The 42,824-nt window shown below is 68.8% G+C and carries 42 protein-coding genes (1 of these 42 cut by a window edge); 19 read left to right on the top strand and 23 right to left on the bottom strand.

The features are described from left to right. The 17 genes from AC1DF3_RS25830 to AC1DF3_RS25750 form a co-directional block, all read right to left on the bottom strand. A partial coding sequence (locus AC1DF3_RS25830) for an acyl-CoA dehydrogenase family protein (protein ID WP_478141295.1) occupies window positions 1–472 on the bottom strand: 472 nt, incomplete at its 3' end. A gap of 104 nt (window positions 473–576) precedes the next feature. Beyond that, on the bottom strand, window positions 577–2,286 hold the full coding sequence (locus AC1DF3_RS25825; protein ID WP_478141294.1) for a flavin-containing monooxygenase: 1,710 nt from the start codon (window positions 2,284–2,286) through the stop codon (window positions 577–579). Window positions 2,287–2,347: 61 nt separating this feature from the next. Continuing rightward, a complete protein-coding gene (locus tag AC1DF3_RS25820; RefSeq protein WP_286538126.1) occupies window positions 2,348–3,118 on the bottom strand; it encodes an SDR family NAD(P)-dependent oxidoreductase in 771 nt (256 codons plus the stop codon). Then, window positions 3,111–4,124: a branched-chain amino acid ABC transporter permease gene (locus AC1DF3_RS25815; protein WP_478141293.1), complete on the bottom strand. Its 1,014-nt coding sequence runs from the start codon at window positions 4,122–4,124 to the stop codon at window positions 3,111–3,113. Before AC1DF3_RS25815 ends, AC1DF3_RS25820 begins: the two co-directional genes overlap by 8 nt. A gap of 20 nt (window positions 4,125–4,144) precedes the next feature. After that, window positions 4,145–5,029: a branched-chain amino acid ABC transporter permease gene (locus AC1DF3_RS25810; protein WP_478141292.1), complete on the bottom strand. Its 885-nt coding sequence runs from the start codon at window positions 5,027–5,029 to the stop codon at window positions 4,145–4,147. A gap of 29 nt (window positions 5,030–5,058) precedes the next feature. Next, window positions 5,059–5,772, bottom strand: coding sequence for an ABC transporter ATP-binding protein (locus AC1DF3_RS25805; RefSeq protein ID WP_286538121.1), 714 nt, complete (start codon window positions 5,770–5,772; stop codon window positions 5,059–5,061). Beyond that, window positions 5,765–6,535, bottom strand: coding sequence for an ABC transporter ATP-binding protein (locus AC1DF3_RS25800; protein ID WP_286538119.1), 771 nt, complete (start codon window positions 6,533–6,535; stop codon window positions 5,765–5,767). The genes AC1DF3_RS25805 and AC1DF3_RS25800 overlap by 8 nt, the downstream gene beginning before the upstream one ends. Further along, complete coding sequence (locus tag AC1DF3_RS25795) at window positions 6,532–7,413, bottom strand: SMP-30/gluconolactonase/LRE family protein (protein ID WP_478141291.1); 882 nt, start codon at window positions 7,411–7,413, stop codon at window positions 6,532–6,534. The genes AC1DF3_RS25800 and AC1DF3_RS25795 overlap by 4 nt, the downstream gene beginning before the upstream one ends. Before the next feature lie 22 nt (window positions 7,414–7,435). Beyond that, the gene (locus AC1DF3_RS25790; protein WP_286538117.1) at window positions 7,436–8,668 is read right to left on the bottom strand and encodes an ABC transporter substrate-binding protein; all 1,233 of its coding nucleotides are present in this window, start codon (window positions 8,666–8,668) and stop codon (window positions 7,436–7,438) included. Between the two features lie 42 nt (window positions 8,669–8,710). Next, window positions 8,711–11,032: an acyl-CoA dehydrogenase family protein gene (locus AC1DF3_RS25785; protein ID WP_286538116.1), complete on the bottom strand. Its 2,322-nt coding sequence runs from the start codon at window positions 11,030–11,032 to the stop codon at window positions 8,711–8,713. Between the two features lie 38 nt (window positions 11,033–11,070). Next, complete coding sequence (locus AC1DF3_RS25780) at window positions 11,071–12,732, bottom strand: 3-(methylthio)propionyl-CoA ligase (protein ID WP_478141290.1); 1,662 nt, start codon at window positions 12,730–12,732, stop codon at window positions 11,071–11,073. 24 nt (window positions 12,733–12,756) lie between these two features. Continuing rightward, on the bottom strand, window positions 12,757–13,521 hold the full coding sequence (locus tag AC1DF3_RS25775) for an SDR family NAD(P)-dependent oxidoreductase (protein WP_286538113.1): 765 nt from the start codon (window positions 13,519–13,521) through the stop codon (window positions 12,757–12,759). A 4-nt stretch (window positions 13,522–13,525) separates the two neighbouring features. Then, window positions 13,526–14,551: a tripartite tricarboxylate transporter substrate binding protein gene (locus tag AC1DF3_RS25770; protein WP_478141289.1), complete on the bottom strand. Its 1,026-nt coding sequence runs from the start codon at window positions 14,549–14,551 to the stop codon at window positions 13,526–13,528. A gap of 12 nt (window positions 14,552–14,563) precedes the next feature. Further along, complete coding sequence (locus tag AC1DF3_RS25765; protein WP_478141288.1) at window positions 14,564–15,250, bottom strand: TetR/AcrR family transcriptional regulator; 687 nt, start codon at window positions 15,248–15,250, stop codon at window positions 14,564–14,566. A gap of 43 nt (window positions 15,251–15,293) precedes the next feature. Next, window positions 15,294–16,067: an enoyl-CoA hydratase/isomerase family protein gene (locus tag AC1DF3_RS25760; protein ID WP_286527207.1), complete on the bottom strand. Its 774-nt coding sequence runs from the start codon at window positions 16,065–16,067 to the stop codon at window positions 15,294–15,296. After that, window positions 16,067–18,187 (bottom strand): acetate--CoA ligase family protein, encoded by a 2,121-nt coding sequence (locus tag AC1DF3_RS25755; protein ID WP_478141287.1) that lies wholly within the window; start codon window positions 18,185–18,187, stop codon window positions 16,067–16,069. The genes AC1DF3_RS25760 and AC1DF3_RS25755 overlap by 1 nt, the downstream gene beginning before the upstream one ends. 15 nt (window positions 18,188–18,202) lie before the next feature. After that, entirely contained in the window at window positions 18,203–18,961 is a 759-nt protein-coding gene (locus AC1DF3_RS25750) for an SDR family NAD(P)-dependent oxidoreductase (RefSeq protein ID WP_478141286.1), read from the bottom strand. Window positions 18,962–19,045: 84 nt separating this feature from the next. Here AC1DF3_RS25750 and AC1DF3_RS25745 point away from each other — a divergent pair, with 84 nt between their 5' ends. Continuing rightward, window positions 19,046–19,627 (top strand): nuclear transport factor 2 family protein, encoded by a 582-nt coding sequence (locus AC1DF3_RS25745; RefSeq protein ID WP_478141285.1) that lies wholly within the window; start codon window positions 19,046–19,048, stop codon window positions 19,625–19,627. 11 nt (window positions 19,628–19,638) lie between these two features. On the opposite strand, the gene AC1DF3_RS25740 is transcribed toward AC1DF3_RS25745, so the two are convergent. From AC1DF3_RS25740 to AC1DF3_RS25720, 5 genes are all read right to left on the bottom strand, one after another. Next, a complete protein-coding gene (locus AC1DF3_RS25740; protein ID WP_478141284.1) occupies window positions 19,639–20,310 on the bottom strand; it encodes a TetR/AcrR family transcriptional regulator in 672 nt (223 codons plus the stop codon). A gap of 47 nt (window positions 20,311–20,357) precedes the next feature. Then, window positions 20,358–21,320, bottom strand: a complete 963-nt coding sequence (locus tag AC1DF3_RS25735; RefSeq protein ID WP_478141283.1) for a Bug family tripartite tricarboxylate transporter substrate binding protein — start codon at window positions 21,318–21,320, stop codon at window positions 20,358–20,360. A gap of 42 nt (window positions 21,321–21,362) precedes the next feature. Then, entirely contained in the window at window positions 21,363–22,523 is a 1,161-nt protein-coding gene (locus tag AC1DF3_RS25730; RefSeq protein ID WP_478141297.1) for a CaiB/BaiF CoA transferase family protein, read from the bottom strand. Window positions 22,524–22,600: 77 nt separating this feature from the next. After that, complete coding sequence (locus AC1DF3_RS25725) at window positions 22,601–23,740, bottom strand: FAS1-like dehydratase domain-containing protein (RefSeq protein WP_286538101.1); 1,140 nt, start codon at window positions 23,738–23,740, stop codon at window positions 22,601–22,603. 38 nt (window positions 23,741–23,778) lie between these two features. Further along, entirely contained in the window at window positions 23,779–25,338 is a 1,560-nt protein-coding gene (locus AC1DF3_RS25720; protein WP_478141282.1) for an acetate--CoA ligase, read from the bottom strand. Between the two features lie 246 nt (window positions 25,339–25,584). On the opposite strand from AC1DF3_RS25720, the gene AC1DF3_RS25715 reads away from it, so the two are divergent. From AC1DF3_RS25715 to AC1DF3_RS25705, 3 genes are all read left to right on the top strand, one after another. Continuing rightward, entirely contained in the window at window positions 25,585–26,310 is a 726-nt protein-coding gene (locus tag AC1DF3_RS25715) for an IclR family transcriptional regulator (RefSeq protein ID WP_286538098.1), read from the top strand. A gap of 62 nt (window positions 26,311–26,372) precedes the next feature. Next, window positions 26,373–26,663 (top strand): DUF1330 domain-containing protein, encoded by a 291-nt coding sequence (locus AC1DF3_RS25710; RefSeq protein WP_286538096.1) that lies wholly within the window; start codon window positions 26,373–26,375, stop codon window positions 26,661–26,663. A 24-nt stretch (window positions 26,664–26,687) separates the two neighbouring features. Further along, window positions 26,688–27,287, top strand: a complete 600-nt coding sequence (locus AC1DF3_RS25705) for a DNA-3-methyladenine glycosylase (RefSeq protein WP_478141281.1) — start codon at window positions 26,688–26,690, stop codon at window positions 27,285–27,287. On the opposite strand, the gene AC1DF3_RS25700 is transcribed toward AC1DF3_RS25705, so the two are convergent. Next, on the bottom strand, window positions 27,288–29,144 hold the full coding sequence (locus tag AC1DF3_RS25700) for an eCIS core domain-containing protein (RefSeq protein WP_478141280.1): 1,857 nt from the start codon (window positions 29,142–29,144) through the stop codon (window positions 27,288–27,290). A gap of 151 nt (window positions 29,145–29,295) precedes the next feature. Between AC1DF3_RS25700 and AC1DF3_RS25695 the strand changes: the two genes are divergently transcribed. The 15 genes from AC1DF3_RS25695 to AC1DF3_RS25625 form a co-directional block, all read left to right on the top strand. Next, complete coding sequence (locus AC1DF3_RS25695; protein ID WP_478141279.1) at window positions 29,296–30,807, top strand: eCIS core domain-containing protein; 1,512 nt, start codon at window positions 29,296–29,298, stop codon at window positions 30,805–30,807. 170 nt (window positions 30,808–30,977) lie between these two features. Next, complete coding sequence (locus AC1DF3_RS25690) at window positions 30,978–32,531, top strand: phage tail sheath family protein (RefSeq protein WP_478141278.1); 1,554 nt, start codon at window positions 30,978–30,980, stop codon at window positions 32,529–32,531. A gap of 10 nt (window positions 32,532–32,541) precedes the next feature. After that, entirely contained in the window at window positions 32,542–33,060 is a 519-nt protein-coding gene (locus tag AC1DF3_RS25685) for a phage tail protein (protein ID WP_286538090.1), read from the top strand. 26 nt (window positions 33,061–33,086) lie between these two features. Then, window positions 33,087–33,827 (top strand): T4 family baseplate hub assembly chaperone, encoded by a 741-nt coding sequence (locus tag AC1DF3_RS25680; protein WP_286538089.1) that lies wholly within the window; start codon window positions 33,087–33,089, stop codon window positions 33,825–33,827. Further along, complete coding sequence (locus AC1DF3_RS25675; protein ID WP_478141277.1) at window positions 33,827–34,645, top strand: hypothetical protein; 819 nt, start codon at window positions 33,827–33,829, stop codon at window positions 34,643–34,645. Before AC1DF3_RS25680 ends, AC1DF3_RS25675 begins: the two co-directional genes overlap by 1 nt. Continuing rightward, a complete protein-coding gene (locus AC1DF3_RS25670) occupies window positions 34,642–35,859 on the top strand; it encodes a Pvc16 family protein (protein ID WP_478141276.1) in 1,218 nt (405 codons plus the stop codon). The genes AC1DF3_RS25675 and AC1DF3_RS25670 overlap by 4 nt, the downstream gene beginning before the upstream one ends. After that, window positions 35,856–37,847: an ATP-binding protein gene (locus AC1DF3_RS25665; RefSeq protein WP_478141275.1), complete on the top strand. Its 1,992-nt coding sequence runs from the start codon at window positions 35,856–35,858 to the stop codon at window positions 37,845–37,847. The genes AC1DF3_RS25670 and AC1DF3_RS25665 overlap by 4 nt, the downstream gene beginning before the upstream one ends. Continuing rightward, window positions 37,844–38,080, top strand: a complete 237-nt coding sequence (locus tag AC1DF3_RS25660; RefSeq protein WP_478141274.1) for a hypothetical protein — start codon at window positions 37,844–37,846, stop codon at window positions 38,078–38,080. The genes AC1DF3_RS25665 and AC1DF3_RS25660 overlap by 4 nt, the downstream gene beginning before the upstream one ends. Next, window positions 38,077–38,748, top strand: a complete 672-nt coding sequence (locus tag AC1DF3_RS25655; protein WP_286538084.1) for a hypothetical protein — start codon at window positions 38,077–38,079, stop codon at window positions 38,746–38,748. Before AC1DF3_RS25660 ends, AC1DF3_RS25655 begins: the two co-directional genes overlap by 4 nt. Before the next feature lie 3 nt (window positions 38,749–38,751). Continuing rightward, window positions 38,752–39,039 (top strand): LysM peptidoglycan-binding domain-containing protein, encoded by a 288-nt coding sequence (locus AC1DF3_RS25650; protein ID WP_286538082.1) that lies wholly within the window; start codon window positions 38,752–38,754, stop codon window positions 39,037–39,039. Between the two features lie 3 nt (window positions 39,040–39,042). After that, entirely contained in the window at window positions 39,043–40,179 is a 1,137-nt protein-coding gene (locus tag AC1DF3_RS25645; RefSeq protein WP_286538081.1) for a hypothetical protein, read from the top strand. Continuing rightward, window positions 40,176–40,673, top strand: a complete 498-nt coding sequence (locus AC1DF3_RS25640) for a phage baseplate assembly protein V (RefSeq protein WP_286527253.1) — start codon at window positions 40,176–40,178, stop codon at window positions 40,671–40,673. The genes AC1DF3_RS25645 and AC1DF3_RS25640 overlap by 4 nt, the downstream gene beginning before the upstream one ends. After that, window positions 40,673–40,993, top strand: a complete 321-nt coding sequence (locus tag AC1DF3_RS25635) for a hypothetical protein (RefSeq protein WP_286538080.1) — start codon at window positions 40,673–40,675, stop codon at window positions 40,991–40,993. The genes AC1DF3_RS25640 and AC1DF3_RS25635 overlap by 1 nt, the downstream gene beginning before the upstream one ends. Beyond that, window positions 40,993–41,352, top strand: coding sequence for a GPW/gp25 family protein (locus AC1DF3_RS25630; protein ID WP_286538078.1), 360 nt, complete (start codon window positions 40,993–40,995; stop codon window positions 41,350–41,352). Before AC1DF3_RS25635 ends, AC1DF3_RS25630 begins: the two co-directional genes overlap by 1 nt. Before the next feature lie 230 nt (window positions 41,353–41,582). Beyond that, on the top strand, window positions 41,583–42,824 hold the 5' portion of the coding sequence (locus AC1DF3_RS25625; RefSeq protein ID WP_478141273.1) for a putative baseplate assembly protein. The gene runs 1,227 nt beyond the window's last position; only the first 1,242 of its 2,469 coding nucleotides appear in the window; it begins with the start codon at window positions 41,583–41,585; the stop codon falls past the right edge of the window.

Here is a 42,824-nt window from a genome sequence, read left to right as displayed (position 1 = left end):
TGATGGTGCACTGGATGTTGGTGGCGTCCGACGAGGCGACGGCCGGCTCGGTCATCAGGAAGCCCGAGCGGATCTCGCCGGCGAGCAGCGGCTCGAGCCACTGGTCCTTCTGCGCCTCGGTGCCGTAGCGTTCGATGGTTTCCATGTTGCCGGTGTCGGGCGCCGAGCAGTTGAACACCTCGCCCGACCACGAGACACGCCCCATGACCTCGCACAGCGGCGCGTAGTCGAGGTTCGAGATGCCCGGCACGCCGCGGTGCTCGTGCGGCAGGAACATGTTCCAGAGTCCGGCGGCGCGGGCCAGCGGCTTGAGTTCCTCGATCAGCGGCGAGACCTGCCATGCATTGCCCTGGCGGCGAAACGAATCCATCTCCTCGTGATAGCGCGCTTCGTTGGGATAGATGTGCTGGTCGAAGAATTGCCGCAGGCGCTGCAGCAGATCGCGGGTCTTCGGGGAGGGTTCGGCAAACATGGTGTGTCCTTCGGTCTTGTGGGTGGCGTCCGGTCCTGGCGCTCGGTGTCCGCGATTAGAACGCGGCCGGCGCCAGGACGCGGTCACGCGTGCGACGCCAAGGACTAGACCCCGGCGACCGGATCCGCCGCGGCGAATCGTGGTTCGGCCTCCGCATCGGCCTTCGCCGGCCCGAAGCTGAAGCTGGCGTACCCGTCATGCGCCGCCGCCGCCGTGTACTGCCGGTAGGCATGGAAGCCCCCTGTGAAAAGCGTCAAACCCTGCGGCTTGTCCTTCACGTTGGCGCCGACCCACCAGGTCTTGGCCTTGTTGATCAGCGAGCGCCTGGCCAGGTTGCGCACGACGCCCATCCAGTCCTCTTCGGCCTTGGGGGTGGGCTCGATCGTCTTCAGGCCGCTCTTGTGCATGTGCGTGATGGCCCCGGCGATCCAGTCCACGTCGTGCTCGCTGATGCGGATGATGTTGGCGAGCGCCGCCGGACCGTTGGGGCCGGTGGTCATGAAGAGGTTCGGGAAGCCTTCCATCATCAGCCCCAGGTACGAGCGCGCGCCCTCCTTCCACTTGTCGTTGACCGTCCGCCCGTCGCGCCCGGTCACTTCGAAGGCCATCATGGCGCCGGTGAGCCCGTCGTAGCCGGTGGCGAGGATGAGCATGTCGAGTTCGACCTCGCCCGACTCGGTGCGCACGCCCTTCTCGGTGACCTCGACGATCGGATCGGCGAGGCAATCCTTCAGGTGCACGTTCGGCAGGTTGTAGGTCTCGTAGTAGCTGGAGTCCAGGCAAGGCCGGCGGGCGAAGATCGGATAGCCCTTGGGCTTGAGCTTCTCGGCGACCACCGGATCCTTGACGATCTCGGGGATCCGGTTGCGCACGAACTCGGCCACCTGCTCGTTCGCCTCCTCGTTGAGCATCAGGTCCGAGAAGGTGCCGAGCATGGCCAGCCCGCCCTGCTTCCAGGCGTCTTCCAGCAAGGCCTGGCGCTGGGCCCGGGTGACGCTGAAAAAGGCCCGCGTCGACTGCGGCCGCGTGCCGCCGACGGCGCTGTTGCGCGCCGCCTCGCGGATCCCCGGGTAGTGCCGCTTGACCTCGGCCACGTACTCGGCGTCGAGCTCGACATTGCGCATCGGCATGGTGAAGCTCGGCGTGCGCTGGAAGACGAAGAGTTCGCCGGCCTGCGGGCCGATCTCCTGCACGATCTGGATGCCGGTCGACCCGGTACCGATGACGCCGACGCGCTGGCCCTCGTAGCTGACCGGTTCGTGCGGCCACCGGGCGGCATGCAGCAGGCGGCCCTTGAAGCGTTTCACGCCGGGGATGTCCGGCTCCTTCGGGACCGACAGCGGGCCGGTCGCCATGACGCAATACGGCGCCTCCCAGGTCTCGCCGCGGTCGGTCTTGAGCACCCAAAGCCCGCGCGCCGCGTCCCAGTTGGCACGGTTGACCCGCGTGTCGAACTGGAAGTGCGGGCGCAGGCTGAGCTTGCTGGCGACGAAGTCGATGTAGCGCAGCAGCTCGGGCTGGGCCGCGAACTGCTCCGACCAGGTCCATTCCTGCTCGATCTCGGGCGAGAACGAATAGCTGTAGTCGATGCTGGGCAGGTCGACCCGCGCGCCCGGATAACGGTTCCAGTACCAGACACCGCCCAGGTCGCCCCCGGCCTCGAAGGCCTGCAGGCGGAGGCCCATCTCGCGAAAGCGGTAGACGGCGTACATGCCTCCGAAGCCGCCGCCGACCACCAGGACGTCGACGCGTCGGGTGCCGGGGCCGTTCTGAGCGGGGGCGGTGTTGAGGTTGTTCGAGGTGTCGGCGTTCATGCGCATCTCCATGGGGGTTCTGGTCAACAAATCGGGGCCGCACCAGGGCGGGTTCGCAGGGTCATGCGGCGAGCACCCCGCCGTCCACCGGCAGGGTGACGCCCGTGATGTAGCTGGCCATCGACGACGCCAGGAACAGCGCCGGCTCGGCGATCTCTTCGGGCCGGCCGACGCGGCCCAGCGGCGTGCGGCGCAGGAAGCCCTGCAGCCGCTGCGGATCGGCGCGGGTGGCATCGGTCATGGCCGTCTCGATCACGCCGGGTGCGATCGCATTGACGCGGATGCCGTCCGGCGCGAGGTCGACCGCCATCGACTGGGTCAGCATCTTCACCGCGCCCTTGGAGCCCGAATAGCCGATGCAGCCGGCCTGCGCGATGAAGGCCGCGCCCGAGGCGATGTTGATGACGCAGCCCCGCGTCCGACGCAGCGCGGGCAGGAAGGCGTGCAGCACGTTGAAGCCGCCCATCACGTTGACATCGAACACGCGGCGGATCTTGCGATGCGCGTCCGGCGCGTCGATGCCTTCGCGCAGCAGGATGCCGGCGTTGTTGACCAGCACGTCCAGCAGGCCGATCTCGCGGCCGACCCGTTCGGCCAGCTCGGCGCAGGCCGGCACGTCGGTGATGTCGAGCGCGAAGGCCCGGGCGCTGCCGCCGGCCTCGGCGATCTCGCGCACAGCGGCCTCGCAATCCTCGGCGCGCAGGTCGGCCAGCACCACGCGGGCCCCGGCGCGCGCATAGCGCACGGCGATGGCGCGGCCGATACCGCCGGCGGCGCCGGTCACCAGGGCGAGCCGGCCCTGCAGCAAGAGGGGGTCGGGACGCTCAGTCATGGACAGCTCCGGCACGCGGGGTCCGGGGAGGCACAGCGGCCGCCTCGGGGGTCTGGCCGAGTCGCGCGCGGCGGGCCAGGAAGGCATTGATCTCGCCCACGATGCCACGGCGGAAGAGCATGACCACCAGCACGAAGACGGTGCCCTGGACGATCATCACCGCCTCGGCGAAGGCGGACAGCTGGTTGGCCATGGTCACGACCACCATCGCGCCCACCACCGGGCCGAGCATGGTCTGCAGGCCGCCGACGATGCCCATCAGCAGGGCCTCGCCCGAGGTGACCCAGCTCACGTCGGTGAGCGTGGCGATCTGGAACACGATGCTCTTCATGCCGCCGGCCAGTCCGGCCAGCGCGGCCGAGAGCGTAAAGGCCAGCAGCTTGTAGCGGTTGACCCGGTAGCCCAGCGAGATGGCCCGCGGCTCGTTGTCGCGGATGGCGGTCAGCACCTGCCCGAAAGGCGAATGCACCACGCGCCAGATCAGCCAGAAGGCGGCCACCACCGCGACCATGACCACGTAGTAGAGCGTGAGGTTGTCCTGCAGGCTCAGCAGGCCGAGCAGCTTGCCGCGCGGCACGTTCTGGATGCCGTCCTCGCCGCCCGTGAAGGGCGAGCGCAGCGCGATGAAATAGACCAGTTGGGCGCAGGCCAGGGTGATCATCGAGAAGGCGATGCCCGCGCGCCGGATCGCCAGCACGCCGGTGGTGGCGCCGATCGCCGCCGCCACGGCCGCACCGAAGAGCACGCCGAGCGCCGGGTCGAAGCCCCAGACCTTGACGGCATGCGCCGTCGCGTAGCCGGCCGAGCCGAAGAACATGGCATGCCCGAAGGACAGCAGCCCGACATAGCCGACCATCAGGTTCAGCGAGGCCGCGAGCAGCGCGAAGCACATCAGCTTCATCAGGAAGATGGGGTAGGCCACGAACGGCGCGGCGAGCAGTGCCAGCGCGCCGGCGGCCAGCAAAACCGTGCGGTGGCGCTCGAAGAATGTGGAGGTAGCGGTCATGTTGTCTCCTTCGAGCGGTTTCAGCGCAGGCTGCCGAACAGGCCCTGCGGACGCACGGCCAGCACGATCAGCATGACCACGAACACCACCATGCCGGCGCCGTCCGGATACACCAGCTTGGTGATGCCTTCGAGCACGCCCAGGCCGAAGCCGGCCACGATCGCGCCCACGATCGAGCCCATGCCGCCGATCACGACGACCGCGAAGACCACGATGATCAGTTGGGAGCCCATCAGCGGATTGACCTGGTAGATCGGCGCCGCCATCACGCCGCTGAAGCCGGCCAGCGCCACGCCCAGGCCGTAGGTCAGCATCAGCATGCGCGGCACGCGCACGCCGAAGGTCCGCACCAGGTTCGGGTTCTCGGTGGCGGCGCGCAGGTAGGAGCCCAGCTTGGTCCGCTCGATCACGAACCAGGTCAGGATGCACATCCCCATCGAGGCGGCGATCACCCACAGCCGATACCAGGGGAAGAAGGCCATCGGCGTGTCCAGCCCGCCCGCGATCGGGTTCGGATAGGGCTGGCCGGTGGCGCCGAACTTGTAGCGGAACACGCCCTCCAGGATCAGCGCGAAGCCGAAGGTCAGCAGCAGCGCGTAGACATGGTCGATGTGATAGAGCCGGCGCAGCAGGGTGCGCTCGAGCGCGACGCCACTCAGGCCGACCAGCAGCGGCGCCAGCACCAGCGCCCACCAGTAGTTCAGGCCCAGGTACTCCAGCAGGCCCCAGGCGACGAAGGCGCCGAGCATGTACTGCGCGCCGTGGGCGAAATTCACCACGCGCAGCAGCCCGAAGATGATCGCCAGGCCCAGGCTCATCAACGCATAGAGCGAGCCGTTGATCATGCCCACCAGCACCTGGCCCGCGATGGCGGCCAGTGGGAATCCAAACAAGGTGTCCGGCATAGGGTGTCTCTTTGTTTTCTTGTCTCGCGTCAGACGCCCAGCAGCGCCTCGATGCGGGCGTGGTCGGTGGCCAGGGTCTGGCGGTCGAAGTGCTCGGCGACCCTGCCCTCCTCGATCACGTAGAAGCGGTCGCCGACACCCGAGGCGAAGCGGAAGTTCTGCTCCACCATCAGGATCGTGAAGCCGCGCTGGCGCAGGATGCCGATGGCCTCGCCGATCTTCTCGATGATCACCGGCGCCAGGCCTTCAGTGGGTTCGTCCAGCAGCAGCAGCTTGGCGCCGGTGCGCAGGATGCGGGCGATCGCCAGCATCTGCTGTTCGCCGCCCGAGAGCCGCGTGCCGGGGCTCTTGCGGCGCAGCTTGAGGTTGGGAAACAGCGTGTAGATCTCTTCGAGCGTCATGCCGCCGGGCATCAGCACTGGCGGCAGCAGCAGGTTCTCTTCCACGTCCAGGCTGGCGAAGATGCCGCGCTCCTCGGGACAGTAGGCAACGCCCAGGCGGGCGATGTCCTCGGGCGCCATGCCCTGGGTGGGGCGGCCGTCGATCGCGATGTGGCCCCGACGCTTCGCGAGCAGGCCCACCACCGCGCGCAGCGTGGTGGTCTTGCCGGCGCCGTTGCGCCCGAGCAGGCACACGGCCTCCCCCGGCTGCACCACGAAGTCGATGCCGTGCAGCGCCTGCGTCTCGCCGTAGAAGCCGGTGAGGCCGCGTACCTCCAGGCAGGGCACGTTCTGTTCAGGCATGGGCGCCTCCCACGTAGGCTTCGCGCACGCGCGCATCGTTCGAGACTTCGTCGTAGCTGCCCTCGGCCAGCACCTCGCCGGCCTGCAGCACGGTGATGCGATCGCACAGCTCGGCCACGACCTTCATGTTGTGTTCCACCATCAGCACCGTGCGGTCCCGGGCCACCTGCGCGATCAGGCGCGTCACCGGCCCGATGTCCTCGTGGCCCAGTCCGGCGATCGGCTCGTCGAGCAGAATCAGCTCGGGCTCCAGCGCCAAGGTGGTCGCCAGCTCGAGCGCGCGCTTGCGGCCATACGACAGGTCGGCGGCGCAAAGGTCGGCGTAGGGCTCGAGGTTGACCGCGGCCAGCAGTTCGCGCGCGCGCCCGGTGTGGCGCTCCAGCACCCGCGCGCTGCGCCAGAAGGCGAATGTGCCGCCGGCCTTGCGCTGCAGCGCCACGCGCACGTTGTCCAGCACGCTCATCTGGCCGAAAACCGCCGAGATCTGGAACGAACGCACCATGCCGCCGATCGCCACGCTGGCCGGGTCGCTCTTCGTGATGTCGCGCCCGTTGTAGTAGATGCGTCCGGCACTGGCCGGGATGAAGGTGGTCAGCAGGTTGAAGCAGGTGGTCTTGCCGGCGCCGTTGGGGCCGATCAGGGCATGGATCGTGTGGCGCCGGATGTTCAGCGACACGTTCTTCACGGCATGGAAGCCGAGAAACTCCTTGCTGAGCCCTTCGGTGCGAAGGATGCAGTCGGTGGCGTGTGCCGGGTTCGTCACGCCAGACTCCGGTCGTCGAACAGCACCTCCGGCAGGCCGCGCACGCCCAGGCCGTGGAAGGCGAACAGCGCGCCCGCATCCGGATGGTCGCTGCGCAGCAGGTTGCCGGTGTTGCGGATGCTGGTGAGGTACAGCACATCCAGGTCCGGCCCGCCGAAGCAGGGGCAGGTCGGGAACGGCGTCGGCACGTCGAGCAGCGTCAGCAGCTGGCCGTCGGGCTGGAAGCGGCCGAGCTTGCCGCACTGGACCAGCGCAATCCACAGGCAGCCCTCGGCATCCACCGTGGCGCCGTCGGGCGCCGACCCGTGCGCCTGGGTGCTGAAGAGCGTGCGGCGCGGTCCGACCGCCCCGGTGTCCGGGTCGTAGTCGACCACGCTGACATTGCCGCTCAGGCTGTCGGCGTGATAGAGCCGGCGGCCGTCGGGACTGAAGCAGGTGGCATTGGCCAGCGCGATGCCGTCGAAGAGCGGCGTCACGCTGCCGTCGGTCTCCAGCCGGTAGTAGCCACCATCGGTGTCGTGCCGGCCCATCACCATCGAGCCGGCGACGAAGCGGCCCTGCCGGTCGGTGCGGCCGTCGTTCATGCGCATGGCCGGGCCCTTGTGCCGTACCTCCGCCAGCCGGCGCACGGCGCCCGTCGACAGGTCCATCAGGTGGAAGCCGTCCTCGAGCGCCAGCACCAGCCGGCCGCTGCACGTGAGCGCGATCGAGCCGACGTCGCTCGGCGTGCGCCACTCGCTGTACCGGCCTTGCGACATGCGCCGCACCAGCCTGGCCTTGGAATCGACCCAGTACAGCGACTGGTCGCGCGCATCCCACAGCGGGCATTCGCCCAGCCGGTCGCGCGTGTCGCCGATGATCTCTTGTCGTACGCTCATGTGGCCCCCTGCCCGCTCGTGCTCACTTCTTGACGAAATCGCAGCCGCCTTCAGACAGCGGACGAAACACCTTCTCGGCCGGGATCGCGGCGCCCACCGTGTAGAAGTCGTTCTTGCCCTTGGACTGCGCGGGGCTCTTCACCTCGACCGGATAGACCGGGCGCATCACCTGGCCGTCCTCGCGGATCTTCACGTCCTTGGACATGAAGTCGTTCACCGGCGTGGCCTTCATCTTCTCGACCACCGCCGGGCCGGCATCGCTGCCGGCCGCCTGCACGCCCTTCAGGTAGTGGGTCACGGCGCTGTAGACGCCGGCCATGATGTAGGTCGGCACCACCCCGTTGTTGCGTTCCATGAAGCGCTTGCTCCAGGCCCGCGAGGCGTCGTCCCGGTCCCAGTAGAAGGGCACGGTGATGTTCAGGCCCTGCGCGGTCTCCAGGCCCATCGCGGCGACGCTGTTGATCGTCATGCCGAACACGCTCACGCTCTGGCCGCCCTTGGTGATGCGGAACTCGGCCGCCTGCTTGAGGGAATTCGACAGGTCGAGCCCCGCGTTCAGGATCACGATCGCCTTGGCGCCGCTCGACTGCGCCTGCAGCAGGTACGAAGAGAAGTCGGTGGTGCCCAGCGGATGCTTGACCGAGCCCACCACCTTGCCGCCGGCCTGTTCGATGAAGCGCGTGGCCTCGGTCTGCAGCGCCGCGCCGAAGGCGTAGTCCACGGTCACGAAGAAGAAGGTCTTGATGCCCTTGTCGATCAGCGTCTGCACGCCGGCCTTGGGCAGCGAGTAGGTGTCGACCAGGAACTGGAAGGCCATCGGGGAGCAGGCCTTGCCGGTGAGGTCGGAGGTGACGGTGCCGGCGATCAGGTAGGGCTTCTGCTTTTCCTTCATCAGCGTCTGCACGCCCAGCGCGATCGACGAGGCCGAGCCGCCGACGATCGCGTCCACCTTGTCGGCCTCCAGCCACTTGCGCGCGGCGTTCAGCCCGACGTCGGGCTTGTTCTGGTCGTCCATGGTCAGCAGCTCGACCGGCTTGCCGTTGACCTTGCCGCCGAAGTCCTCGATGGCCATCTTGGCGGCAAGCACCGAGCCAGGCCCGCCGTTGCCGGAATACGGGCCGCTCAGGTCGCCCATGAGGCCGATGCGGACCACGTCGTCCGAGATCTGGGCCTGGGCCAGGCCGGCGATCGCGGCCAAGCCGGCCGTGGCGAGGACGGCGCGCAAGGCCGCGATGGAGTGGCGAAAGGTGTTCATTTCTGTGTCTCCTGCTGTCGTTGGTGAGGGCTTGGCCGGGTATCAGGCGCGGCCCGAAGGCAGCGCCAGGATCTGCTTGGCGAGGATGTTGCGCTGGATCTCGTTCGAGCCACCGAAGATGGCGGGCATGCGCGAATCCAGGTACTGGTTCATCACGTCGGCCGCGATGTCGCCGATGACCACGTCGTCGACCTGGCCGCCGTGGTCGCCCGCGAGCTGCACCAGTTCGTCCGTGATGCGCTGGTAGGTCTCGGTGCCCCAGACCTTGAGGTAGGACACTTCCGGCCCGAGCTCTTCGCCGCCGCGCAGGCGGCCCATGAAGAGCTCGAACGCGGCCTTCAGGTCGCGCACGTCGAGCACCAGCTGCGCATAGCGGTCGCGGAAATCGCCCGCGGCGAGCGCATTCGTGGCCTCGGCCAGCCGGTCGAGCTGGGCCAGTGCATATTCGCACTGGCGCGGCGTGCCGAAGAAGATGCGCTCCTCGCGCAGGAACGAGTTGGCCACGCTCCAGCCATCGTCGATGCGGCCCACCACGTTCGACACCGGCACCCGGACGTTGTCGAAGAAGACCTCGCTGAATTCGCCCTCGCCCTTGAGGTTGACGATCGGCCGCACCTTCACGCCGGGTGACTTCAGGTCGATCAGCAGGAAGGTGATGCCGCGTTGCTTGGCGCCGTCGACCTTGCTGGTGCGCACCAGCGCAAACATCCAGTCCGCCCCCGGACCCAGCGTGGTCCAGGTCTTCTGGCCGTTGACGACCAGGAAGTCGCCGTCGCGCTCGGCGCGCGTGCGCAGGCTGGCCAGGTCGGAGCCCGCGTTCGGTTCGGAGTAGCCCTGGCACCACATGATCTCGCCGCTGAGCACGCGCGGCAGGTGGTAGTCGATCTGGGCCGGCGTGCCGTGCATCAGCAGCAGCTTGCCGATCGCGAGCCCGTGATCCGGAATGCGCGCGCAGCCGTGGCGTGCGATCTCCTCGGCGTAGATCACCTGCTTGGTCGCCGACAGGCCCATGCCGCCGGCCGTCTTGGGCCAGGCAGGCGCGAGCCAGCCCTTCTTCGACAGCGCCTGGTACCAGTCAGAGATGTCGGCGTAGTAGGCGCGCTTCTTCATGAAGCGCTTCTCGGGCGGGTAGTTTGCGGCGATCCAGGTCGCCAGCACGCGCCGGAACTCGTCGTCGGGCAGCTCGGCCACGTCGACGCCCTCCGGCACCACCAGGGGCGAGTTGTCGGACTGGCGCACGCGGCCGCTCTTCATCAGCTGGTCCAGGAACCGGGCGCGCTGCCACAGCGGATTGCCAAGCCAGGCCGACAGCGCCAGCGCCCGCTTCAGGCACAGGCCGATGTCGGTTTCATCGGCGATGCCCATGCCGCCGTGCAGCTGGATCGCGGTCTTCGAGACCCCCAGCGCCGTGGCGCCGGCGCGTGCGCGCGCCGCGCGGACCGACTGGATACGCGTGGACTCGTCGGCCGGGCGCGCCCAGTCCAGCAAGGCGTTCTCGGCCGAGGCGCGCGCCAGCTGGCAGAGCATCCACATGTCGACCATGCGGTGCTGCAGCGCCTGGAAGGACGCGATGGGCTTGCCGAACTGGACCCGCTGCGAGGTATAGGCCACCGTGGCTTCCAGCGCCCGTTCGGCGACGCCGACGAGTTCGAAGGCGCTGGCCAGCCGGGCCAGCTCGATCGCCTGCGCGACCGCGTCGCGCACCGCCGGGCCGCTGGCGAGCCGGGCGTCGGCCGCAAGCGCGAGGCCCTCGACCTCCACTTCGCCGAAGTCGAGTCCGTCGACGGTGCGGGTCGTGCGGATCGCGGCGGGCTGCGTGATCCAGAACAGCGCCGGGATGCCGTCCTCCAGCGCGTAGACGAGGAAGCCGTCGGCCGCGTCGGCCAGCGGCACGAAGCACTTGGCCGCGCCTTCCAGCCGCCAGCCCTCGCCGCTGCGGACGGCGCGCATCCGGACATCGTCGATGTCCAGCGCGCCGGCGGCTTCCTGCCAGGCCAGCGCCGCCAGCGTCCGACCGTCCAGCACCTGCTCGAGCAGCGCACGGGCGGGCGCCGAGCCGGTGGCGAGCGGCACCAGCGCCTGCACCACCATCAAGCCACAGGCGACATAGGGTTCCGGCGCCAGGCCGCGTCCCAGTTCGCTGGCGATCAGCATCGCCTCCGCCGCGCCCAGACCATGCCCGCCGAGCGATTCGGGGACCAGCACGCCGCTCCAGCCCGCCTCCGCCATCTCGCGCCAGACGCTGCGGTCGAAGGGAATGGCCTGGTCGCGCAGGCGCCGCACGCGCGCCGGGGCCGGGTGTCTTTCATGGAATGCCTGCACGCTGTCGCGCAGCATCGTCTGGGTTTCGTCGAGATGGGTCATGGGTTGGGAGCCTTGGTGCTGCGCGAACGTCGCGCGCGTCATGCGGCCGGGCCGCTCGCGGCCACGTCCGTCGGAAGCTGGTGAGATCTGAACTGTTCGCGCAACTTGAGCTTCTGCAGCTTGCCCGTGGCGGTATGCGGCAGCGCGTCCACGAAGACCACGTCGTCGGGCATCCACCACTTGGCGACCTTGCCGGACATGAAGGCCAGGATGTCCTCGCGCGTCGGCTGCGTGCCGGTCTTGGGCACGACCAGGAGCAGCGGGCGCTCCTGCCAGCGCGAGTGGGCCACGCCGATCACGGCCGCCTCCTGCACGTGGGGATGTGCCACGGCCGCGTTCTCGAGGTCGATGGACGAGATCCATTCGCCGCCGGACTTGATGACGTCCTTCGAGCGGTCGGTGATCTGCACGAAGCCGTCGGGGTCGAGCGTGGCGACGTCGCCGGTCGGGAACCAGCCCGCGGCATCGGTGGCGTCGCCGTCGCCGCGGTAGTAGCCCGAAGCGACCCAGGGCCCGCGCGCCTTCAGGTCGCCGAAGGCCTTGCCGTCGTGCGGCAGCGGCTGGCCGTCCTCGCCGAAGATCTCGATCTGCACGCCGTAGATGGCGCGGCCCTGCTTGGCCTGCACGTCGTAGCGCTGCGCGAGCGGCAGCTCGCGGTGCTTGTCGAGCAGGGTGCCGACGGTCGCGAGCGGGCTGGTCTCGGACATGCCCCAGGCATGGATCACGTAGGCGCCGAAGAGCTCCTCGAACTTCTGGATCATGGCGCGCGGCGCCGCCGAGCCGCCGACGATCAGCCGTTCGAGCGCGATCTCCGACAGGTCGAGCGCGGCGCGGTTGCGCTCGATGTAGTCGAACAGGCCCAGCCACACGGTGGGCACGCCCAGCGAGAAATTGCAGCGTTCCTCGCGCAGCAGGCGATAGATGTTCTCGCCCGACAGATGCGGGCCGGGCAGCACCAGCTTGGCGCCGCACATGGCGCCCGCATAGGGCACGCCCCAGGCGTTGACATGGAACAGCGGCACCACCAGCAGCACGCTGTCGCGCGCCGAAATGGCCAAGCCGTCGGCCGCGCAGGCGGTGAAGGAATGCAGCACCGTCGAGCGGTGGCTGTACAGCACGCCTTTCGGATTGCCGGTGGTGCCCGAGGTGTAGCACAGCGACGAGGCGGTGTTCTCGTCGAACACCGGCCATTCGAGATCCGGCGACGCGTCGGCCAGCAGTTGCTCGTAGCACAGCAGGTTGGGCAGCTTCACGTCCGGCATCTGCGAACGCTCGCAGAGCGCGACGAAGCCCTTCACACGGTCGAGCTGGGGCGCCAGCTCGGCCAGGGTCGCTGCGAAGCTGATGTCGAAGAAGACATAGCCGTCCTCGGCATGGTCGACGATGTAGGCGATCTGCTCCGGAAAAAGCCGCGGGTTGACCGTGTGCAGGATGGCCTGCATGCCCGAAACGCCGAAGTACAGCTCCAGGTGGCGGTGCGTGTTCCAGGCCAGCGTGGCGACCCGGTCGCCCGCGCCCACACCCAGATGCGCCAGGGCATTGGCCAGGCGCTTCGCGCGCTGCTGCACCTCGCGCCAGTTGCTGCGGTGGGTGCTGCCGTCCGGCATGTGGCTGACGATCTCGCGGTCGCCGTGGAAGGCCGCGGCATGGTCGATGAGTCCGGACAGCAGCAGGGGATGCTGTTGCATCAGGCCGTTCATGAAGTCTCCTTGGTCCGATCCGGTTCAGTGGTAGCTGCGCCCGCCGTCGACCGCCAGCACGATGCCGGTGACGAAGGAGGATTCGGCGCTGCTCAGGTAGAGCGCGGCCAGCGCGATCTCGTGCGGCTCGCCGATTCGGCCCAGCGCGTAGCGCGGGCCGACCTGCTCACGCAATTCCTCGGGGCTGTAGCCGCCGCGCACCATGGGCGTGTCGACCGCGCCGGGGCAGACGGTGTTGACGCGCACTTGCGGCGCCCATTCCATCGCCAGCGATCGGGTGAGCGAGATCACGCCGGCCTTCGAGGCCGCGTAGGCGCTGCGCTGCTTGAAGGGCGCCAGGCCCTGGCCCGACGCGAAGTTGACGATGGTGCCGGCGCCTGCCTCGCGCAGCTGCGGCAGGCAGGCGCGGCAGACGATGAAGCTGCCGGTGAGGTTCACCTCCAGCACGCGCTTCCAGTCCGCCAGGCTCACCTGGTCGGCCCAGTCGGTGTTGGCGATGCCCGCGGCGTTGACCAGACCGTCGAGGCCGCCGAAGGCTTCGGCGGCGTGGGCCACCGCGCGTTCCACGGCATCCGGGTCGGTCACGTCGGCTTCGAGGCAGAGCGCCTCGCCCGGCAGGCCCTCCGGCCGCTGCCGGTCCAGCGCCGCGACGCGCGCCCCGGCGCGCAGGAAGAGCTCGGCCACCGAGTGGCCGATGCCGGAGGCCGCGCCGGTGACGAGGATGCGCCGGCCGGCGAGGCGGCCCTCGACCTTCAGGTCGGCGGGCGCCAGGGGTGCGTGTGCTTGCATGGTCTCAATCCGCCTTGATGTTCTTGTCCCGGATCACCGGGCCCCAGCGTTCCGCTTCCGACTTCAGGTAGGCGGCGAATTCGGCCTGGGTCATGGGCAGCGGCTCGACACCCGCGCGGTCGATGGCCTCGCGCATGTCCGGCGTGTCCAGCACCGCCCGGATGTCGGCATGGAGCCGGCTCTGGATCGGCTTCGGCGTGCCCTCGGGCACCAGCACGCCGAACCAGCTCGCGGTCGCGAAGTTGGCCAGCTCGGGCACGCCCGATTGCGCGATCGGCTTGAGATCGGGTGCCAGGGTCGACGGCTTCAGCGAACTGATGCCGAGCGCCTTGAGCTTGCCGGCCTTGACGAATGCCAGCGCCGCCTTCGAATCGAACATGCCCTGAACCTGGCCGCCGATCAGGTCGTTCAGCCCTGGGCCGTTGCCCTTGTACGGCACGTGGACGATGCTGACGCCGATCTGCGAGGCGAACAGCTCGGCACCGATGTGCGGGCTCGAGCCGTTGCCCGACGAGGCGAAGCTGAAGGGCTTGCCCGAGGTCCGGATGTACTTCACCAGCGACGGCACGTCGTCGGCCGGCACCGAGGGATGCACGAACAGGATGGCGGGCGCGACGGCGATCATCGCCAGCGGCTCCAGCGCGCTCTGCTTGTAGGGCAGGTGGGACATCATGAACGGGTTGGTGGTGAAGCCGAAGCTGGTCACCAGCAGGGTCTTGCCGTCCGCCGGCGCACGGGCCGCGGCCGCCGTGCCGATCACCGTGCCGCCGCCCGCGCGGTTGTCCACGATCACCGGCTGGCCCCAGCGCTCGGCGAGGCGCTGGCCCAGGGCGCGGGCCAGGTTGTCCGTGAGGCCGCCCGCCGCATAGGGGACGATCAGCGTGACGGGTCCGCCGGGAAACGGCGGGGTCTGCGCAGCCGCCGGCAGCGTGGCCAGCGCGGCGACTGCCCACAGTGCCGTCGCCGCAGCCCTTCTCCAAAAATGACTTGCCGGCCGGTCAGCGAGAAGAGCGAGAAAGGTGGAAAGCATGGTTCTCATGGTTCAGGCCTTGGCTGAGCGGGCCGCGCGCGGCCCGGCGGCTGCCGTGTCCGCCGGACGCGCTTCGGCGAGCAAGCCGTGCAGCGCCATGTCCAGGAACTGGCGCATCACCTCGGTGACGCCCAGGCGGCCATCGGGCCGGTGCCAGTTGGTCATCTGGTTCAGGCCGGACAGAAGAAAGCGGCCCGCGATGGCGGGATCGATGGCGCGCACCTCGCCGCTGGCGATGCCCTCGGAAATGCACTGCCGCAACAGGTTCTCGTAGCGGTCGCGCAGCGCGATCGCGGCCAGGTGCTGCCCTCCCCTGCCGCCTTCGCGGAAGGCCCGGGAACCGGCGATCCACCGATCGCGCGCCAGGTCGAACACGTCCGCCGAGGACTGCATGAAGGCGCGGATGCGCGCCGTCGGAGAGTCCGCTGCGGCCACGGCGGCGGAGACGTCGTCGACCAGGGACTGCATCGACTCCAGCACCACCCGCTCGTACAGCGCTTCCTTGTTGGGGAAGTAGTAGTAGAGCGCGGCCTTGGTGATGTCTGCGACTTCCGCGATGTCCCGCATCGAGGTGCGCTCGTAGCCGTCGCGCGCGAACAGGCTGCGCGCGATGGCCAGCAGCTGGTTCTCGCGCGTGTCCGGTGCATCGGCCGCCGCCGCGCGGGCGGGTGGCGATGAAGCGGTTCGGCGTTGGGACATGGCGAAGCGAACGAAATGGTGGAATGCGGACGACGCGCCTGGCTCAGCGTCCGGTGAAGACCGGCTTGCGCTTCTCGAAGAAGGCGCGCTGTGCTTCCTTGGTGTCTTCGGTCTTCGACAGCGCCACCGTGTTGCCCTGCTCGTAGCGGTAGGCGTCGCGCGGCGGCATCGTCAGGGTCATGCGGGCGGCTTCCTTGGCCAGCCGCACCGCGATCGGGCTCTTGGATGCGATCTCGCGCGCGATGCCCATCGCATAGGGCATCAACTCGGCCGCCGGCAGGCAGGCTTCCACCAGGCCGAGCCGGTACAGCTCCTGCGCCGAAACCTGCATGCCCGTATAGAACATGCGGCGCGCGCGCGACTGGCTGAAGAATTTCTGCAGGAAGGTGACGCCGCCGGCCAGGCCGACGTTGATCTCGGGCATCGATACATAGGCGTCCTCCGAGGCGACCCAGATGTCCGATCCCATCACCAGGCCGAAGCCGGCGCCGAGCGCGGCGCCGTTGATGGCGGCGATCACCGGCTTGGAACATTCGACCACCGCGTAGTAGGACTCGCGCACCAGCCGGTTGTGGCGGCCGTAGGCACCCGGCGTGGCCGCCAGGTTGGGCCGCTCGCGGATGTCGGCGCCGGCCGAGAACAGCTTGCCGCTGCCGGTCAGCACGATGGCGGCGACCTCGTCCATGTCGCTGAGCGTGTCGAACACCTCCGTGATCTCCGCCCGCATCTCGGCGTTCTGTGCATTGACCGGCGGGCGGTTCAGCGTGACGACGGCGATGCCGTCCTCGATCGTCAGGGTGAGTGTCTTGAGGTCCATCATGCGTGTTCTCTCGGGTTGGGGTTGACGGGGGCTTGGCGCATGGAGATCAGGGCATCCAGGCACACGCCCCCCTGGGGCTTGACGACGAAGGGGTTGATGTCGATGCCGGCCAGGTGGTCGGCATGGCGCAGCGCGAATTCCGACAGCCGGCTGAGCGCATCGGCGAGGGCTCGCGTGTCGTAGGCCGGGCCGCCGCGCCAGCCCTTCAGCAGGGCCGACGAACGCACCGCGTCGACCAGCGACATCGCCTGCGCGGACGAGAGCGGCGCGGAGGCGAAGGCCACGTCCTTGAACAGCTCGACGGCCGTGCCACCGAGGCCGAACATGACCATCGGCCCGAACACCGGATCCATGTGGACGCCGATGATGGTCTCCACGCCGCCGCGCACCATCGGCGCGATCAAGACGCCATCGATGCGGGCCTGCGGCGCGCGCTCGGCCGCACGGGCCATCAGCGTGTCGTAGGCGGCAGCCACCGCGCCGGCATCCGCCAGGCCGACGAGCACGCCGCCCACCTCGGTCTTGTGCGGGATGTCGGCGGAGACGATCTTGGCGACCACCGGGTAGCCCATGCCGTCCGCGGCACGCGCGGCCGACGCGGCGCTGGTGCAGGTCTGTTCGGGCAGCACGGGGATGCCGGCCGCGCCGAGCAGCGCCTTGGCCTCGGCCTCGGTCGCGGCCTGCGGCAGGGGCTCGGAGCCGCTGGCGGCGGGGCTGTCGCTGCGCATCTCGCGCCGCAGTCTGGCCATCCGCGCTGCACCGGCGACCGCGCGCACCGCGCGGGACGGATCGGCGAAGACGGCGACGCCCGCGGCCTCGAGCCGTTCGGTCACGCCCTGCTCGGACAGCATCACCAGCACCAGCGGCCGGTCCGGATGCGCCGCCCGGATCTCGATCATCCGCTGCTCGGTCGATGCGAATCGCGACGGCGACAGGCCGACGTGTGCCAGGTAGGCGAACAGGGTGCCGAAAGGCGAGCCGGGCAGCAGCATCGCATCGAGCACGCGGGCCACGCCGTCGGGCACCGCGGTGACCTGCGCGGTGGTGTCGTAGGGATTGGCCGGCACCGCGAAGGGCAGCAGTTCGCGCAGGGCGTCGGCCGAGCCGGTGGTGAGCGGCGGCAGCGCCATGCCGAGCTCGGACGCGTCGTCCGCCATCAGGATGCCGATGCCGCCCGAGCCGGTCATGATGCCGATGCGCTCGTTGGCCGGCAGCTGGCCGGTGACGGCGCACAGGTGAGCGATGTCGAGCATCTCCTCGATCGATGCCGCGCGGTGCGCGCCGCACTCGGCGAACACGGCGTCGTAGATCGCGTCGTTGCCCGCCAGCGAGCCGGTGTGCGTCGCGGCGGCGGCGGCACCGACCTCGGTCCGGCCGATCTTCATGATGACCACCGGCTTGCCGGCGGCGGCAGCCTTGCGCAGCGCCGCGCGCAGCCGGGCGCCGTCCTTGCAGGCCTCCAGCGCGGCGCAGATGACGCGCGTGTCGGCGTCGTCGGCCAGGTAGTCGATGCATTCCGCCACGTCGACGTCGGCCTCGTTGCCGGTCGCGATCACGCGGCTGAGCCCGATGCCGCGCAAGGTCGCCATGCCGTACGCGGCCGAGCCGAAGGCACCGCTCTGCGTGGCCATGCCGATCACGCCCGGCTTGGGCCGCAGGCCGTTCAGGGCGGTGGAGAAGGTGGCGTAGAACTTCGCCGACGGATTGAGCAGCCCGAGCGCATTCGGGCCGACCATGCGCATGCCCGCTTCCTTGCAGATGCGCACCAGCCGGGCCTGCAGTTCGGCGCCCGCCGCGTCGGCCTCCGCGAAGCCCGCGGTGAAGACCTGGACCACCTTCACGCCCTTGCGGGCGCAGTCCTGCAATGCGGCCTCGACACCCGGCACGGGCACCGCGACGATGGCATGGTCCACCGCGCCGGGCACGTCGGCCAGGCTGGCGAAGGCGGGCAGGCCCTGGATCTCGGCGGCGCCGCTGCGGTTGACCGGGTACAGCGCGCCGGCGAAGCCCGCCTCGACCAGGAAGCGAAGCGGCCGCCCGCCGATGCGCTCGGGGTCGGACGACGCGCCGATGATGGCCACCGACGACGGGAAGAAAAGCGGATGGAGCGAATGCATGGGTGCGGCGCCAGTTCAGAGAAACGCGTGCGTCACGCCGCCGTCGATCAGCATCGACTCGCCGGTCATGAAGCCGCTGTCGTCGCCCGCCAGGAACACCGCGGCGTTCGCGATGTCCTCGACCTGGCCCAGGCGGCCTACGGGCGTCCGCGCGATGCGCTTCGCCATGCCGGCCTCGTCGACGTTGATGCTCACGCCCTCGGTCATGATGGTGCCGGGCGCGATGGCGTTGACGCGAATCTTCTTCGGCCCGAGTTCGACCGCAGAGGCCCGCGTCAGGCCCAGCACGCCGGCCTTGACGCCGCAGTAGATCAATCCGTTGGGCATGCCGAGGAATCCGGCCGCCGAGGCGATGTTGATGATGGAGCCGCCGCGGCCCCTGGCCATCAGGCCGGCGGCGACCTGCGTGCCCCAGACCACCGACTTGAACCCGGTCGCGACCATGCGATCGAGCGTCTCGGGCGTGATCGCGTCGATCGGGCCGTAGCGCACCCAGATGGCGTTGTTGACCAGCACGTCGAGCCGACCGTGGTCGCGCTCGAGCATGGCGACCGCCGACTCGAAGGTGGCCCGCTCGGCCACGTTGCCGGCACAGGCCACGGCCTGCCCGCCTTGCTCGCGGATCGCCTGCGCCGCGCGCTCGGCGTTCTCGGCCTTGATGTCCAGCACCGCGACGATCGCGCCTTCGGCGGCGAATCGCTCGCAGATCGCTCGTCCGATGCCTTGTGCGCCGCCTGTCACCAGGGCCACCTTGCCTTCCATGCGTAAAGCCATGCTTGTCTTCCGTGCTCTATTTGCAGAAAATTCTACCGGCCGGTTAGTAAGTCGATGAAGCGTTTTTTGACTAGGAGATACCCTATGGACCGTAACGAAATGAACGCCACCGTGGTCGAGCTGATGGACCGCGAGGCCATCCGCGAGTGCATGTTTCGCTATTGCCGCGGCATCGACCGCCAGGACGAAGCTGCCTTGCGCAGTGCCTACTGGCCGGACGCGACCGACCGCCACGGGCCCTATCAGGGCAGCGCCACGGGATTCGTCGACTGGGCTCTGGAGAAGTTGCGCACCCAGGGCGAGCGCTCGGTGCACATCGTCGCCAACCTGTCGATCACCCTGCGCGGCATGCAGGCCGCGGTGGAGACCTACTTCACGGCCCTGCAGCGCGACCGCGACGCGCAAGGCATCGCGCGCGAGGTCTTCCTGGCCGGCCGCTACCTCGACCGCTTCGAGAAGCGCGGCGAGGAATGGCGCATCGCGCAGCGCACGGTGGTGTACGACTGGGTACGGCCGCTGGGCACGCCCGAGGGCAACGAGGCGGAGCGCTTCGGTCCGCGGCAGCCGATCGGTGGCGTGCGTGGCGACGATCCGGTCCATGCACTGCTGGCTGCAATACAGCAGCCAGGCAGCCAGGACGACCCCGGGTCAGCGAGAAATCTCTGAAGAAGCGCGCCTCAGGGCTTCGGCGCAGCGCGACGGCCCGCGGCCTTCGCGCCCTTGGCCGCGCCCGGCGCATTCATCCCGACCAGGATGATGTCGAGATACTGCTCGATCACCTGGCGCGGCTTCAGCCGCCCGTCGGGCTTGATCCATCGCGTCATCTGATTGAGCGTCGACAGCAGCAGGCGCCCCGCCGTCGCCGCGTCGAGTTCGCGAAACTCGCCCGAGGCCACGCCCCTGGCGATGCAGCCACGCAGCAGCTTCTCGAACCGGTCGCGGCGGCCGACCGCGGCTTCGCGTATTTGCGGACCCATGCTCGACCAGAAGACATTGGACCCGGCGATCCAGGCGTCGGGCGCTTCCGCGAAGACATCCGCCGCGGTCAGCATGAAGGCGCGCACCTGCTCGGTCGCGCCATCGGCCCGCTCGACCGCGTCGCTCACGCGATCGATGAGCGCCTGGAGGTTGTCGACGACGATCTGCTCGTAGAGCGCTTCCTTGTTCGGGAAGTGATAGTAGAGCGCGGCCTTGGTGATGTGCGCTTGCTCGGCGATGTCGCGCAGCGAGGTGCCAGCGTAGCCATGGGTGGCGAAGAGGCGGGATGCGATCTCGATCAGCTGGGTCGGGCGGTCCTCGACCGTGGCGCTCGCGCCCGCCTTTGTCCGTGCTGCTCTGTCGGTTGCCATCCATGCCCTCGTTGATGGGCGTGAATATACTTCATGGCCCCTGCCGGCTACTCCAGCTTCATGCCGGCACTCTTGACGAGCGGCCCCCACTTGTCCCGTTCGGTGCGGGCGAAACGCGCCAGGCTGTCGGGCGTTCCCCCGGCGGCTTCGTGGCCCAGTTCGAGCAGGCGCTGCCGCGCTTCGGGCACGGCCAGGATCTTGGCGATCTCCGCATTCAGCTTCTGGATGATGGCGGCGGGTGTCCCGTGGGGCGCATAGAGCCCGTTCCATGCGATCACCTGGAAACCCTCCAGGCCCTCGCTGGCCGCCGGTGGCGTACCCGGCAGAAGTGCCGAGTCCTTGAGCGAAGTCACAGCCAGCGCCTTCAGCTTGCCGCTCGCGACGAAGGGTCGTGCCGCGCTCGCCGTGTCGATGGCGACCAGCACCTGCCCGCCCATGAGATCGGTCATCGAGGTGCCTGAACCTTTGTAGGGGACGGCACGCATCACCATGCCGCTTTGCTTCTGGATGAGCTCCAGCACCAGTCGCGACGTCGTGCTCGGCAGGCCGACGTTGACGACATCGGGCCGCGCCTTGGCGTCCGCCAGCAGGTCGGCCATGGTCTTGTAGGGCGCATTCGGGTTGGCCAGGATCACCATCGGAAAGGTGCTGACCAGTGCCACCGGCTCGAAGTCCTTCTCCGGGTCGAAGGGCATCGAGGGATAGAGGAACTGGTTGAGCACATGGGTTCCGTTGGTTCCCATGAGCAGCGTATAGCCGTCGGGCGCAGCGCGCGCCACTTCGGCAGCCCCGATGTTGCCTCCGGCGCCCGCGCGGTTTTCGATCACCAGCGCCTGCCCCAGCGCGCGGCCCAGATGCTCGGCCAGGTACCGGGTCGCGACATCCGTCCCCTGCCCTGCCTGGTAGGGCACGATGACGCGTATCGGCTTGTTGGGATAGCTTTGCGCCGAGACGATGGAAGAGGTCCAGAGCGCGACCAGCGCGATCAAGAGGCTGAAGATCCGATTCATGACTTTGTCTCCGTTGCTTGTTATAGGTGCGATTGCCGTTGCTCAGGGCGCTTCGCCGAGAAGCTCCTGGGCATGCTGGTCCAGGCGCGGCGGAGGTCGACCCGGCCGGCCCGGTGTCCGCGACAGGCGCACCGGGACACCGATGCCCCGGTAGCCGTCGCTGCTCACACTCATGGCCCGGTGCGACGCATGGGCCTGCGCGAACGCTTCGGGCACCGTGTGTACCGGCCCGACCGGGACGCCGACGTGCATCAGGGCGCTGCAGAGGGTTTCCCGCTTCCACCCCGAGAGGGCCGCCTCGATCTGCTGTCGCAACGCGTCGCGATGTTCGAGGCGTGCGGCATTGACCGCGAAACGCGGGTCGCTCGCGAGCGCCGGAAGCTCCATCACGGCGCAGAACTTGGCGAACTGGCGGTCATTGACGATGCCGAGAAAAACCAATCCGTCCTGGCAATGAAACTTGTCGTAGGGCGCGATGTTCGGATGCGCGCTTCCCAGCAGGCCGGGCACCTGGTCCGAGTGCATCCAATTGGCCGCATGGGGCACCAGCAAGCTCAATGCGGAATCGAACAGCGTCGCTTCGACGCGTTGCCCGAGGCCGGTGCGGTCGCGGTGATGCAGCGCGAGCAGGATGCCGGTCAGCGCGGTGTAGCCCGTCAGGTGGTCGACGATCGGAATGCCCAACCGGGTCGGGCCCGACGAGGGCTCGCCATTGATGCTCATGAGGCCGCACATGGCTTGCAGCACGGCGTCGTAGCCTGGCAGGCCGCCCAGCGGCCCGTCCGCTCCGAAGCCGGAAATCGAGCAGTAGATCAAGCCGGGAAAACGCGGCTTCAGCTCGTCCTCGAAATCCAGCCCCCAACGTTGCATCGTGCCGGGAATGAAGTTCTCGACCAGCACGTCGGCCCCTTCGAGAAGACGCATCAGCGTCTCCCGGCCCTGCGGGACTGCAAGGTTCAGCGCGATGCCGCGCTTGCCTCGATTGACCGCCGTGAAGTAGGCCGCATCGCCGTCGTCATTGAACGGCGGGCCGAGCGTCCGCGTCTCGTCGCCCGACGGCGGCTCGACCTTGATCACGTCGGCGCCATGGTCGGCAAGCATCTGGGTGCACAAGGGCCCGGCCAGCACCCTGGACAGGTCGATCACCCGCAGCCCGGCTAGCGCCCCGCGCCCATTGGCACTTCGCTCTGGAGTATTTGGCATAGCTGATCCGAGAGGCATCGCCCCAGGCGATGCCGGTTTGCCACCTGGCCTTCGCCCCGGCAAGGGGGCGAGGCGACTCAACCGCGCGTCGGCAGTTCGACGACGCCCGAGCCGATCACCGACAGCTCGTCGTCCTGGTTGTGAGCCTCCTGGGAGATCTCCACCAGGTGGCGCCCGTTCTCGATGAACTTGCGCTTCACGAATCCCTTGATGAACAGCATGTCGCCTTCGGGGTTGTGGCGGCGGATCTTGCAGTGCGCCTTGCGCAGGAAGCCGTCGTCGCCCATCCAGTTGGTCAGGTGATGCGTGAGCCACGACGTGCGCTCCGGACCGTAGTCGTAGGCGCCGGGCGCACCGACCTCCAGCGCGAAGTCCTCTTCCCAGTGCACCCGTTCCGGCACGTCCGGGATGCCGAAGCGGTTGGTGATGCCGACGCCGGGGTGGGCGTCGATGAGCTTCCACGCAAGCTTGTTGGCGCGGATGTACAGGCCGCCCCAACCCTGCGCATAGGCGATGAATCCGGTCACGGTCATCGGGCCCTTGAACATCACCGGCAGCGCCTCGCCTTCCTTCACGTCTTCCCAGTAGCGGGGCGTGGCGCCGCGCACTTCTTCCTTGGCGTAGAGCTTGTACGCCTCCTGGATCTCCTCGGTCGTGTAGCGGCGCGGCGCCCGGGCCCGCACCTCCTTGTACTTGCTGCCTTGCTCGCGGGCATGGTCGCGCTCGGTGCGGAAGCACCAGCTGTCGGCCTCGGCCACCTTGTCGCCTTCCTGGTTGAAGAAGTCGACGTGATAGGTCTGCTGGACGGCGCGGCCGGCGAAGCGCGTCTGGTGCTCGACCAGGTCCTTCAGGTAGGCCTCGGTCCGGATGGTGTCGTTGCGTTGGACCGGCTTGTGCCATTCCCAGTCGGCGCCCGACCACATGGCGTGGACACCGGGCAGACCGCCGACATAGCCGGACACGATCCGGCTGGTGGAGAACAGGAAGCTCGGCAGGGCAATGAGGCCGCCGTACTTCGTCTTCGCCGCGTAGTCGGGGTCGCACCACAGGGGGTTGTCGTCGCCGATGCCGTGCGCGTAGTGCCGGATGTTGTCGCGCGTCGCCTCATAGCACCACGGCTCGGCGGTGGCGCCGATCTTCTGGCCGATGCGCTCGCGCAACTCGTCCATGCCGTCGTCGGTGATCTTCGGGAAGCTTCTTTCGGTGGTGGTGGACATGCCGTCTCCTGTTGATTGAAAGGGTCTGAGGGGGTGGACTACGAATGGATCGAAGCGGCGGCGGCCTCTTGCTCGCGCAGCTTCTTCCGGTGGATCTTTCCGGCGGGGGTCTTTGGCAGTTCGGCGACGAACGCCACCTGCCGCGGGTACTCGTGCTGGCTCAGGCGCGTGCGGACCGCGTCCTGGATCTCTTCGATGAACGCCTCGCCGGCGGGACGGTCCGAGACGACGAAGGCCTTCACGACCAGTCCGCGCAGCGCGTCGGGCACGCCGATGGCGGCGGCTTCCTTGACGTCGGGGTGCTTGAGGATCGCGTCCTCGACCTCCACCGCACCGATCGTCCAGCCGGCCGAGATGATCACGTCGTCGGCCCGGCCTCCATGCCAGAAGTAGCCGTCGGCGTCGACGCGGCCGAGGTCCTTGGTGGCGACCCATTCGCCGCGGCGCCACAGCTTCAGCTCGCCGACGACACCGGGTGCGCAGGGCTTGCCGTCGATGTCGTGCACTTCGACCCGAAGGCCTGGAATCGGCTTGCCGAGCGATCCCGACTTGACGGGGAAGTCCGGCGCGCCGGGATAGGACACCAGGCAGACGCCGATCTCGGTCGTGCCGTACATGCTGCAGGCCTTGTGGCCAAAGGTGGCCTCGATGAACGCGGCGGTCTCGCTGTCGATCGGCTCTCCGGTGAACGACAGCTTGTCGAGCACGTAGCGATGCTTCGACGCGGCGCCCGAGTTGCGCATCATCCGGTAGTGGGTCGCCGCCGCCGACAGGTTGTTGAAGCGATGCGCCTCCAGGGCCTGCAGCAGCCGCTCGCCGCTGAATCTGCCTGCATAGGCGCCGATCGTCACCCCCATGGCCAGCGGGGCCAGCGTTCCGTGCCAGAGGCCGTGCCCCCAGGCCGGCGACGACGGACACATGAAGCGGTCACCCGGGCGCACGCCGGTTCCGTAGAGCGCCGCGAGCATCAGCGTGACGATCGCCCGGTGCGTGTGCTTGACGGCATCCGGCAGTTCCCTGGTGGTGCCGGAGGTGTACTGGAAGATGGCGAGGTCGTCGGCCCGGGTGCTGGTTTCGAAGCGCGAGGGGAAGCGATCGAGCGATGCGATGAAGGCATCGTCGGCGACCGTCACGCGCAGGCCCTCGAACCCGGCCACGACTTCCGTCTTCTCGTGGTTCGTCACGAGCAGCTTCGGCTGGCAGTCCTGGACCCGCAGCCGAATGCCGTCCGGGCCGAACAGCGTGAACAGCGGGACCGCGATGGCGCCCGCCTTCATCGCGCCGAAGATGGCGGCATAGAACGCCAGCGACGGCTCGAGCATCACCGCCACGCGATCGCCCGGCCGGATTCCCTGCTCGACCAGGAAGTGGGCAAAGCGGGACGAAGCTTCGGAGATCCGCCGGAAGCTCAGGGTCTGGTCCTCGCCGTCGGCCCGAACGAGGACCACGGCCGCGTTGTCGCCATCGACATGGCGATCGATGCACTCGTGCGCGATGTTCATGCGCTCGGCGTCGCCATCGAAAAGCGCCCACAGGCCGGCGCTGCTGCAGCGCGATTGCGCATCCGCATAGGAAGTGAATTGCGTCAATTTCGTCATCGCTGTCTCTCGTTTGCTCTTGATGGGGAGACTTTGCGCGTCTGCGTTTTAATTGTCAATAGCGTCTGTGAATTGTCTATAGACAATTATGAGAATGACTTCAGCCGGTCCGCATGACCCATCGATGCCGGCCGACGGACGCCAGCTCAAAGCGTCGTATGCTTCGCCAACCCAGTGAACCGCCCCTTCTCCATGCCTGTCGCAGCACCCGCATCACCGTCCGCCAAGGGCCCTCGCGTTCGTCCCGTGCCCGCCGTCTCGCGCGCGCTTTCCATTCTTCGTTTGTTGGCGGGAAGCCCCGAGCCGATGACGCTCAAGACGATTTCGGAAGGTCTCGATCTGGTCACCAGCACCTGCCTCCACATCCTTCGCGTTCTGGTCGACGAAGGAATGGTCAAGCTCGAACCGGGAACCAAGCGCTACAGCCTCGACGTCGGCGTGTTGTCCCTCGCGCGCAGCGTGGTCGAGAACAACCCGTTCCCCGTCCGCGTGCAAAGCGCGCTCGACCGGATCGCCGAGCGATGGAACGTCACCACCATCGGCATGAAGGTCTCGGGCCTCGACGACCTCGTGGTGCTGTCCCTGGCGCGATCGAAGGGGCCGTTTCGCCTGTACGTGGAAGTCGGCAGCAGGGTGCCCGCCCTCACCAGCGCGACCGGGCGGCTGGTCGCTCACTATTCCGGCTTGAGCGACAGCGAACTGCGCCGCGGGTTCAAGTCACTGAACTGGGAGAACCCTCCTTCGTTCGACACCTGGCTGAAGGAAGTGAAGTCGGTGGAGCAAAAGGGGTTCGCGGTCGATCGCGGCAACTACATCAACGGCATTTCCGTGCTGGCCGTTCCCATTCTCGATTCGCAGCGCCGCATCGGCCACGCGCTGGCCGCGCTGGGCCTGGCGGACACGTTGACCGCATCGACCTTGCGATCCCTCGCCGCCGACATGCAGGTCGAAGCCGCCGCCCTGGCACAGTGACTCCGTCGGCGAGAACTTGGGCCGCAAGCTATATTTCCGGCTCAGCAACAAGAGAGATCACCATGCCGAAAGCCTATTGGATCAGCGCGTACCGTGCCGTCAAGGACGCAGACAAACTGGCGGCCTACGCCAAACTCGCCGGTCCCGCCATCACCGACGGTGGCGGGCGCTTTCTGGCACGTGGCGTGCCGGCCAAGGTCTACGAGGCCGGCCTCGCCCAGCGCACCGTCCTGATCGAGTTCGACAGCATCGAGCAGGCCACGGCCACCCACGACAGCCCTGCCTACCAGGCCGCCCTCGCCGCCCTGGGCGATGGCGCCGAGCGCGATCTCCGGGTCATCGAAGGGGTCTGAGCGCGAGCGCGTGCCGCGGCGCCGATGACTGCCGCCGACCTGCTCCCAGCCGCACCATCGATCGGCTTCGACGGCCCGTCGCAGGAGGTGGCGCGCCGGCTCATCGGCGTCACCTTGCTGGTCGATGGCGTCGGCGGGCGCATCGTCGAGACCGAGGCCTACGACAGCACCGAGCCGGCGGCCCACAGCTTCGGTGGCCCGCGGCCGCGCAACGTGGCGCTGTTCGGCCCCCCGGGCCACGCCTACGTCTACCGCTCCTATGGCATCCACTGGTGCCTGAATTTCGTCTGCCGCGAGTCAGGACACGGCGCCGGAGTGCTGATCCGCGCATTGGAGCCGACCCACGGCCTGGCGCGCATGCGCGAACGGCGCGGCCTCGATGACTTGCGGCTGCTGTGTGCCGGCCCCGGGCGGGTCGGCCAGGCACTCGGTGTCGACGACAGTTTCAACGGCAAGGCACTGGATGCGCCCCCTTTCGCGCTGCTCGCACGGCCCGGCGACCGGCCGCCGCTGGCGGTCGATGTCGGGCCGCGGATCGGCATCTCGAAGGCCATCGATCTGCCCTGGCGTTTCGGTGAGAAGGGTTCGCGCTTCCTGAGCAAGCCGTTCCGTCCTGCGGGCTGATCAATAGTCGGTGTCGCCGTACCAGGGCTTGGACCCCGGCCTCGGGTCGAAGCCCTTGCCGCCCTTGTGGATCTCGGCGTGGTGCAGTTCCCATTCGGTCCGCACGACATCGACCACGACCTTCAATTTCAGCCCGGACTGGATTCTTCGGACAGTGAAGGTGTAGGCCGAGGGACGCGCGATGTTCTCCTTCGCCAGCGCGATCGCCTCGCTGTCGCTGGGAGGGGTTTCGGCCGTGATGTCGACCGGACCGTTCTTGAATTCGTCCTTCGGCGTGAAGGTGAACACCGTGTCCTTGCCCACGCGGCGGCTGGAGCCGAAACTGAAGTCCTTCACGTTGAGCTGCTTCGCCTGCGACCTGAGCAGGTCCAGTTCCTTGCCCCTGGATGGAAAGGCGCCGTCGTAGGCGACTTCCTGGCTCTGGTCGGTGCTGCGCCGGAGCTTCTTTCGCATCGCGGCCCAATCGGTGACAAAGGCATATTCGGGCTTGGCCTTCATCCGCTTGAATGCGTCCTCGTCGGACAGCTTGCTCGCACCGGGCTCCTCGTAGAAGGGATCGGCCAGCGATTCGGTGCCGCCGCCATAGCGTTGGCCATGGGTCGGCGCGATCACCCGCGCACTGCCGCCGAAGGCGGTGCGCACCTCGCCCAGCATCTCCTCGCTGCGCCCGAGGTTGCAGCCCCTGATCAGCACGTTGGTCCAGAAGCCCACCAGGTTCGGCTGAGGCGGGGTGATGCCGCCGGCCGCGTTGGCCTTCTTGAGCTCCGCATACTCCACCTTGCCCGGCGTCGGGTCCTTGGCGTCGAGAGAGAACTGCAGGGTGCCGTCGGGGTGCGCGTGCGAGACGATGATCAGGTTCGCCACCGGCTTGCCGCCGCTGTTGATGCGCTGGTTGATGCCGTCGAGGTCGCGCACGTCCTCCACCATCGTCGCGCCCGCATACTCGGCCTTGAAGAACTTCTTCGCTTCGGTGTAGAACTTGTTGTCGCTCTTCCTGGCGTCCTTGCCCATGATGAAGACATAGTCGATGGCACCGCGCGCCGTATCGACACGCCCGATCTGGGCCTCGATCTCCTTCGCCAGCGCCGGGGCGTCGCCCTTGGCGACCCGCTGCAGCGCATCGTCGCCGGCGACGATGGTTCCGGTGGTCCTGGGTCCGCTGCCCTTGAAGTCGACGAAGACGCCCTTGCGGCCCTTGTCGTAGCGGCTGCCGCTCAGTTCGAAATGCATGTCGAGGCCGTAGGTGTTGATCAGCCGCCAGACGACTTCGTGCACGGCGAATGCCGGCTTGCCCGAGGCCAGGGCCCGCTTCGCCAGCGCCGCGAGAGTCGTCTCCTCCTTGGTGATCGCGGCGGCTTCGTCGGGATCGCGCGCCCTGCGCTGGAGACGGATCGGCGCGGCGGAGGCGCCGCGTTGCTGGACCACGTGGGCCAGTTCATGGGCCAGCAATCGACCCCCGTCGCCGGCGTCCTCCGCGCGCCGGCCGGCGCCGAACACGATGTTGCGGCCGACGGTGTAGGCATCCGCGGCGACCTCTCTCGCCGATTGCTCGGCCATGGACCCGGAGTGAATCCGCACGGCCGAGAAGTCGGCATCGAAGCGCCTTTCCATGTCGCGCCGCAGGGCGGTCTCCATGGGACTGCCGGCTTGCTGCAGAACCTGATGCACGCTGCCCGGCACCTCGCCCGGCGGCGGTCCGCCCGCATGGATGGGAACCTCGCCGAAGCTGAAGCCGGAGCGCGTGAATTCGCGCCTCGGTGCGGCTCGCTCGCTTTCCGCTACCGCGCCTCGAACCGGCCCGGATGACCTCGCGGCCACCGGATGCGGAGGTTCGAACAACAGGCTTGCACGACGCATGGCGCGGATGGTGCCCCGATCCACGTGGCCTCGCAAGTCGGGCGCGCGCGGCGCCCCCAACCTTCGGCGTATCCCCAAGCGGCACGCCCAGGGCTAATATGCCGTTCGCTTGTCTCGTCGCCCGCCACTTCGTTCCGGAAGGGGTCGATCCATGTACGCGCCGCAGGCCGCCAGGACACAGGTCCGAAAATCCGCCAGCCGCACAGCGTGGGCGGTGGCACCGCCGCTGCACGGGATCGTCCAGCGCAAGCTCACGATCGGGGCGGTCGACGATCCGCTCGAGCACGAAGCCGACCGCATTGCCGAGAAGGTCCTGCGTGCGCCCGACAACGAGCTGTCGTTCACGCCTGGGCCCCCGCGCATCAGCCGCGCCTGCGCCCGATGCGAACGCGAGGAAGAGCAGGAGAAAGGGCTGCTGCAGCGATCCCCCGAGCCGGGCGAGGCGGTCGCCGAATCGCTGTCCCAAGGCCTCGGCGCGACCGGCGGCGGCCGTGCCCTGCCCCCGGCCACTCGCCTCTTCATGGAACGCCGGTTCGGCGCCGACTTCTCCGCCGTGCGCATCCATGCGGATGCCTCGGACAACGAGCATGCGCGGCAGCTGAATGCCCAGGCCTTCACGATCGGCAACCACATCCACTTTCGCCACGGCAAGTTCGACCCCGACCACCACGCCGGACGTCTGCTGCTCGCGCACGAGCTGGTGCACACGCTGCAGCAGGGCCACGCCACGCCGCGAGTACAGCGCAAGACCGAGGCCGAATGGAAAACCGAGGCGACGGCGTTCGAGACCCAGATCCTGGCCGCCCCCGAATTCAAGGCGCTGGACGGCGTGTCCAAGGGCAACGTCACCTGGATCATCGCGCAGGCCAGGACCAAGCCGCTCGGGGATGCCAAGGGCCAGCGTCTCTACTATCTCTTCAAGCTGTTGAAGGCGATCGCGACGCCCTTCGTCGGCACCTCGACGGGATCGGGCTACGGCTGCTCGCCGGACGTCGCCAAGCAGAACCGCGAGGTCGTCGACAAGGCCCTCAAGACCGAGGCGATATGGGGCGGCGCCTACAGCGACGTCGACGAGCTCTCGGTCGCCTCGGCCACCAACATGGTCGAGAGGACCGGCGAGCAGGGCAAGAAGTACAAGGTGGACCGCAGCGATCCCAAGAACATCCGCGTGAAGATCAAGGTCAAGCTCAACGGCGCCCCTGACGAGGTGTCCAAGATCAAGGGCCTCGAGGATGCGATCGAGCGCTCGATCTCGATGACGACCAAGGGCTACTACGTCGACATCGTGTTCGTCGACAAGTCGGGGCCGGACGTGTTCGAGTTCACCGTCAAGTTCTGCGAATGGCCCAACTCGGGCAACTGGGCATCGAGCCCGGTGACGCTCTCGCACGAGGTCCATCATGCGCTGGGACTCGACGACCGCTACGACTACATCGAGAGCCATTCGAGCCGATCGAGCATGCGGCTCGAGATGCGCCTGAGCCTGTTCGTCCAGCAGATGAAGAAGACGGCCGGCCCCCGCGATGCCTACAGCAAGATGGCCTACAACAACTATCCGCTGCTGGCCGAAGACGTCTGTGCCGTGGCCTTCGCGGCCGGTGCCGATCGCAACAAGTGCATCGAGGCACGCAAGAGCCTCGACCCGGCCAACGTGCCGCCCTGAGGCGCAGGCCTTCGAGGGCATGGCGCTATGCCTATGGCCCACAGTCTATTGCGGTTCATGTTTCGCGCGGGTAATGTCGGCTCCCCTTCGGGCATCGATCCGTCGGCCTGGCGCGAGGCGCTGCCTCCAGGACCGCGCGTCGTGTCGATTTGCAACAAGGAGTGTCGACCATGCCTTCCGCACTGCTGTCCCCCGGCGTCTATATCGAGGAGGTGCCGAGCGGGGTGCGCACCATCACCGGCGTGGCGACTTCGGTCGCCGCTTTCATCGGCAGGACATCGCAGGGACCCGTGAGCGAGCCTGCGCTGATCACCAGCTTCGGCGACTTCGAGCGGCTGTTCGGCGGCGTGCAGATGGACTATCCACTGAGCTACGCGGTCCAGGACTTCTATTTGAACGGCGGCAGCCAGGCCATCATCGTGCGGCTGCAGTCGGGCGCCGTCGCCGCCTCGGCGGCGCTGGTCACGGGCGGCGCCAACGGCGAGGCGCTGGACCTCGTCGCGTCGAGTCCGGGCACCTGGGGCAACGCGCTCAAGGCGATCGTCGACGACGCCACGCGCGACCCGACCGACACCACGCTTTACAACCTCACGATCACCCAGGCCGGCGGTGCCACGGAGAAGTTCCTGAACGTCTCCTCCAGCGCGGCCAGCCCGCGCTTCGTGGCCCGCGTGCTCGACAGCAGTTCGCTGCTCGCGAAGGTGGCGCTGGACAACGCCGGCCATCCGATCGCGCCTGCCACGCGACCGCAGCCGGGCACCGTCGCACTGGCCGGCGGCGTCGACAGCGCGCATCTCGCGAACGCCGACTACCTGGGCTCCGCGAGCCTGAAGACGGGCATCTTCGCGCTCGACAAGGCCGACCTGTTCAACCTGATGTGCATCCCGCCCGACACCCGTGGCGGCGATACGGCCGCGGCGGTCTACCAGGCGGCGATGGCCTATTGCGCGACCCGCCGCGCGGTGCTGCTGGTCGATCCGCTGGCCGCCTGGGCGCAGGTCAAGGAAACCGCGGCGGCGAAGGCCTCCGACCCGTCGACCGGCGTCGCCAGCCTGGGACTGACCGGCGACGCGGCACGCAACGCGGCGATCTTCTTCCCGCGCGTGATCAAGTCCGATCCGCAGCTCAACGGACAGCCCGACGTCTTCGCGCCTTGCGGCGTGGTGGCCGGCATCATCGCGCGCACCGATGGCACGCGGGGGGTCTGGAAGGCACCCGCCGGACTGGACGCGGCGCTCAACGGCGTGCAGGGCCTGCAGGCCAACCTGAGCGACGGCGACAACGGCGTGCTGAATCCGCTCGGCATCAACTGCCTGCGTTCGTTCCCGGTCTCCGGCCGCGTGATCTGGGGTTCGCGCACGATGCGCGGCGCCGACCTGCTGGCCGACGACTACAAGTACCTGCCGGTGCGCCGGCTTGCGCTCTACATCGAGGAAAGCCTCTACCGCGGCACGCAGTGGGTGGTCTTCGAGCCCAACGACGAACCGCTGTGGTCGCAGATCCGGCTCAACGTCGGCGCCTTCATGCAGAACCTGTTCCGCCAGGGCGCCTTCCAGGGCCACACGCCATCGGCCGCGTACTTCGTCAAGTGCGACAGCGAGACGACGACGCAGAACGACATCAACCTCGGCATCGTCAACATCCTGGTCGGCTTCGCGCCGCTCAAGCCCGCCGAGTTCGTCGTCATCCGCCTGCAGCAACTGGCCGGCCAGATCGCCGCCTGAGGAGAAGACCATGGCCCAGTTCACCGTCAACACCTTTCGCGTCGACCCCTACAAGAACTTCAAGTTCAGGGTCAAGTGGGATGGCCGGTATGTCGCGGGCGTGAGCAAGGTCGGCATGCTCAAGAAGACGACCGAAGTGGTCAAGCACCGCGACGGCGGCGATCCCAGCACCTCGCACAAGTCGCCGGGGCGCACCGAGTTCGACGCCATCACGCTGGAGCGCGGCGTGACGCACGACCCCGAGTTCGAGAACTGGGCCGGCAAGGTCTGGAACTTCGGCGGCGGCCTCGGCGCGGAAGTCTCGCTCAAGGATTTCCGCAAGGACATCATCATCGAGGTCTACAACGAAGCGGGCCAGAAGGTGATTGCCTACAACGTGTACCGCTGCTGGGTGTCCGAGTTCCAGGCCCTGCCCGACCTCGATGCCAATGCGAATGCGATCGCCATCCAGCACCTGAAGCTCGAGAACGAAGGCTGGGCGCGCGACACTTCCGTCACCGAACCGACCGAGCCGACGATCAACGCCTGATCCTCGCCCTTCACCGCGCGTTTGCCATGGACACCCTGGCCGACTCCGACCTGCTCCACCTGTGGGAAACCATGCGGCGCCAGACGCTGCCGCGCCGTGCCGCCGCGCTGCTCGCGGTGGCGGCGCCGGACCTGGCGAGCGGCCGGTTGGCCGGGCTGAGCCTCGGCGAGCGGGAGCGCCGGCTGCTGGACCTGCACGCGCATTGCTTCGGCGCCCGCCTCGCCTGCGTCGCGGACTGCCCGCAGTGCGGCGAGGCCTTCGAGTTCGAACTCGACGCGCGTGCGCTTGCGGCAGGGTTGCCCGTGCCGGCCGAGGCCGCGCCGACGCGAACTGTCGAGTCCGGGGACTTGCGCGTCGAGATGAGACTGCCGACCGTGGCGGACAGCATCGCGCTCGCCGACGAAGACGATGTCCGGCATGCCTACAGCCGCTTGCTGGACCGCTGCCTGGCCTGCACGACGCGAACGGGCGAGGCCATGGCGCCGCAGGCGCTGCCGCCGGCGCTGCTGGAGGAAGCCGCCGCCTGGATGGAAGCCGCCGATCCGGCCGCGGAGCTGATGATCTCGATGACCTGCCCGGCGTGCGATGCGGTCCTCGGCGAGCCGATCGATCTCGCCGCCTTCTGCTGGGCCGAGGTCGAGGCCCGCGCGCCGCGCCTGCTCGCCGAAGTGGATGCGCTGGCCTCGCGCTACGGCTGGAGCGAGGCGGACATCCTGTCGATGAGCCGCGTCCGGCGCGACGCCTATCTCGCACTGGTGCTGTCGTGATGGGCTACCTCGATCGTCTCGCCGCGCGACTCGTCGAGCCCCGGCCCCTCATCAGGCCGCGTCCCTTGTCGCGTTTCGAGGCTGCGGATCCGCTGAACGCATCCATGGCGGCGCCCGGCATGGCCAGCGAGGACGAGGTCTTGCCTGCGCCCTTGGCGCGCACGCGGCCGGCGCCTGTGGCGCAAGACCGGGGGGATGAGAGCCCTGCGTCACCCATGCGGACGCCGCGTGCAAGCGTCGACGCGGACCCGCAAGAAAAGCGCCGGGCTTCCGTGATCCACGAGATCTCCGACCCGCCGTCGGTCCAGCATGCTTTGCAGGGAGTTCCGACGCCCGCACTGCAGGGCGTTCGAACGACGCCACGCGAAGGACCTGGTCCGGCGTCGGCCGAACGTCCGGCGTCGGTCCATGCGGTCGCCACCGCAGTGCCCGCCATCCGCACCGCATCGCCGCGGCCGGACGCTGCGCCCATGCCCTCGCCTGCGCTGCCCGCCGCAGCCGAGCCGTCCCGCACGCCGATCACCGACATGGCGAGCCGCATCGCGCCGTGGCGAGAACCGACCGACGCCGCCGCACGGCCTTCGATCGACACGCGCACACCTTCCCCGGCCTCGACCGCCGCAGCCGCGCCGAAACGCCGCGATGCGACGGCCGCGGCCACCGATCCGTCCGCCGTGGTGCAGGTGACGATCGGCCGGCTCGAGCTTCGATCTCCCGAAGCGTCGCCGCGCCGGCCTTCGGCGAAGCCGGCGCGCGCCGCGCCGCGCATGAGCCTGCAGGACTACCTGCAGCGCCGTGCCGGAGGACATGGGCGATGAGCAGTGCGCTCGCCATCGCCAGCGTCACGCGCGGCCTGCGCGCCTTGGTCAACCAGGCGCTGCAGGCTCCCTTGCCCGCCAACCTGCCGGCCGACACCGTGCCCACCACCCAGGTCCAGGTGACGACGCTGCCGCTCGACAAGGTGCGCAGCTTCTCGGCCAACGGCAACCTGCTCAACCTGTACCTCTACAGCACGGTGCCCAACCCGGCGCTGAGCAACGGCCTGCCGCCGCGCGGCGGCCCCGCCGGCGGCGAGCCGCCGCTCGCGCTCAACCTGCACTACATGCTCACGGCCTTCGGGCAGGACGACAACGAGCTGATCGCGCAGCTGCTCCTCGGCCGCGCGATGCTGGCGTTGCACGACAACCCGCTGCTGATGCCGGCCGACCTCGCCGATGCCCTGGGCGCGGCCGACGTGCAGGGCCAGGTCGAGCGGGTGCGCATCACGCCGCACTCGCTCGGCTTCGAGGAGATGTCGAAGCTCTGGATGGCCTACCAGACGCAGTACCGCCTGTCGGCGGCCTACGAGGCCTCCGTGGTCCTGATCGACAGCGCCCGGCCCGGGAAGATCGCGCCCCCGGTGCGCAGCGCGAGCATCGTCGTCGCGCCGCTGCGCACGCCCTCGATCGACCAGGTCACGCCGCAGGTCGCCGTGCCGGGCGCGACCATGACGCTGGTGGGCGCGAACCTGGGTGCCCCGGCGACGCAGGTGGTGGTGGCCGGCCTCCGGGTGGCGCCGTCGACCGTCGCCGATCGGACGCTGTCCTTCACCCTTCCTCCCGGTGTCCCGGCCGGCGTGAACACCGTGCGAGTGGTGCAGGAAGTGCCGCTGGGCGCGCCGCCGGTGGTGCATCCGGGCGTCGGCTTCGAGTCCAACGCCGCCGCCTTCATGCTCAGCCCGCGCATCGCCGCGGCCTCGCCGATCAGCGTCGCGCGCGGCGCGGTGCTGCAGCTGCAGGTGGCGCCGCCAGTCGGCCGCACGCAGCGCGCCGTGCTGCTGCTCGACGACGAGCAGGTCGCGTCGGCGCCGCATGCGCCGGGCGACCCCGACACCAGCAGCACGGTCTCGTTTCCCATTCCCGCCAACTTCGTCGCCCGCAGCTACCTGGCCCGGGTGATGGTCGACGGCGCCTGCAGTGCCCTGGTGACGGATGAAGCGCCCGGGAGCCCGACCCTCCACCAGTACGTGGGCCCGACGGTGACACTCACATGAACGCCGGCGCCACACCCCTGCAGAGCAACGAGCTGGCGCTCGGGGCGGCGCTCGCGTGGCTGCGCGATCGGCTGCAGCGGCTGGCCGATCGCAGCGCGCCCGCGGCAGCCGTCGACGCGGACGAACTCGTGGCGGTGCCGACCCTGGCCGTGCTCGCGCAGCGGCTGGGTCTGTCGACGTTCGAGTGCAAGGTGCTGCTGCTGTGCGCTGCGGCGGCGCTCGACACGCGCATCGGCGGGCTCTGCGCACAGGCGCTCGACGAACCCTCCCGGCCCTGGCCGAGCTTCGCGCTCGCGATGGTGCTGTTCGACGATCCGGCATGGGAGGCCCTTTCTCCCGACCGGCCGCTGCGCTACTGGCGCCTGGTCGAAGTACATGCCAGCGGCCCGATGCCGCTGACGATGAGCGCGCTGCGGGCCGACGACCGGATCGTCGACTACATCAAGGGCCTCAATCGCGCCGACGAGCGCATCGCGCCTTCGCTGCTGCCGATCGACACCGACGACCTGCAGGCGCTGCCGCCCTCGCAGCAGTCGGCGGTGGATGCACTGCTGGCCTTCGTGCGCAGGTCCGCCGACGAAGGCGGCGCCCCGGCGCTGCAGTTGACCGGGATCGACGTCGCCAGCAAACAGCTGGTGGCGGCCCATGTCGCGGCCGGGCTGGGGCTGCGCCTCGAACGCGTCGGGCTGTCCGCGCTGCCGGCGCAAGGCGCCGATCTCGAGGCCTGGTGCCGGCTCTGGCGGCGCGAGTGCCTGCTGATGCCGCTGGCGCTCTACATCGATGGGCACGACCTGCCTGCCGGCGAATCGTCCGATGCGAGCGCGGCCGTGCTGGGGCGGCTGCTCGACCGGCTGCACGCGCTGGCCTTCGTCGCCACCCGGGACGCCCATGCGCTCGGTGCCGGCGGCCGCGACGGGCTTCTGGTGACGGCGATCGAGAGGCCCAGCGCCACCGAGCAGACGCAGGCCTGGCTCGACCTGCTGGGCGAATCGCGCGAGGCGCTCGCGTCGCGGCTGGCGAGCCAGTTCAACTTCAACCTGCCGCAGATCGCGTCGATGGTGCGCAGCGCCGGGCGCGCGGCCGGCGACGACGGCGACAGCGGCGATGACGGCCTCGCCTCGGCGCTCTGGACGGCCTGCCGCCAATGCGCGCATTCGAAGATGGACATGCTCTCGCAGCGCATCCGGCCCAAGGCCGAATGGAGCGACATCGTGCTCCCCGCGGAGGCGCTGTCGCTGCTGCACCAGATCGTGGCCCAGGTCGCCCTGCGCCGCCGGGTCTACGGGGACTGGGGCTTCGAGCGAAAGATGAGCCGCGGCCTGGGGCTCAGCGCGCTGTTCCACGGCGAGAGCGGATGCGGCAAGACGATGGCGGCCGAAGTCATCGCCAACGCGCTCGCGCTCGACCTCTACCGCATCGACCTCTCGGCGGTGATCAGCAAGTACATCGGCGAGACCGAGAAGAATCTGCAGCGCATCTTCGATGCCGCGGAAGACGGCGGCGGCATCCTGTTCTTCGACGAGGCCGACGCGCTGTTCGGCAAGCGCAGCGAGGTGCGCGACAGCCACGACCGCTACGCAAACATCGAGACCAACTACCTGCTGCAGCGCATCGAGGCCTTCCGCGGCCTGGCGATCCTGGCGACCAACCTGAAGGGCTCGCTCGACGCGGCCTTCATGCGGCGGCTGCGCTTCGTCGTGCCATTCACCTACCCCGGTCCGCACGAGCGCGCGCTGATGTGGCAGCGAGCCTTTCCCGCCGACACGCCGGTCGAAGGGCTCGACCCGGCGCAGCTTGCAAGGCTCGACTGCACAGGCGGGAGCATTCACAGCATCGCGTTGAACGCCGCCTTCCTCGCCGCCCACCGCGGCGGCAGCGTGACCATGGCGCTGGTCCACGAGGCCGCGCGCAGCGAGCTTCTCAAGCTCGGGCGGCCGATCCACGAAGCGGATTTCCGGCCCGCGGCCGTTCAGGGAGCACACGCATGAAGATTGAGCTTCACATCGACCGCCTGGTCGTCGACACGGACAACGGTGGCAGGGTCGATCGCGAGCGATTGGCGCAGGCGGTGTCACAGGCACTGGCGCAGCGCATCGACGCCGGGGCCTCGCGCCAGCCGGCCGTCCAGCAGGGACCTGCCCCGGGGCAGCGCCTCGAACACCGCATCGCCGCGGCGGTGCACCAGGCGCTGCCGCCCGCGGCGCGCGGAGGCCGGCCATGAGCGGCTTCCCAGGCTCGCCTCGGCTCGTGAAGGGCGCGATCGTCGGCATCGATCCGTTCAACCCGCTCGCGAGCATCATCAGCTTCCAGTACAACCCCGACACCATGACGCGCCAGATCGAGGCGCAGACCACGCGCTCGGACGATGGCGACCGCGGCGAGGCACTGCGCCTGAAGGGCGCACCGGTCGAGACCATCTCGCTCGACGTCGAGATCGATGCCACCGACCAGCTCGAGCAGGCCAACCCGCTGGCGGTGAGCTCGGGCATCTATCCTCAGCTCTCGGCCCTCGAGATGCTGGTCTATCCGAAGAGCAGCCTGGTGATCGCCAACACGATCCTGCTGGCGGTCGGGACGATCGAGATCATTCCGCCGGCCGCCCCCTTCACCTTGTTCATCTGGGGGCCGCAGCGGGTGCTGCCGGTTCGCATCAGCACCTTCTCGATCACCGAGGAGGCCTACGACGTCAACCTCAATCCGACCCGCGCCAGGGTGCAGCTGGGCCTTCGCGTGCTGAGCTACAACGACCTGCCGATCACGCATCCGGGCTATGCGCTGTTCCTTGCGCACCAGGTGGCCAAGGAGACGATGGCCACGCTCAACACGGTCGGCAATGCGTCGGCGTCGGGTTCGCTGTCGTTCAGCGGCGGCGTCAGCACGGGGATGTAGACCATGGCCACGACCAGCCGCTATGCCAGCCTTCCGGTATTGACCCACACGGACCCCGGCGGGCGCGCCGTAAGCTACTTCGGGCGCCGCTTCCTGCCGGCGGGCAGCGCGATGCCGCTGGTGATGGGCGTCACGGTCACGCAGGGCGACCGGCTCGACCTGATCGCGGCGCGCACCTTCGGCGATCCGGAGCAGTACTGGCGCATCTGCGACGCCAACGATGCGCTCGATCCCTTCGAACTCACCGCGACGATCGGCCGCGTGCTGCGCATCGCATCGCCCCAGTTCTGAGCCATGGACTTCCTCGGCATCCACCTGACCCTGCTGATCGGCCCCTCGGTGCCGCTGCCGGCGCCCGTGGACATCATGGAGGCGCTCGAGGAGGTGGAGGTCCACACCGGCGACGATCGATCGGGCTTCCAGATCCGCTTCCAGGTCGGCCGCTCCGGGCCCGCCGACCTGCTCGACTACGCCCTGCTCGCCAGTCCGCTGCTGCAGACCTGGAACCGGGTCATCGTGATCGTGACCTTCAACGCGACGCCGCGGGTGCTGATGGATGGCTTCGTGACGCAGCGCGAGTTCTCCGCCAGCAACGAGCCCGGACGCTCTTTCATCACGCTGACCGGCGACGACGTGAGCGTCAAGCTCGACCTCGAGGAGAAGAGCGCCGAGCATGTCGGCCTCGACGACGGGCTGGTCGCGCTGAAGCTCATCGGCAGCTATGCCGAGTACGGCCTGGTTCCGAACCTGATCCCGCCGCCGGTGATCGATCCGCCGCTGCCGATCGACCGCGTGCCGGTGCAGCTGCGCACCGACCTCGAGCACCTGCGCTTCCTGGCGCTGCGCCACGGCTATGTGTTCTACATCGTGCCCGGCCCGGTGCCGATGACCAACACCGCCTACTGGGGGCCGCCGGTTCGCGCCGGCCTGCCGCAGAGCGCGATCACGGTGAACATGGGGCCGAACACCAACGTCCGCGATTTCAGCGTCCACAGCAACGGCCTCGGGCCGACCCAGGTGAGCGGCAAGGTGCAGGACCGCCTGACCAACCAGGCGCTGCCGGTGCGGCTGTTCGCGAGCCTTCGGCCGCCGCTGGCTGCGCTGCCCGCCTGGCTGGTGAACCAGCCGAACGTGCGCACCACCCGGTTCCGCGAGTCGGGCGTCGATGCGATGCAGGCCTACGGACGCGCGCAGGCACTCATCGAGGACTCGATGGACCTGGTGGTCGCCAACGGCGAGCTCGATGCCCTGCGCTACGGCGACATCCTGCAGCCGCGCGGCGTGGTGGGCGTGCGCGGGGCAGGCTACCTGCACGACGGGCTCTGGTACGTGAAGAACGTCAGGCACCGCATCCGCAAGGAAAACTATTCGCAGTCGTTCACGCTGGCGCGCGAGGGCTGGGGATCGACTGTCCCGGTGGTACGAACATGACTCCGTTCTACGGCAAGTACCGCGGCAAGGTCGAGAACAACGTCGATCCGATGATGCTCGGGCGGGTGCAGGTCAGCGTCGCCGCGGTGCTCGGCGACGGCACGCTGTCGTGGGCCCTGCCCTGCGCACCCTACGGCGGCTCGGGAGTGGGCTTCTTCGCCGTGCCGCCGGTCGGCGCCAACATCTGGGTCGAGTTCGAGGGCGGCAATCCCGAGCAGCCGATCTGGAGCGGCTGCTTCTGGGGCGCGGGCGAGGTGCCGGCGATGCCGGCCGTGGCCGAGATGAAGGTATTCAAGACCGATTGCATCAGTCTCCAGATGAGCGACCTGCCCGGCGTGGGCGGCTTCATCCTGGAGGTCAGTCCGCCGGCGGTCGCGGTGCCGCTCAAGCTCACGCTCGATTCGGACGGCATCAAGCTCGCCATGGCCGCGTTCAGCATCGCGATCGGCGCCACCGGCGTGTCCATCAACGACGGTGCGCTGGAGGTGATCTGATGCCCGGCTTCCTGCTCGACCAGACCTCGGTGGTGACCTGCATGCACGCGGGGCAGGCGAAGGCGACCGCGCCCTTCCCGCGCGTCACGCTGAACAAGCAGGCGGTGGTGACGCAAGCGGCGGCCTACATGGTCTCGGCCTGCCCCTTCAATGTCTCGGGCGCGCCGAGCCCCTGCGTGAGCGCGGCCTGGACGACGGTGGCGACCCGCGTCAGGGCCGGCGGCGCACCGGTGCTGCTGGTCGACAGCCAGGCCCAGTGCGTGCCCAACGGCACCGGCGTGCTGGTCGCGCCTTCGCAAGTCCGCGCGAGGGGAACGTGATGCAGCTAGCCTATCCCTACGGATTCGACGCCCAGGGCCGCACGGCACAAGCCGCCGGCGACGACCATATCCGTGACCTGATCGAGCAGGTGCTGTTCACGGCGCCGGGCGAGCGCGTGAACCGGCCGACCTTCGGCACCGGGCTGGCGCAGCTTCTCTTCTCACCGACCAGCCCCGAACTGGCGACCGCCACGCAGTTCCTGGTACAGGGTGCGCTGCAGCAGTGGCTCGGAGACCTGATCAAGTTCACCGGCGTGCAGGTGGAGAGCGTGGAGAGCACGGTGACGGTGACTGTGCAGTACGTGGTGCTTGCGACGCAGCAGCGTATGTCTGCCGAGTTCACTCGGGGGGGTGGATAGCATGAAGGCCGGCTCTTCTGTTGTGGGAACGAGGGGGCGGGCTCACGCCGACGGTGTGCTCTGCTCCGCGAATGTCCCCCGGCCTGCGGCCTCCTCCTTTATTTCACTGCGCAGAGCACACCATCGGCGTGAGCCATCAAGTCGGTGGTTCATCCTCGGCAAGGGCGACACAACGACGCCCTCGGCACGCGCCCCGGAAATCTCAAGCCCGAAAGCAGTGGACCGCTGACATGGACCAAACCCTCTGCTGCGACGCCCAACGACGCATCGACGTCGCGAACTCGACCACGCTCAACGGCATCGACTTCGTGGAGGTCGTGGACGTGGGCGCGCAGTTCCAGCAGGGCCTGCGCGTGCACTTCCTGCGCGCTCCCGCGCCCGCGGGCATCACGGCGGCCAACGTGCGCATCAGCGGCGGCGAGCGCTTCACCGGCATCGTGGTCGACCGGCCGCCCACCTACGACAACAACGTGCTGGTGCTGCACGTCGACCAGCCCGGCGACTTCTCGACCTACACGCTGCAGCTCGTGCAACCGGACGGCAGCGGCCTGCCGATGACGGGCATGGACCCGGTGCTGGCGTCGGCGCAGTTCTCGTTCAAGGTGGATTGCCCATCGCCCTTCGATTGCCAGTCGTCGACTGCCTGCGCGCCCGCCGTGGCCACGGTGCCGGAGCTCAACTACCTGGCGAAGGACTACGCGGGCTTTCGCCAGCTCATGCTCGACCGCCTCGCCACGCAGGTGCCCGGCTGGCAGGAGAGCCACGTGGCGGACCTCGGCGTCGCGCTGGTCGAGATGCTGGCCTACGTCGGCGACTACCTGAGCTACCAGCAGGACGCCGTGGCGACCGAGGCCTACCTGGGCACGGCACGGCTGCGGACCTCGGTGCGCCGCCATGCGCGGCTGGTCGACTACTTCATGCAGGAAGGCTGCAGCGCCCGCGCCTGGGTGCAGGTGCAGGTGCAGGCCGACAACGTGGCGCTGCCTGCGCACACGCCGGTCCTCGGCGGCAAGGCCGGCGCTGCGCCGGTGGTCGCCAGGGCCGGCTACGCCGCCGCGCTGGCGGGTCTTCCGGTCGTGTTCGAGACGGCCCAGGCCGCGACGCTGTTCCAGGCCCATCAGCAGATCGGCTTCCACACCTGGGGCGACCGGCGCTGCGCGCTGCCCCGGGGCGCGACGCGGGCAACCCTGCGCGGCCGCTTCCCGAACCTGAAGCCGGGCGACGTGCTGGTGTTCGAGGAAGTGCTCGGGCCCGAGACCGGCCTGGCCGCGGACGCGGACCCGACCCACCGCCAGGCGGTGCGGCTCGTCAGCGTCTCGGTCGACGATGCCAAGGGCCAGCCGCTGCAGGACCCGCTGTACAAGCAGCCCGTCACGCAGATCGCATGGGCCGCCGGCGACGCGCTGGCCTTTCCACTTTGCCTCTCGGCCCGCATCGCGAAGGACAACACGGAGAGCGACGTGAGCGACATC

The sequence above is a fragment of the Variovorax sp. 10N432 genome (assembly GCF_056394465.1).
The sequence above is the reverse complement of the archived record's forward strand: the minus strand, read 5'-3'. Positions and strand labels throughout refer to the sequence as shown.

Bases quoted from the DNA above. Each gene is read 5' to 3' on its own strand.
- AC1DF3_RS25825 (WP_478141294.1), bottom strand. From the start codon at position 2,286: ATGAACGCCGACACCTCGAACAACCTCAACACCGCCCCCGCTCAGAAC.
- AC1DF3_RS25820 (WP_286538126.1), bottom strand. From the start codon at position 3,118: ATGACTGAGCGTCCCGACCCCCTCTTGCTGCAGGGCCGGCTCGCCCTG.
- AC1DF3_RS25815 (WP_478141293.1), bottom strand. From the start codon at position 4,124: ATGACCGCTACCTCCACATTCTTCGAGCGCCACCGCACGGTTTTGCTG.
- AC1DF3_RS25810 (WP_478141292.1), bottom strand. From the start codon at position 5,029: ATGCCGGACACCTTGTTTGGATTCCCACTGGCCGCCATCGCGGGCCAG.
- AC1DF3_RS25805 (WP_286538121.1), bottom strand. From the start codon at position 5,772: ATGCCTGAACAGAACGTGCCCTGCCTGGAGGTACGCGGCCTCACCGGC.
- AC1DF3_RS25795 (WP_478141291.1), bottom strand. From the start codon at position 7,413: ATGAGCGTACGACAAGAGATCATCGGCGACACGCGCGACCGGCTGGGC.
- AC1DF3_RS25790 (WP_286538117.1), bottom strand. From the start codon at position 8,668: ATGAACACCTTTCGCCACTCCATCGCGGCCTTGCGCGCCGTCCTCGCC.
- AC1DF3_RS25785 (WP_286538116.1), bottom strand. From the start codon at position 11,032: ATGACCCATCTCGACGAAACCCAGACGATGCTGCGCGACAGCGTGCAG.
- AC1DF3_RS25780 (WP_478141290.1), bottom strand. From the start codon at position 12,732: ATGAACGGCCTGATGCAACAGCATCCCCTGCTGCTGTCCGGACTCATC.
- AC1DF3_RS25775 (WP_286538113.1), bottom strand. From the start codon at position 13,521: ATGCAAGCACACGCACCCCTGGCGCCCGCCGACCTGAAGGTCGAGGGC.
- AC1DF3_RS25770 (WP_478141289.1), bottom strand. From the start codon at position 14,551: ATGCTTTCCACCTTTCTCGCTCTTCTCGCTGACCGGCCGGCAAGTCAT.
- AC1DF3_RS25765 (WP_478141288.1), bottom strand. From the start codon at position 15,250: ATGTCCCAACGCCGAACCGCTTCATCGCCACCCGCCCGCGCGGCGGCG.
- AC1DF3_RS25760 (WP_286527207.1), bottom strand. From the start codon at position 16,067: ATGGACCTCAAGACACTCACCCTGACGATCGAGGACGGCATCGCCGTC.
- AC1DF3_RS25755 (WP_478141287.1), bottom strand. From the start codon at position 18,187: ATGCATTCGCTCCATCCGCTTTTCTTCCCGTCGTCGGTGGCCATCATC.
- AC1DF3_RS25750 (WP_478141286.1), bottom strand. From the start codon at position 18,961: ATGGCTTTACGCATGGAAGGCAAGGTGGCCCTGGTGACAGGCGGCGCA.
- AC1DF3_RS25745 (WP_478141285.1), top strand. From the start codon at position 19,046: ATGGACCGTAACGAAATGAACGCCACCGTGGTCGAGCTGATGGACCGC.
- AC1DF3_RS25740 (WP_478141284.1), bottom strand. From the start codon at position 20,310: ATGGCAACCGACAGAGCAGCACGGACAAAGGCGGGCGCGAGCGCCACG.
- AC1DF3_RS25735 (WP_478141283.1), bottom strand. From the start codon at position 21,320: ATGAATCGGATCTTCAGCCTCTTGATCGCGCTGGTCGCGCTCTGGACC.
- AC1DF3_RS25730 (WP_478141297.1), bottom strand. From the start codon at position 22,523: ATGCCAAATACTCCAGAGCGAAGTGCCAATGGGCGCGGGGCGCTAGCC.
- AC1DF3_RS25725 (WP_286538101.1), bottom strand. From the start codon at position 23,740: ATGTCCACCACCACCGAAAGAAGCTTCCCGAAGATCACCGACGACGGC.
- AC1DF3_RS25720 (WP_478141282.1), bottom strand. From the start codon at position 25,338: ATGACGAAATTGACGCAATTCACTTCCTATGCGGATGCGCAATCGCGC.
- AC1DF3_RS25710 (WP_286538096.1), top strand. From the start codon at position 26,373: ATGCCGAAAGCCTATTGGATCAGCGCGTACCGTGCCGTCAAGGACGCA.
- AC1DF3_RS25705 (WP_478141281.1), top strand. From the start codon at position 26,688: ATGACTGCCGCCGACCTGCTCCCAGCCGCACCATCGATCGGCTTCGAC.
- AC1DF3_RS25700 (WP_478141280.1), bottom strand. From the start codon at position 29,144: ATGCGTCGTGCAAGCCTGTTGTTCGAACCTCCGCATCCGGTGGCCGCG.
- AC1DF3_RS25695 (WP_478141279.1), top strand. From the start codon at position 29,296: ATGTACGCGCCGCAGGCCGCCAGGACACAGGTCCGAAAATCCGCCAGC.
- AC1DF3_RS25690 (WP_478141278.1), top strand. From the start codon at position 30,978: ATGCCTTCCGCACTGCTGTCCCCCGGCGTCTATATCGAGGAGGTGCCG.
- AC1DF3_RS25685 (WP_286538090.1), top strand. From the start codon at position 32,542: ATGGCCCAGTTCACCGTCAACACCTTTCGCGTCGACCCCTACAAGAAC.
- AC1DF3_RS25680 (WP_286538089.1), top strand. From the start codon at position 33,087: ATGGACACCCTGGCCGACTCCGACCTGCTCCACCTGTGGGAAACCATG.
- AC1DF3_RS25675 (WP_478141277.1), top strand. From the start codon at position 33,827: ATGGGCTACCTCGATCGTCTCGCCGCGCGACTCGTCGAGCCCCGGCCC.
- AC1DF3_RS25670 (WP_478141276.1), top strand. From the start codon at position 34,642: ATGAGCAGTGCGCTCGCCATCGCCAGCGTCACGCGCGGCCTGCGCGCC.
- AC1DF3_RS25665 (WP_478141275.1), top strand. From the start codon at position 35,856: ATGAACGCCGGCGCCACACCCCTGCAGAGCAACGAGCTGGCGCTCGGG.
- AC1DF3_RS25660 (WP_478141274.1), top strand. From the start codon at position 37,844: ATGAAGATTGAGCTTCACATCGACCGCCTGGTCGTCGACACGGACAAC.
- AC1DF3_RS25655 (WP_286538084.1), top strand. From the start codon at position 38,077: ATGAGCGGCTTCCCAGGCTCGCCTCGGCTCGTGAAGGGCGCGATCGTC.
- AC1DF3_RS25650 (WP_286538082.1), top strand. From the start codon at position 38,752: ATGGCCACGACCAGCCGCTATGCCAGCCTTCCGGTATTGACCCACACG.
- AC1DF3_RS25645 (WP_286538081.1), top strand. From the start codon at position 39,043: ATGGACTTCCTCGGCATCCACCTGACCCTGCTGATCGGCCCCTCGGTG.
- AC1DF3_RS25640 (WP_286527253.1), top strand. From the start codon at position 40,176: ATGACTCCGTTCTACGGCAAGTACCGCGGCAAGGTCGAGAACAACGTC.
- AC1DF3_RS25635 (WP_286538080.1), top strand. From the start codon at position 40,673: ATGCCCGGCTTCCTGCTCGACCAGACCTCGGTGGTGACCTGCATGCAC.
- AC1DF3_RS25630 (WP_286538078.1), top strand. From the start codon at position 40,993: ATGCAGCTAGCCTATCCCTACGGATTCGACGCCCAGGGCCGCACGGCA.